A 57,671-nucleotide genomic window follows, 5' to 3' on the forward strand; every position below is an offset into this window, starting at 1 on the left:
TAACCACATATTCGCTGTTTATACGTTTCCCTATCCACTCTTCCTGAATAAAGCGGTCAATGTAATGCACGTCATCCTGAAAGTTGAGCGACGGCGTTTTCATCACCATTTGCTCATCAGTTTCCAAGTCAGTGACGAGATAAACCTGACTGCGACTGCTGGCAAACAAAGCCTGATCAATTCGGTAACCATCCAGTTTCATTCCGGGTTCAAGATCGGGAGGGAACGGCAGTCGAGTTAATTTGGTATTAAAATCATCACGACTTTCAGCGGGCAGTTTTTCGACTTTAGCAATCGCGCAGCTGATATTATCGTCGCTGTTGGCCATTTTGGCTTCAGCCACTATGCGCTCACACTGTTTCTGAGGTTCGCGTTTTTCACTCAGGAACTCAGTCAGTTTCTCCTCATCGATAAAATCGTGAACCCCGTCAGTTGTCAGAAGAAAAACATCTCCTTCTTCTAAAACCGATTTCCCGTAATCAACTTGTAAGACGTTGTCCATTCCCACGGCTCTGGCGAGAATGTTTTTGCCACCACCGATGTTGATTGAATGATCACGCGTCAATTGCGTGATAGCACCCTCCCGATAGCGGTAGATCCTGGAATCGCCGGCGTGGAAGAAGTGGGCGGTTCTCGATTTGAGCACAAGACCACTAAATGTGCATAGATAGCCTTTTTCCTGGTGAGTGAACTCGTGACTTTGCTTGAATAGGTTTAAATTAATCGTAGTTAGTGTTTTTTGGCCTGCTTGTTTCGCTGACCACGTATCAGGCGTGCGGAAATATTCTTCGATAAAATGTTTTACCGCGTAGTCACTAGCCTCTCTGCCCGCTTCAGCACTGCTAACACCGTCAGCAATGACAACGGCTGTGCCCTTTGATGACAAGGCGTGTCGGTCAGTCGGAGTATGCACAGCGACGGCATCTTCGTTGACCGGCTTAACGCCTGCAACTGAAGCACAACCCGTAGCCACAACAAGCGTTGCGTCGTTTGTGATGTTGTCTTTTTCAGTGTGCTCTGATTGCATTGAATTAGTCTAAGTTAGTGAAAAAGGCATCCCTGTTTTAGAGATGCCTTTTTCTGACGCATTATTATTAACTTACATCGATCATATGAACGGTGCCATCTTCAGCAATCTCTGCGATTTGACCGCGTGGTTCATCCATAAATATTAGCGTGAATAAACCAACCAATGCAGTTGCCGCAATGACGTAGAAAAACGTACTGTAATCGACAAAAGAAAGCACTGTTAAGAATGTCACTGCACCAACATTACCGTAAGCACCTGTCATACCGGCAATTTGCCCAGTCATTCTGCGCTTAATCAGCGGAACTACTGCAAATACTGCACCTTCACCAGATTGCACAAAGAATGAACATCCCATAGCAATGACGACTGCTAGCCATAGTGGCCATGTGCCATCGACTAAGCCCATTAGGGCATACCCAGCTGCCAGTCCTGCGGTTAATATCATCAGCGTGGATTTACGGCCAAATTTGTCAGATATCCAACCGCCTGCGGGGCGTGACATCAGATTCATAAAGGCGTAGGCACCTGCTACCAGACCAGCTAAAACTGGGTCAAGACTGAATGTTTCAGCGAAGAAAAGTGGCAACATTGAAACTACGGCAAGCTCTGAACCAAAATTAGTAAAATAGAGAATATCCAACACAGCCACTTGTTTGAAATTGTAGCGGTGTAACTCTGGTACCTCTTTGCTGAAGATCTCTTTGTTGACCTGCCAGACTTTATAAACTTCAAGCAAATACAAAACAAACAATCCAACATAAATCGAGTTCACAATGGTTTGGCTAAGAATGTCCACACCACTTGGAGAAAGTTTCCAGGCCAGCAGGGCAATGGCTGCATACATAGGCACTTTCATCAGCAGAAGTAAGAAGAAGTCACCTTTAGACGTCACTTCCATCGCGCCCAAATTTTTGGGTTTAAAGTATGTTGAACCTTTTGGTGTATTGGTCACATTTGCGTAGTAAACAAAAGCAAAAACCAAGCTAATTACACCTGTTAAGCCAATCGCATATCGCCATCCATCTTCACCGCCGAATAACACGGCGACGGTTGGTAAGGTAAATGCAGCTGCGGCAGAACCAAAATTACCCCAACCACCATAAATACCTTCTGCAGTACCCAGCTCGTTGTGGGGGAACCACTCAGACACCATTCTGATGCCAATGACGAAGCCAGCACCTATGAAACCAAGTAAGAAGCGCGCAATCGCAGCCTGTACAAAGCTATCTGCGAAAGCAAACATGAAACAGGGTATAGAACAGATGGCCAACAAAGCCGAGTAAACTAACCTCGGCCCGTATTTGTCTGTCAACATACCGATAATCACTCGGGCCGGTATGGTTAGCGCTACGTTCAGAATGAGTAAAGTCTTAACCTGATCTGTCGTTAGCCCTAAAGTCTCTTTTACCGCTTGGAGTAGCGGCGCAAAGTTGAACCAAACCAGAAAGCTAATAAAGAACGCCATCCAAGACAGATGGAGTATTTTCATCTTGCCAGTAAATTTAAAAATATTGAATTTTTCAGTTGTCATGGGAATCTCCACATGGATTTGTTATCTGCGACTAATTATTAGCTCTCTGGGCTCGTGGTCTTTGACCTGAATCAATAAAAAATAGCCAGTAATTACAATGCTTTACGGATACCTATTAGGTGGTATTCGGTGATGCTTAAGGTGGCAAATTTTGTCACCTTTATACCGTTAACTTGATCAGCAATAACTCGTTTGCCCTTATTACAAGCGTAAATGAAGCCGCTTTTATTCCTATTGCATCTAGGCGGTAAGTTTGAAGTTTTTGTGGGTAGGTAAACTTCCAAAAGTTGCTAACACATTTTTTGTTTCTAGGTAGGGTTAACTTAATAAAAACAGTAGGTTGAAGGCTTTTAGCAACTACCTACTTAGAGGTAATTAGTGGTTCATACGATAGTTGTGCAAACGTCCCCGTTTATAGAGTTGCCGCCTTGTGAGCGCTATAGTGAATACTGGTTTTAGATTTATCGGGTAGGTTTTTGACGGCTTCACACTCCAGGCAGGCGACGCGAGCTTTAGTATTGGCAACGCTCGTGTTTGCTATCAACTTCTCAGTTTGGACGCTTTATGCAGTAATGAGCGTTGAATTGAAACAGGTGCTTGAATTATCCAGTACTCAGGTTGGTATTCTGCTTTCGGCACCCATCATCACAGGCGCGTTGTTAAGGTTGCCCGCGGGTATTTTGTGTGAGCGATACTCGCCAAAGATGATACTGATCCTGCAGATGCTCATTACCGTGCCACCTTTAGTTTTGTTACCCAGTATCGATAGTTTTTCTGGCTACGTGATCGTTGGGTTACTGATTGGAATCTCAGGTGTCTCTTTTAGCATCGGTATTCGCTATCTCACGGATTGGTTTGACAGTAAAGAGCAAGGTACGGCAATGGGAGTATTCGGTGCAGGTAACGCTGGAGCAGCATTAAGCCTTATTATTGTGCCCTATATACGCGATGTTTGGAATTGGAATACCATTGGGCCAACCTATAGTGCGATGGTTTTGATCACCTGTTTTGCATTTTGGTTAGCCGCTCCATCACCGCCGAAATTCAAGCAGCAGAATAAACAAAAACCGCTGGCGTTTTTTGTTAAGCCATTGGCTCACGCACGAGTCTGGAGATTTGGGCTGTACTACTATTTTGTTTTTGGCAGTTTTTTAGCGCTGTTGCTATGGCTGCCACAGTACTACGTGAATGCGTACGCCTTGCCTTTCAACCAGGCAATGGCACTGACATTACTGTTCGTCATCAGCTCCAGCATGGCGCGTGCTGCCGGAGGATGGTTTGCCGACCGATTCGGTGCACGGAATGTCAATTGGGGGGTGTTCTGGATTTGTTTAGTGTGTCTTTTCTTTTTGAGTTATCCACCAACGACCATGACAATCCATGGCGTAGACAGAGATGTAGAGCTTTACATTGAACTGAATGTTTGGGTATTTACCGTTTTGCTCTTGTTGATTGGATTAGCACAAGGGTTTGGACGTGCAAGCGTGTATAAGATCATTAACGACTATTATCCGGAACAAATGGGCAGTGTCGGCGGCATGGTCGCCATGCTCGGCGCATTGGGAGGTTGCACGCTCCCTATTATTTTTGGGCTGGCGGTCGACATCGCCGGTGTCTACAGTGCGTGTTTTATGATTCTCTACGGCTTATTAGCGGTCTGTATGCTTTTAATGCATTTGGCCATAAAGCGCGAACGTTATAAAAGCCGAGTGTTAGAAGCCCAGCAACATAATTTTCTCGAACAGGATTAACAGGCATGTTAAACATCGTGGATAATCAACAGGAGCAAAAAATTGCACCCTTACTTCGTTTAGGGTTTCGGCCGTTTTTTTTATTTGGCAGTCTTTTCGCAACCTTATCCATGGCATTGTGGTTGCTGACCTTAAAGGGCGTTGTTTCGATAGAGCCACTTAACGGTATGCTTTGGTGGCATAGCCATGAAATGCTGTTTGGCTTCACGGCAGCGATAATTGCAGGCTTTTTGCTCACTGCTGTCCAAACCTGGACGAATATCCCAAGTATCAAGGGAGGGCAACTGCTGCTGTTGGTTTGCTTATGGTTTCTGGCACGGCTGTTGATACTGTCTGGCTCGACGTCGGCGCTGCCATTGGCAATGATTGCCGACTTGATGTTCTTACCGTTAACAGCATTTTTTGTTGGTCAACGAGTGGTCAAAATACGCCAGTATCGAAATCTGATTTTTATTCCCGTACTAGTACTCATGTCGGTGATGAACCTTTTTACCTATCTACCCAGCTTAGGTTTTGATGCAGCTTGGCAGTCTCGCGGTATGCAGGGTATGACGTTGTTAGTCACCTTTCTTGTGGCTTTTTTAGGCGGCAGAGTCATTCCGATGTTTACCGCAAATGGTACAAAAACGACCAAAGTATTACCTATAAAGTGGTTGGAAATGTCAGCCTTAGCCAGTCTTGTGTTTGTGTTGGTTTTATTGCTGCTCAAAGATGTTGCTGATATTACGATGTTGACGGCCATTGTATGCCTGACAGCAGCGGTGCTTCATACAATACGCCAGTGGAGGTGGCGAATCTGGGTCACGTTAAATGTGCCATTAGTGTGGTCTTTGCATTTTACTATGCTGTTTATCCCGATTGGCTTAGGCTTGCTAAGCCTGCATTTCTTTGGTGCGAGTATTACTTTAAGCACCGCAATCCACAGCTTAACCGTTGGCGTTATCGGTGGAATGATTTTAGCCATGATGTCTCGCGTTTCACTTGGGCATACCGGCAGGATGTTACACGTTGGAAAGCTAATGAGCTTCGCTTTTTTTGCTGTTGTGATAAGTGCGATAGTGCGGTCTATTGCAGTAGCGATATGGCCACAGTGGTCGATCCAATTTTGGGTATTTGCAGGTTGTCTATGGTGTGTAGCATTCGGTTTGTTTTTCTTCAAATACTTGCCTGTACTGTCGGCACCCAGAGTAGACGGCAGGCCAGGGTAACTGTGCTTACAACATAAATTTGCTGAGCGCAGACTTAAAAATCAAACCAATGCATATTAGCGCGGCGATAAACGCAACAATCCGTTGCGATTTCGTTTTACCGCGCTTTAATGCAATCGTTCCGAACACAATATACAACAGGAGCAACAGTATTTTTGCGGCTACCCAGTCGAAAACCCAAGGATAAAAGCCTGCCATTACCATCAGGGCTAAAGCGGAACTGAGTAAAAGCGTATCAATAATGTGGGGGATAGTTTTCACCCATCTGTGCTGCAGCAAGCTTGAATCAGTGATCATCCAATATCCACGAATGATGAAGCTTAATAGCGTAGTTACTGCTAACACTATGTGTGCTTGTTTTAACAGTATGTAATCCATCAGTTTCTGACCTTACCTAGTATGTCCGCAAACTTTGCATTCTTGGTGTGGAACTACATTCACGGTACGCCAACTGTGATCCATTGCATCAAAAAGCTTGAGCTGATCGTAAAACGGCTCTCCATAATGCGTGAGGATCTTGATGGCCTCAAGCGCTTGACTGGTGCCGATAACTCCTACTAATGGCGACATTACTCCCGATTCAACACAACTGAGATTTTGTTCACCAAAGTAATGACTGTAACAGGCATAACAGGCACTTTTCTTGTCAGGCAGAACGCTAAATAGTTGACCTTCCATACGTATCGCCGCACCCGACACCAAAGGTGTATTCGACTGATAACACACTAAATTGATTTGATTTCTACTGCTCAGGTTGTCTGTACAGTCTACGACTAAATCATGCTCAGCAACCAACGATGGAAGTTCATTTGAAGAGAGTCGTTGATTAACCGTTCTAATGCTTATCTCGCTGTTGATTTGCACCAACATTTGTTCTGCGGAGCTCACTTTCGGTTTTCCGATATTCTTTTCTAAATGCAGCACTTGTCGCTGAAGGTTGGTCAACTCAACCTTGTCGTCGTCAACCAGCGTTAATGCGCCGACACCACTTGCGGCTAAATACTGGCAAACAGCACACCCCAACCCGCCAACGCCCAGTATCAAGACCTTGCTGTTTATCAGGATCTCCTGTTTATCCAAGTCAAAGCCAGATAGTAGGACATGGCGGCTATACCGCATTGCTTGTTTTGTGGTGAGCTCTTTTTTCATTATGTATTCCACAGCTATTGCTGCATTTCTTTTTACCACTCAAGCCTTAGAGCAACAATTCCCCAAAAGAGGTAGTCGTCGTACCTCAATTATCAAATATCGAGTAAGAGTAGGTATCCATATGATTTTTAATGGTTTTATTTTTATTGAGGCGTAGTATTCCTAGCAGCATTTAGTGAGGAGAATACTATGAAAACACGACTAGCAACGACTATCGCTAGCATATGTGCAGCGGGTTTATTAATGCCAAATGTTTCTGTCGCAACCGGTTTCGCAGACTTTCAACAAGCGATCACTGATGGAGACGCAAACGTCAAACTGCGCTACCGATACGAGCGAGTTGACCAGGATAATATTGATAAAGAGGCCAATGCTTCAACCTTGCTCACCCGACTAAGTTACAAAAGTGCCGATTTTGGTGGCTTTTACACACAACTAGAGTTCGATAACGTTACCGCATTGGGCAACGAAAATTTTAATAGTACCGTCAATGGCAACACCAACTATCCCGTGGTTGCAGATCCGATTGGTTCAGATTTCAACCAAGCTTATGTGGGTTATAAAACTGAGTCACTGCATTTCACCGCCGGTCGTCAGCGCATCAATCATAATGACCAAAGATTCGTGGGTGGTGTGGGTTGGCGGCAAAACGAGCAAACCTATGATGGTTACCGCCTGAGATACGACAATCAGTCTGGCCTGAATGTTGACTACAGCTACATACACAACGTTAATCGTATTTTTGGCACGGACAGTCCAAATTCTGATTTAGGTGGCAATATACATCTACTGAACGTCATGTATAAAATCAATGCTGACCACAAGGTAGCGGGTTTTGCCTATGAGCTGGACTTTGATACCGCTAACGCAATCGCAACCCGCACACTTGGGGTGAGTTACGATGGCAAGATTTCTGCCATAAACATTCACGCTGCCTATGCACGTCAAAATGAAACTGGTGATAATCCAACAGACTTTTCCACAGATTACCTGGCCTTAGAGTTAAGCACTAAATTGTCAGCAGTGAATTTTGGTATAGGTTACGAATCACTTGGCAGCGATAACGGCAAAGGATTCACAACGCCTTTAGCCACTCTACATAAGTTTCAGGGCTTCGCTGACAAGTTTCTCGCCACGCCTGGACAGGGGATTAACGATCTATACATTAAAGCGTCTGGCAGTATTGGAAAGCTGAAACTGTTGGGTGTCTGGCACCAATTTGAATCAGATGTAGGTTCAGTAGATTACGGCAATGAGTTTAATTTCAATGCCACTTATCCGGTATACAAGAACACTAACTTTTTATTGCGTTATGCAAATTACAGTGCCGATGATTTCGCAGTTGATACCAATAAATTATGGGCAATGATGACTTTTACTTTCTAGGGATTTGCTCGTAACTTCCATAACGTCCTCCACGCGTTATTTGCCGACTCAATTTGGGTCGGCTTTTTTATACCCCCTTGTGAGTATTCCTTCAGCGGAATAACAAAAACCACACTTTTACGCCAAACTTAGGGTAACTAAAACTCCGAGCTCTAGTGCCTAAGGTGCTAACAACTATGGTACTGGAGCCGCAGCTGAGAAGTTGCCCGGTAGTCAGAGAAATCAACCTGCCGCCCACGAGCTGTAATGCTCGATATTTGGAAAGGTGTTAGATGAACTTACAAGACTCATTCGGAAGAAGATTCAATTATCTGAGACTCTCAGTAACTGAGCTGTGCAACTTCCGCTGTAACTACTGTCTTCCGGATGGCAACGACTGCAACACACCCAAACGCGGTTTGTCCGTAAACGAAATTCAAACCTTGGTTAGAGCTTTTGCTGGCCTGGGTACAACCAAAGTGCGTATTACTGGCGGCGAGCCAGCACTGCGCAAAGATTTGTGTGAGATCATCGAAACCTGCAAGAAAGTTGACGGGATAAAAAAGGTCGCCTTGACGACAAACGGATTCAAACTCAATCAGGATATCGAAAGGTATAAACGGGCTGGTCTTGATGCGATAAATGTCAGTGCCGATAGCCTTGACCCACGCATGTTTGCTGCAATCACCGGCAAACAAAAGCTGGAAGAAATTTTGTTGGGTGTTGAACGAGCAGCGCAGTTAGGCATCAGCAGTATCAAGCTAAATACAGTCATGCTCAAGCAATTCAACTACAAAGAGTTAGACGCATTTTTTGACTACTTGCGCTCCAACAAGGTTACCTGGCGATTCATTGAGCTTATGCAGACCGGCGACAACAAGAGCTTTTTTGATAAAAACCATGTCGCTGGCCAAACGATCAAAGATCGACTCCTTGAACAAGGGTGGCAGCGCATTATTCGAGAAACCGATGCAGGGCCTGCAGAGGAGTTCATGCATCCCGAATTTGCAGGGAATATCGGCCTGATCATGCCTTACAGCAAAGACTTCTGTGAATCATGCAATCGTTTGCGTATTTCCGCACAAGGCAAACTGCATCTGTGTCTGTTTGCAGAACAAGGCATCAGTATCCGTTCATTTCTGTTAGCAGGTGATGTTTCGGGTGCTCAGCAAGCTATTGTTTCTCATCTTCAACAAAAACACAGTCAGCATTTTCTGCATCAAGGATTTACGGGTGCAACGAAACAACTGGCTATGCTAGGAGGGTAACATGAACACAATTGGCGTCATTTTAGCCGGCGGTGCTTCTCGCCGCATGGGCCAAGACAAAGCTTTACTTACGATTTCGCAATCAACCATGTTAACCAGAACTTACAAGCTGTTACTTGAAACATCGGTTAGCAAAGTTGTTATCAGTCGCAATGACGGCGAAGCTGGGCATTTTCCAGATCTGTACCCAGGTAAAGGGCCTTTGTCTGGTATCCACAGTGCTGCTATGCGCTTTCCAAACAAAAATCTATTGATACTGCCGATCGACCTTCCGCTAATAGATGTTTCCACAATACAACGCTTGTTAGATAGCGGCGAAAAGTTTTCGAGGAATGTCAGATTTGGTGAACATAGTTTGCCGCTTTACTTGCGTAACACCGAGACGACCCGCCAAACCCTGGATTACACACTGCGGTGTACAAACAGTTTTTCTGTTGATCGCTTTTGCACGCATTTCCCTTTAATGAAGCTGCAACTGCGCCAGCAGTCACCCCTTTTCAATTCAAACACACCAGAACAATGGCGTTTTGCCATGCAACACTTCGAAACATCCGAATGTTCTGTACCAACTGAGGTTCGCCATGGGACATGCTAACAAACAATTTGAATCACTTGGTGTCGCCGTTCTGACAGTGTCAGACACGCGTGATAGAAGCACAGATACCTCTGGCGAGTATCTGGCCGTGAATGCGACTGAATCGGGTCATCAGGTGATTAAGCGAGAGATTGTTATTGATGACATTTATCTGATCCGAGCGTGCGTTTCTGCTTATATCGCAGATCCAGCCATACAAGCCGTAATCGTGACTGGAGGTACCGGATTTACTTCAAGAGATTCCACACCTGAAGCGGTAAAACCCTTGTTTGACAAAGAAGTTGAGGGATTCGGTGAATTATTTCGATATTTGTCATTTAAGGAAATAGGTACTTCAACAATCCAATCAAGGGCTATATCTGGATTAGCAAACAACACTGTTATATTTTGTCTACCTGGGTCTACCAATGCTTGCAAAACCGCTTGGGCGGGTATCATTGAAGCGCAACTAAATGGCGCTCATGGTCCGTGTAACTTCGTACCGCATTTACAAACCAATGAAGCACTTCAATGCGCGAGTAGACCGATATGACTGGGCTAACTAATTCTGAGCTTAGCCATATTGATAATCATGGCAAAGCGAACATGGTCGATGTGAGCGAAAAAGCCACATCGACTCGCGTAGCAAAAGCGGAAGCCTATGTCAGTGTTTCAGATATTGCGCTTGAGCAAATAATACAAAACCAGTTGGCGAAAGGTGATGTCTTTAGTGTCGCAAGAGTGGCAGGCATTCAAGCGGCAAAACAATGTGCCAATCTGGTGCCGCTATGTCATCCACTGTTACTCAGCAAAGTAGACGTGGATTTTGAAACTGACGAGTTATCCAAGCAAATAAAGATAACCTGTCAATGTAAATTAAATGGTAACACTGGCGTTGAAATGGAGGCGCTTACTGGCGTTTCTGTGGCTGCGCTGACGCTTTTTGATATGTGTAAAGCTGTTGACCCAGAAATGGTTATTCATGGCTTAAAAGTCATTGAAAAAAGCGGTGGTAAAACTGGACTGTGGAGGCGCTCTGCATGATACAGATAAAATTTTTCGCAAGTCTTCGTGAAAGGTTAGGTACATCGTCTTTGAATCTTCAGTATGCGGGTGAAAACACTGTCGCCGATGTCGCACATGAGCTCGTCGAGCGTGGAGAGGAGTGGCGCTTCCTCGAAGAACGAGATGTGTTATGTGCGGTCAATCAAACGCTTTGTGGAAAAGACGCAAAAATAAATGATGGCGACGAAATTGCGTTTTTCCCGCCGGTGACAGGAGGCTAACAATGATTAGTGTTCAGCGTGACGACTTTGATCACTGTGAACAATACCTTGCCCTTAAGGAAGAGGCGGATGGAGACGGCGCTGTAGTCACTTTTACGGGTTTGGTACGAGATTTCAATGTTCAGGGGGCCGTGTCGGGCATTCACATAGAGCATTACCCAGGTATGACCGAAAAATCCCTGATGCGTATCTGTAGTGAAGCTCGAAAACGTTGGCAGTTAGGACAAATAAGAGTCATCCACCGAGTGGGGAGGATTGGGCCTCAGGAGCAGATTGTGTTTGTTGGCGTAACATCCAAGCATCGCAAAAATGCATTTGACGCGTGTGAATTCATTATTGATTACCTTAAAACCAGCGCTCCTTTATGGAAACAAGAAGGTACATCAGAAGGCATGAAGTGGGTCGCCAGTCGGTTGTCGGACAAGGAAGCAATGGATCGCTGGCTTAATACAACCAACCTGTCTTGAACGATACGCCGACGATTACGAAAATTATCGAAAGCAGGGTTACGGCAATAATATGCAGGGCCATATCCCATAAATTCTGCTGCGATAATTTAGGTAAGACTCTTAGTTTAGCGTCAACAGCTAATAAAATAGTTAACGTAAGTAGTATAAACTTTATGGCAATCACCCTTGAGATTGGGTTACTCCAATCCAGCCATAGTGAAATGTCGGGCAACAATCGATGTGCTAACAGCAAACCGGTGACTATTTGGATTAGCATGGCCGGTTTACCAATACGCTCAAACGCTGATTCAAACTCCAGCAAACGTTGGGGTGACTTCTCTTTCAATACTCTGGGTAATACAGCAAGCGCCAACACGATATGGCCGCCTGTCCATACTGTTGCTCCTAAAATGTGAGCGAGTATCAAATAACCATACATAGTATAATGTCAAACCTGACTGGGTCTGCTCCATATAAAGCTTAAAACGAGAATGGATACAGTGGTTACCGAAGCAATTGTCCAATAAGCGTAATCGCCAATTAATAACGCAGCGGCTACCATCGCAATCAAGCTAGTGCAAGCAATGACTTTGGTCTTAAGTGCAATTACGCCTGCTTGTTCCCAGTCGTTAATTACGCCTCCGAGCAATGGCTGCGATAATAGCCATTGATGTAGCGTATTCGAGCTTTTAGAAAAACAAAAGGCAGACAAGAGTAGAAAGGGTGTAGTTGGAACCAAAGGTAATACGACGCCAATAATGCCGCAAAGACAGGCCACTAAGCCTGCAATTATGAACATCGAACGACGAAGTTGATTACCCATTGCTTATTTATCTCAAAACCGAATCAAACCATTGCACATTCACCGTTTCTCCAGGTTCTATCATTCCGCGACTGTTCTCAAGCACTGCATAACAATTGCTCGTAGTAAAACAAGAAAGCACGCCTGAGCTTTGAGAACCGCCAGAGTCGACTATCAGTTGACCATTGTCCTCGCGGTAACAGACTGCGCGTTGATAGTCAGTTCTTCCTGGTTTCTTTCTAAACCTATTCTTTGCGATGGCTCTAATGGCGACATTTTCCTTAGGTGTGCAGCCCGCTAATAGTGATAATGACGGTGCGGCAATTTGGTCAAAGGTGACTGCCGCTGATACTGGATTACCGGGGAGACCAAAAAACAAACTTTTGTTTAATCTGCCGAACGCGAGTGGTTTGCCAGGTTTGATTGCCAGCTTCCAAAAGTCTACTTGGCCAATCTCCTCGAGGATTTCACGTGTATAATCAGCTTCACCCACCGACACGCCGCCAGAAGTGATTACGCAATCTGAATTTGCATCTGCTTGGGTAAAGGCATCACGGATTTTTTCCGGATCATCTTCTATCACACCCAAGTCCAGAACCTCAGCGCCAAGACGCTTTAACATTGCGCGAAGCATGGGCCGATTGCTGTCAAAGATTTTGCCCTGTTGAGGAGTGTCTCCAGGCTGTAAAAGCTCATCACCGGTTGAAAACAATGCCACTTTAAGCTTGCGGAAAACTGATGCCTTATCGATACCAATAGACGCGAGGAGCCCAATATCAATTGCAGTCAGCCTCTTTCCTTTAGACAGCACGACGGATTTTTTTGCGATATCACTACCTGCGATGCGTATCGCTTCACCTAGCTTAACAGTGTGAGTGACTGTTATTTCCTTACCATTTGCAACGGTGTTTTCTTGCATAACCACCGCATCCGCACCTGATGGGATTTGTGCACCGGTCATAATACGCACGCACTGATGCTTGCCGATCTCGCCGCTGAATGGATTGCCAGCAAAGCTCTTACCAACCAGACTAAAAGTAGTACCAGAAGACAGATCCTGATGGCGAATGGCGTAGCCGTCCATTGCGGAGTTATCAAAACCCGGGACGTTAATGGGAGAAATCACATCGTCGGCCAATACTCTATCCAATGCCGAATCAAGACTGCAATGCTCAACTTCAACAATCGGAGAGATAGTGTCCCAGATGATCTGTTTTGCTTCCTCTATCGGCATAAGGCCTTTTGCATCGCAACCACATCCCATGATTAAGCTCCTTTTTGGTGGTTCACCATCCACACTGCTGCTTCTACACGAGAGCGTAGATTCAGTTTTTTAAGAAAATGCTTCACATGGACTTTGACCGTGCCATCTGAAATATCCAGTTCTCGTGCAATAAGCTTGTTGCTCATACCTTTCGCGATGAGTTTGAGGATCTCCAATTCACGACTGGTCAGGCTGGCCAATGCTCGACTTCCAGCCCTTTCGGGCTTGCGTAGCGCAGTAGCCAGTACCTCAGTCAGCTTTGCGCTCATTACCATTTTGCCGAGCGCGGCTTCACGGAGTTTGTCGACAATATTTTCTGGATCCATGTCTTTTAGCAGATAACCATCGGCACCTGAGCGAACGGCTTCAACAACATCTTCATCGTTGTCAGATACCGTCAACATGATGATGCGCGAATCAACACCTTTATCCCGCAGATGCTTTAGCGTTTCCAATCCATCCATACCTTGCATGTTCAAATCCAGCGTGATCAGGTCTGGCTCCAATTGCATCGCCATTTCGATGGCTTCTTTTCCTGAACTCGCCTCTCCAACGACTTCTAGATCATCTTCAAATTCGATAAGTTGGTTTAATCCTTTACGCAACAAAGGATGGTCGTCGACCATCATAATAGTGGCGGGTTTGTCTTCGAACATGTATGCCTCCTTACAAACGCTGAGTCATTCGTTTAGTTTAACTATACACGAACTGGTGAACTTCTCTTAAATTACTGGAGGTAAGCCAGCTACCACTTATGGGGTAGCAAAACACATTTTTTGAAACCCTTTAAATATAGGGAATACAACAAGATAGCTGTACCTCTTTCAGCACTCAATGTGTCAAAAATCGTTAGTTTTGTTACCACAATGCTTCGCCTAGCTACCTACTGAAGCAGATTGTTAGCTCTGCCTGCGTGGACCATAGTGTGACCAAATAAATGTCATTCTATGTTGGAGTAAGCGTTATGTCTGATCTGCACAAGTGGGATCCAGAAGACCCTGATTTCTGGGAGAAAGAGGGAAAGAAAATAGCGAATCGCAACCTATGGATATCCATTCCTAGCTTGCTAGCTGGCTTCGCTGTTTGGCTCTATTGGGGAATCATAACCGTTCAAATGCTAAATCTGGGATTCCCCTTTGCAAAGGCTGAACTCTTTACCTTGATGGCGATTGCTGGATTGACCGGCGCAACACTGAGAATTCCAAGCAGTTTCTTCATTCGATTGTGCGGAGGGAGGAACACCATTTTCTTCACGACAGCACTGCTAATGATACCAGCGGTAGGAGCAGGATTTGCACTGCAAAATCCTGATACGCCGTTATGGCAGTTTCAACTGTTAGCACTGCTATCCGGTTTCGGCGGCGGAAACTTTGCTTCATCAATGTCAAATATCAGCTTCTTCTTCCCAAAGAAGCAGCAAGGTTTGGCACTAGGTATGAACGCAGGGCTAGGTAACTTTGGTGTTACCACGATGCAAATTGTTGTACCACTGTTCATGACATTCGCTGCCTTTGGTGCTTTTAGTGGCGACCCGATGACGCTGATCAACGCATCAGGCACGCTCATCGGTAAAATTCCTGCAGGCACGGAAAGCTATATTTCAAACGCCGGTTTTGTCTGGTTGTTATTACTTGTCCCTCTATTCTTCCTATCATGGTTTGGTATGAATAATATTCGTACGCCTGATGTTTCTCCAAACATAGGTAACCCTCTAACATCTTTTGCTCTGATTACGGTTATGCTCAGTATCGGTCTGGTTGTGGCTGCTTTTGGCTTATGGTTGATGCTACCTGAGACTGCAAATGGTTCTGGATTCGGGGTACCCAAGGAAGTTGTATTAGTACTGGTTGTGACTGCCACCGTCGTTATCTTAAAAATGTTACCAGGTTCAATTGGTGAGAGTCTGACTCGCCAATATCAAATCTTTAACAACAAACACACTTGGGTGATGAGTGTGATTTATACGATGACCTTCGGTTCGTTTATCGGTTTTGCGGCCTCTTTTCCGCTCGCGATCAAAGTTATTTTTGGCTACAGCCACGTTATGGTCGACGGAGTGATGACACACAATACCATCAACCCTAATGGGCCAAGTGCTTTAATGTACGCCTGGATGGGGCCATTCATCGGTGCACTTATTCGTCCGTTAGGTGGTTGGATTTCGGACAAAGTCGGTGGTGCACTGGTAACACAAATCTGTTCAATTGTCATGATTGGTAGTGCACTCGGTGCAGCTTATTATATGCAGGCAGCCTATCAATCAGCGACGCCGGAAGAGTTTTTCATTCAATTCTTCGTGTTGTTCCTGATTCTCTTTGCCGCTACAGGTATCGGTAATGGTTCAACCTTCAGAACCATCGCGCAAGTATTCCCTAAAGAACAAGCGGGCCCAGTACTTGGTTGGACGTCAGCAGTAGCTGCATATGGTGCCTTTTACATACCAAAGGTTATTGGTGAGCAAATTCAGGCAACTACTCCTGAAGTCGCGTTGATTGGATTTGCAGTGTTCTATGGTGTCTGCGTCTTGATTAACTACTGGTTCTATTTACGTAAGGACGGCGAATTCTACAATCCTTAGGAAGTCCGAATAATCGATAATAAGGTGCGAACGATCGCACCTTATTATCGGTTTACCATGGTTGAGACTCTCATGCGTTTAAAGCTATTTTTCTCATTGATAACCCTGTTTTTTCATTTGAATGTATATGCTGAAGAGCTGTTAATAGCAGCTGCGTCTGATCTTAAATTTGCGATGAGAGATATCGTTAGTTTATTTGAGACTGCAAATCCAGACGTGGCCGTCAAAACGTCGTTTGGTTCGTCAGGCAAGTTTCTTACGCAGATCCGCAATGGAGCACCTTATGATCTGTATTTCTCAGCAGACATAAGCTTCCCACAACAGCTAAAAGCAATGGGCTATTCTTCGTCGGCTGTTGTCCCATACGCAAAGGGGCGATTAGTTCTATTGAGCTATAAAAACGATTTGTCTAACGGTCAACTCGATTCTTTGCTTCACGCTGACTTTGAGAGAATCGCTATTGCCAATCCAAGGCATGCACCCTATGGCATGAGAGCCAAAGAAGTACTGGTTCAAGCTGGATTGTGGACTCAACTGACTTCAAAAATCATCTATGGTGATAGCGTTTCCCATACTGCTCAACTTATCGTTAATCAGCATGTCGATGCGGGTATTGTTGCCTTGTCGTTGGTAAAATCTGCATGGAATTCCTCAAGAGCCTCCTACATATTAATACCGGAGACTCTCCATTCTCCGCTACTCCAAGGTTTTATTGTCACCCAACACGGTGGAGACAACCCTACCGCGTGGCGATTTCATTCATTTATGCAAAGTGGAGAGGTCGCAAAAATTCTGACAGAATATGGGTTTGAAACACCTAATCAGGAGGCTATAAGTGCTGTCGGCGGGTGATATGCAAGCGTTGCTTTTGACCTTGAAGCTGGCGAGTACGGTAACCGTCATTCTGTTGGTTTTCGGAATTCCGTTTTCTTGGTGGTTAGCGAGGTCTCATTCCAAACTCACCAGCTTTTTAACTGCGTTGGTGGCCATGCCTCTGATCTTGCCACCCACAGTGCTCGGATTTTACTTATTATTACTGTTAGGCCCCGAGGGGCCTATTGGCAAAGTCACAACGCAGTTGGGTATTGGCGTGTTTCCCTTTACGTTTTCAGGTTTGGTCATAGCCTCAATTATTTATTCCTTACCCTTCACAATACAGCCGCTTGTATCAGCTTTTGAGGCCATCCCTACTCGAACATTAGAAGTCGCTTCAACATTGAGGGCCTCAGCTATCGATGCTTTCTTTTCTGTCGTGTTGCCATTATCCAAGAGCGGCATTCTCACCGCTATTGTTTTGACCTTTGCCCATACAGTCGGCGAATTTGGCGTTATTTTGATGATTGGAGGCAATATTCCGGGTGAAACGCAAGTTGTATCAATTCAAATTTATGACCATGTAGAGAGTATGGATTACGGCGCCGCACATAAGCTGTCATTAATCATGCTAATCTTTTCATTTATAACATTAACATTTCTGCAATGGATCCGGCGTCGACGGTTTGCATTCGTTCCCGTGAAGAGGCGGTAATTGTGGAACTCGCTTATAGGCTTTCTAAAGGGCGTTTTAATCTGAATGTTGCTCTTAAACTTCCCGAAACTGGCATTACTGTGCTTTATGGGCATTCTGGGTGCGGCAAAACAACATTGCTGCGCTGTGTCGCTGGCCTGGAGAAGGAGGCAGCTGGATACTTTTCTATCGGTGATGAAGTTTGGGATAGCCCAAAAACTAAGCTTAAGCCGCACAAGCGAGCCATTGGCTATGTCTTTCAAGAGCCAAGTCTATTTAGCCATCTCAGCGTTAAGGATAATCTTCTCTATGGCATCAAACGTGCCGTTCACGCAAGCAAACAGAACCTAGATGAAGCAATTTCCGTGTTGGGAATTGAACACTTACTGGAACAAAAAACTGTAGCACTATCAGGTGGGGAAGCACAGCGTGTCGGCATTGCTCGTGCATTGGCGTTGAACCCCAAGATTTTGCTGTTTGATGAACCACTGGCATCTCTTGACGATGACCGAAAACGCGAGATTTTACCTTTCTTAAAGCGTGTTAAGCGGCAACTGAGCATACCCATGTTATACGTTACTCACGCAGCGCCAGAAGTGGCAATGCTAGCAGATCATGTTGTTGTTATGCATGAAGGTAGTGTGGTATCAAGTGATTCGCTGTCGGCCTCGCTTTCAAATGAGATGTTACCACTAAGACTCAATGATGAGATATCGACGGTCTTGTCAGGCAAGGTAATAAAGATTGACAAACAGTGGCACTTAGCTTGTATGTCTATTGGCGACCAAGCACTTTGGATACCCAACAATAGTTTTAAGATAGGCAACCAAGTAAGAGTTCAAGTCTTTGGGAAAGATGTCAGCTTGGCGAATTCTGTAAGTAAAAACAGTTTTCAAAACGTGCTCAACGCTCAGATTGTAGCAATCAATGAAGGTGAGCACCCAAGTCAAGTAATTGTTAAAGCTACTGTAGGAGAAAATGCTTTTATGGTTTCAGTAACCAAACGCGCATTGGCAAATCTAGGTTTGGGCGTTGGCAGTCGAGCGCTATTGCAGGTGAAATCAGTTGCAATTCACAGTTGATAGGATAGGCCAAAAGCGCGGGGAATTAAGCACTCTTGCTCTTTACCTCAAGTGTTCGAGCATATTCAGGCACAAAACTAAACATAACCATGGTGCCACGCTCATCATTGCGTTTGACAGATAGATCACCATCCAAATTCCGGCTGCGTTCCTTCATAATGGCTAGGCCGTAGTGATTTAGCTTATTCGGGTCTTCAGGGATACCTATTCCGTTGTCTTTAACCGTTAATATCACTTCTGATAAGGAATTACTGGTTATGCCAATTTCAATATTGGAGCCCTTAGAATGATAGAATGCATTTTGGGTCGCTTCTCTGGCAATTTGTAAAAGATGTATTTCTTCTTGAGGCGTGAAGGGAATATTGCTTACGTGATAATTAAGCGTAAAACTGAAATCGTCTGAGCGGTTTTGCAATTGCGAAATCGTTTGCTCTAACGCAGCTTTAATGCCCTGGCCATCGAGTTTCAATCTAAAAGTCGTTAGCAATTCACGCAGTTCACTGTAAGCCGCGCCAAGTCCATTTTTTAACTCATCAATGACTTGGTCTATTTGCTCCTGAGCACTGTCTTTTTGCTGCAGGCGTTGCAATCGAGTTACCTGAATTTTTAGGTAGGACAATGCCTGCGCCAGAGAGTCATGCAGTTCTCTGGCAATTATCGTGCGTTCGTTCATCAAAGCGATACGCCGCCCCTGTTCGTTTTGATGTTTCATGCTAAGACCATTGGCGACCTGTTCAGCAATGGCTTCAAACAGCTGGTGCTGCCAGTCTTCCAGAATACTCCCTTCAGCCAAACTCACCACCAAGACACCATAGTGTTGATCCCCAATACTTAACTGATACTTCATTTGCCCATTAACAGGTGGAAAAAGTGAATCATGCTCAGTACAGTTGTGACAGAGCTGTTGTTGGCATTTGTCTGGAATCGTTTTTTCGGTACTCATCAAATGTTCGTATGGGCCCGTGCCTTGCGCTGTCATAATGCAAAGATCCAAGTCTTTTACACCAGTCACCTCTGCCAGCTTGTTGAGTAATGGTTGAAAATCAACAGAACCTGGTTCGACTTCATTAAGTCTGCGAGATACTTGAAACAGCAATTCGAGCGATTGATTTGAACGTGACAATTTTCTGGTCTTGCGCTTAATTTGTTCTTCTAGTTGTGATTTTGAACGGTACAAGCTACCGCTCATTTTGTTGATTGTTCTAGCCAGTAATGCAAACTCACCTTTGCCTGTTTCTTCTGCTCTCGCAGTGAAATCTCCTTTACCTATTCGACGAGCTACTAACGTCAGGTTCGACAGCGGTTGCTCGATATGACGATGTACAATCACCATCGCTAGCGCAATCAGAATTAAGGTACTGAATAATGCTAAACTCTGCACTAGTCGGATCGTAGCAATATTGGTTTCAGCATATTTTTGATAAGCAACAACAAGTAGTTCGATGTCTTTTACCAGTTTGTTAAAAACCTCCAAACTGGAAGTGTTGGAGTTACCTGGAGATGTCAAAGTGGTTTGGATTAACGGCTTAACTTGTTCACTCCAGTTGTTCGCAACAATAGCATGATGTTTTGCGATATCGCCGCTATCTCGAAGTGCTTGTTGACTGACTAGCACGCCTGTATTCAAAGTCTTGTCAAATTCTTCAACTAATTGATTGATGGTCTGAATGTCGTCTGGATTGTCCTGCATGACGCTATGAATTCGATATGTCTGCATCCTCAAAGAGCCGGCTACATTCACCGCCTGAGCATCGAACTGCGCACCGTCACTCATAAATACGGTAGTAAACATACTGACGATCGCTAAAAAGCTCACCGAAAACATTAATGCGGCGATTTTAAAAACAGTCGAATGTAAGAAGCTTTTAATTGGTTGCATTGGTAATGTAGAAACTAAGTCGACTCACAAGTGATACCTACAAAGATTAGTCTATCCTCAATTTGAAGTCTGTTCTCAATGACTTCAGTCTAGACCCCTTTAATACAAAGGAAAAGCAAAAAAGACTCTCTACCACTTTGGTGGTAACTCCCCTATTCACCGCTGTTTTCGGGCTCTTGCCGTGCGAATAACAATACACTTTAATCCGTATAGAGCTTGAGTTTGCAACGCATCGTATGGTTGCTATTCCATTGATAAAGGAGTCTGGCGTGAGTCATTTTTTAGACAGATTGCAGTTCTTCAAACGTAACGAAGAGCCGTTCTCAAACGGTCACGGGGTTACTACGAATGAAAGTAGAGGGTGGGAGGACGGATATCGCCGTCGTTGGCAGCATGACAAAGTTGTGCGTTCAACCCATGGTGTTAATTGTACCGGGTCATGTTCCTGGAAAATCTACGTGAAAGATGGATTGGTAACCTGGGAAACTCAGCAAACCGATTATCCACGTACGCGCCCAGACCTTCCTAACCATGAGCCCAGAGGTTGCCCGAGGGGCGCAAGTTACTCTTGGTACATCTACAGTGCCAATCGCCTCAAGCATCCAAAAATCCGTAAACGCTTAGTCAAACTGTGGCGAGCAGCGAAAGCCCAACACAAGGATCCGGTTGAGGCTTGGCGCTCGATTGTTGAAGATCCCGCAAAAGCCAAAGAATACAAACAACAACGAGGCCTGGGGGGATTTGTTCGCGCTAACTGGAACGAAGCTAACGAGATCATCGCGGCTGCGAATGTATATACGGCAAAAACTTACGGCCCTGACCGCATTACCGGCTTTTCACCAATCCCTGCTATGTCTATGGTTTCCTATGCGGCGGGTGCGCGCTATCTGTCGTTGATAGGTGGAAACTGCCTAAGCTTTTATGACTGGTACTGTGATTTACCGCCAGCATCTCCCCAAATTTGGGGTGAACAGACTGATGTGCCAGAGTCGGCTGATTGGTATAACTCAAACTACATTATTTGCTGGGGCTCAAACGTTCCGCAAACACGCACACCAGATGCGCACTTCCTCACAGAAGTCCGCTACAAAGGTACTAAGGTCATCGGTATCACGCCTGATTATTCTGAAGTGGCAAAACTTACTGACCAGTGGCTGGCACCAAAACAGGGGACTGATGCAGCATTAGCGATGGCATTTGGCCACGTTATTCTTAAAGAATTCCATGTTGAGAAACCATCAGCATATTTTGCCGATTATGTGAAACGTTATACCGACTTCCCTGTTCTGGTCATGCTTGACAAAGCTGAGGACGGCAGTCTGCATCAGGGGCGGTTCCTCAGAGCGTCAGATTTAGATGGTCAACTCGGTCAAGACAACAACCCTGAATGGAAAACCATCTCGGTCAATGATAAAGATGGCGAATTAGTTTCGCCTACAGGCTCAGTCGGTTATCGCTGGGGTGAAAAAGGGAAATGGAATATTACCCAAACTGATGGTAAATCAGGTGATGAACTCGATTTACGAGTAAGTCTGAAAGGTAGTCATGATGAACTGGTCAGTGTTGCTTTCCCATATTTTGGTGGTGCGGAGCATGAATTTGGTTACTTCCAGAATACTGAGCATGACGATGTGTTGCTGCGCAAAGTACCAGCGAAGAAAGTCAAACTCGCTGATGGCTCTGAAACCTATGTTGCCACTGTTTTTGACTTAACACTTGCCAACTACGGTGTTGACAATGGTTATGACGATCCGAATGTGGCCAGCAGTTACGACCAAGACATTCCATACACACCGGCTTGGCAGGAACAAATCACCGGCGTACCGCGCGCGGATGTGATCAAAGTCGCGAGAGAATTCGCAACTAACGCAGACAAGACCAAAGGTCGCTCCATGGTGATAGTTGGTGCAGGTATGAACCACTGGTATCACATGGATATGAACTACCGTGGTCTCATTAATATGTTAATGATGTGTGGTTGCATCGGTCAAAGTGGTGGCGGTTGGGCACACTATGTGGGGCAAGAGAAACTGCGCCCACAAACTGGCTGGCAACCGCTGGCGTTTGGTCTTGACTGGCAACGTCCACCGCGCCATATGAACGGAACCTCTTTCTTTTACAATCATTCAAGCCAATGGCGCTATGAGAAGTTGGAAATGACAGAGGTTATTTCTCCAACAGCAGATAAGACTAAATGGTCTGGTTCGATTATTGATTTTAATAGTCGAGCTGAACGTATGGGGTGGCTGCCATCTGCGCCACAACTCGGTATAAACCCGCTCCAGCTTTGCAGAGATGCAGAAGTTGCCGGTAAGGCTCCACAAGACTATGCGGTGGAAAAACTCAAAAGTGGTGAGCTTAACTTTGCCTGCTTATGTAATCCCCCCGAAAAATCGGAGCAGTTATAAGTAGAAAATTCCGTTAAACTAAAACGAAGGAGTTTTCTATGCGCAAATCACGATACACAGACAGTCAGATCTTAGCGATTCTGAAACAAAACGAGAACGGTGTACCCGTTCCGGAGCTTTGCCGTGAACACGGCATGAGCTCGGCTCAATTTTATAAATGGCGCGCCAAGTTTGGCGGCATGGACGCATCCATGATGAAACGCCTTAAAGAGCTTGAAGATGAGAATAAACGCCTCAAGAAAATGTATGCCGAAGAGCGACTCAAGGCTGAGATCCGCAAGGAAGCCCTTGAGGGAAAGCTGTAAAGCCATCTCAGCGCAAAGAGATGGCGCAAGCTGCCATTCAACGTCATGGTATTAGCGTTCGTTTTGCCTGTGTTTGTATGGGTATTAGCGAGAGCTGTTACCACTACCAAAGCAAACTCAGCGATGAAAACGCTGTGATTGCTGACTGGTTGCTGCGCTTAACCACCGCGCACAAGCGCTGGGGTTTTGGTTTATGCTTTTTGCACTTGCGTAACGTGAAAGGGTTTCCATGGAACCACAAACGCGTGTATCGCATTTACCGAGAGCTAGAGCTGAACTTACGAATTAAACCTAAGCGTCGCCTGCGACGCGACAAACCGGACGCTTTAAGCGTACCAACAGCAATGAATCAAGTTTGGTCAATGGATTTTATGTCCGACAGCTTGGCTGATGGGCGTCTACTTCGAACATTTAACGTTATTGATGATTACAACCGCGAAGGGTTAACCATTGAAGTTGATTTATCATTGCCAAGTGCTCGCGTTATTCGTGCATTAGAGCAAGTCATTGAATGGCGAGGAAAACCTGCGGCGATTCGCTGCGACAATGGCCCAGAATATTTGTCAAGCGAGCTGATTAACTGGGCTGAAAAACATCAAATTACGATGCTCTACATTCAACCAGGTAAACCGACTCAGAATGCCTATGTTGAACGATTTAATCGAACAGTTCGTCATGAATGGCTCGATTTACACCTGTTCGATAGCGTTGAGCATGCACAAGAACTTGCCACTCAGTGGCTTTGGCTTTATAACAACGAGCGGCCTAACACCGCCATCGGAGGCATTCCGCCCAAACAATTAACGCAAGCGGTTCATTAATTCTACGAATAACTGCTGCTTAAAATGGGGGGATTACACTTAGAGCCTGAGAATCCGCAAAACTATCCGCGCAATTTATTTATTTGGCGTTCGAATTTGCTCGGTTCTTCAGGTAAAGGTCATGAGTACATGCTGCGCCATTTGCTTGGAACAAAACACGGCTTGATGGGCAAAGATCTCGGTGAAGACGGTGGCAAAAAGCCAGAGGACATAAAATGGGTCGATGAGGCCGCGGAAGGCAAGATAGACTTGTTGGTGACTTTGGACTTCCGTATGTCAACCACCTGTTTGTACTCCGACATTGTGCTACCAACTGCGACCTGGTATGAGAAGGACGACTTAAATACGTCAGATATGCACCCATTTATTCACCCTCTAAGTGCTGCGGTAGACCCAGTATGGGAGTCCCGCTCTGATTGGGAGATTTTCAAAGGCATCGCGAAACAATTCTCAAAGACTGCAGTTGGTCATTTGGGTATAGAGAAAGACTTGGTCACGCTGCCGATTCTGCATGATACGCCAGCAGAAATGGCACAACCCTTTGGTGTGAAGCAATGGTGGACAGGCGAGTGTGACTTGATCCCAGGCAAGACTGCGCCGAATATGATTGTGGTTGAGCGTGACTATCCTAATACTTATGCGCGATTCACATCTCTCGGACCATTACTCGAAAAGCTCGGAAATGGCGGTAAAGGAATAAACTGGAACACCGATGCGGAAGTAGAATTCCTGAGCCAATTAAATCGTTGTCATATTGAAGAGGGGGCGAACAAAGGACGCCCCAAAATTGAAACTGCCATTGATGCCGCGGAAGTAATTCTCTCTCTTGCGCCGGAAACGAATGGTCAGGTAGCCGTAAAAGCATGGGCCGCTCTTAGTGAGTTTACTGGCTTAGATCACACTCATTTGGCGAAGCCAAAGGAAGAGGAAAAAATTCGCTTTAGAGATGTGCAAGCGCAACCGCGTAAAATAATCAGTTCGCCGACTTGGTCAGGGTTGGAAGATGAACACGTCTCTTACAACGCGGGCTACACCAATGTACATGAGTACATTCCATGGCGCACAGTTACAGGTCGTCAGCAGTTCTATCAGGATCACGAATGGATGCGCGACTTTGGTGAAACCATGTGCCTGTATAAGCCACCAATCAATCTTAAGACCGTGAAGCCAATGATGAATAAGCAACCCAATGGCAACACAGAGATTGCACTGAACTGGATAACGCCACACCAGAAGTGGGGAATCCACAGCACCTATTCAGACAACTTGTTGATGCTTACATTGTCTCGCGGCGGCCCGATTGTGTGGATTTCTGAGCCCGACGCGCAGCGCGCAGGCATCGTTGATAACGATTGGATCGAGGTGTTCAACGTGAACGGTGCGATCGCTGCCCGAGCGGTTGTGTCACAGCGCGTACCGGAAGGCATGAGCATGATGTATCACGCTCAGGAACGAATAGTGAATGTGCCGGGTTCAGAAGTTACCAAAACACGTGGTGGTATCCACAACTCAGTCACCCGAGCGGTCATGAAACCGACTCACATGATTGGCGGATACGCACAACAATCCTACGGCTTCAACTACTACGGCACTGTGGGATGTAATCGAGACGAATTCGTTATCGTTAGAAAAATGGCGAAAGTCGACTGGTTAGACGATGACAGCGTCGAACAGAGTGCAGATGAATTTAACAACTTTGGAGCGGAGGGCTAATCATGAGAGTTAGAGCTCAAATAGGCATGGTGCTCAACCTTGATAAGTGTATCGGTTGCCACACCTGCTCTGTAACTTGTAAGAATGTATGGACATCGCGCGAAGGTGTCGAGTATGCATGGTTCAATAACGTCGAAACTAAGCCGGGCATAGGTTATCCCAAAGAGTGGGAGAATCAAGAAAAATGGAACGGTGGTTGGACTCGGCATAGCAATGGCAAATTAACGCCCAAGCAAGGTGGCAAGCTACGTATTCTGGCCAATATTTTTGCCAACCCCGACCTACCCGGTATTGATGATTACTACGAGCCGTTTGATTTTGACTATCAGCATTTGCATAAAGCGGGTGAAAGCAAACATCAACCTGTTGCGCGTCCTCGTTCCTTGATAACAGGTCAGCGAATGGAAAAAATTGACTGGGGCCCGAACTGGGAAGAAATCCTCGGTACCGAGTTTTCCAAGCGCCGAGCCGATAGCAACTTTAATCAGATCCAGGCCGATATGTATGGCGAGTTTGAAAAGACTTTCATGATGTATCTACCGCGCCTGTGTGAGCATTGCATTAACCCTGCGTGTGTGGCGTCTTGCCCATCTGGGGCAATCTACAAGCGTGAGGAAGACGGTATTGTGTTGATTGATCAGGACAAGTGCCGCGGCTGGAGAATGTGTGTCAGCGGTTGTCCGTACAAGAAGATCTATTACAACTGGAAAACCGGTAAATCTGAGAAATGTATCTTCTGCTATCCACGTATTGAAGCGGGTCAACCCACAGTCTGTTCTGAAACCTGTGTCGGTCGAATCCGTTACTTAGGCGTTATGCTCTATGATGCTGACCGCGTAGAAGAAGCTGCCAGTGTTGCCAATGATAAGGATCTTTATCAGGCACAGTGCGATATCTTCCTCGACCCATTCGATGAGGCGGTGCAGGAAGCAGCACGCAAAGAAGGCATTCCAGACGCATGGTTAAAATCGGCCCAAGAGTCTCCGGTTTACAAGATGGCTATGGACTGGAAGGTCGCTCTACCATTACACCCCGAATACCGCACACTGCCAATGGTGTGGTATGTGCCACCATTGAGCCCAATTCAAAGCGCAGTTGAGGCCGGCAGTGTACCAATGGATGGTGTCTTCCCAGACTTAAAAGCGTTGCGTATTCCAATGAAGTACTTAGCCAATATGTTGACTGCAGGTGACGAAGCCCCTGTCGAGCATGCGTTAAAGCGCATGATGGCAATGCGTAAATTTAAACGCTCACAACAAGTTGACGGCGAAGAAAACCTGGAAGCACTGGAACAAGCTGGACTCAGCGTAGCGCAAGTTGAAGAAATGTATCGTTATATGGCGCTTGCCAATTACGAAGACAGATTTGTCATTCCGACTAGCCATAAGGCGTATGCAGAAGATGCTTACGATATGAAATCCGGTTGCGGCTTCAGCTTCGGCAACGGTTGCAGTGGCGGTGACAGTAGCACCGACCTATTTGGTGGTAAAAAACAAACCGTACGCCAAGTTATCCCTGTGGAGGTACAAGACTGATGGAAATTTTAAAAGTCCTTTCAAGACTTCTTGATTACCCGACAGAAGCGCTCTATGAGCACGGAATCGATATTGCAGAAATTATTGCAAACGATGCTGAGCTTGATGAAAACAACAAAGCTAGTCTGCTCGCATTTGTCGACCAACGCTTCTCAGACAGCTTGCTTGATTGGCAGGCTGACTATGATGGTTTGTTTGAAAGGGGGCGTTCTTTATCGCTGCTCATCTATGAGCATATTCACGGAGAATCGCGCGACCGCGGTCAAGCAATGGTTAATTTGCTGGAGCAATACCGAGCGGCAGGTTTGGATATTGGCGTTAGAGAATTACCAGACTATATCCCCTTGTTTCTTGAGTTCGTTAGCACCCAAGGCAGCGAGAATGGCAAAGGTTGGTTGCAGGATATCGTGCCAATCCTCGCGCTCCTTCAAGTACGGCTGGAAAAAAGAGGGAGTAACTACGGAGCGGTTTTTTCCGCGTTGGTTGCTCTTTCTGAGGCAGCTATTGATGTGCAGGCACTGCGTGAGCAAGTCAAAGATGAAAAACGTGATGATACCAAAAAGGCGTTGGACAAAGTCTGGGAAGAAGAAGCCGTCACTTTTGGTGGTGACGCAGTAAACGGCGGTTGTCCGTCTCAGGTCAATCGACCCTCTGAGACGCAACGTCGTGACCAGAATGTTCCCATCAGTTTTGTAGATAATTCGTCAGCCAAAGCGGCTGAGCAAGCAATAAGGAGCTAGTAATGGCTTTTTTAGATATGTTCTTTTTTGGCATCTATCCTTATATCGCAACCGGGATTTTCTTTCTCGGTAGCCTTCTACGGTATGACCGAGAACAATACAGTTGGAAAACTGGGTCAAGCCAAATGCTTAGTAACAAAAACTTTCGTGTAGCCAATATTTTATTTCACGTTGGTATCATTGCGATTTTATTGGGGCATTTTGCGGGCCTCGTATTGCCTTGGGAAATTTGGCATGCACTTGGAATTTCTTTGGCAACTAAGCAAGTGATAGCCATGGGTGTGGGTGGTTTCTTTGGTGTCTTATGCTTTATTGGTTTAACTATGTTGGTAAAGCGCCGTTTGTTTGATCCCAGGATCCGCGCTAACAGCAGTAAGATGGACACCGGCATTTTACTGCTAATCTACCTTCAGTTAATCGTAGGTATGTTTACCATCGTAATCTCTTCGGGTCATATGGATGGTGCTGTGATGTATAACCTAATGAGCTGGTCTCGTTATCTATTGACGTTCAGGCCGGTTGAAGCAGTAGAGTTTATTTCAACGGTTCATCCGGTTTACAAGTTCCACGTTACTTTGGGTATAACGTTGTTTGTACTATTCCCATTTAGCAGGTTGGTTCATATCTGGAGCGTTCCTGTGCAGTATGTCCGCAGAAGCTATCAGGTTGTTCGTTCAAAAGCATAATTACCACAATCACTCATTGGGGCAAGGAAGCCTCCTTTTTAAGTAGGATTGACTATGTCACTTACAAACACCCCCGATATTACAGTAAACGGGAAAACTATTAGCTCGGCTATGATCGACGCTGAGGTTCAATATCATCCGGCAGAATCACGCCGACAAGCGATGGTAAAAGCGGCAGAAACACTGATTATTGGTGAGCTAATTTCACAAAAAGCGATGGAGAAAGGGATACCACTCAACCCTAAATCAGATGCAATTGAACAAAACAGTCAGTTGATTGATAGCTTGTTAGCCTCTGAAGTCTACGTTCCGGAAGCAACAACGGAGGAATGTGAGCGCTATTACAGTGCAAACAAGGAAAAGTTCAAGACAGCTCCGCTGATTGAAGTTAGTCATATATTGATTGCATCAGATCCAAAAGATCTTGAGCACAGAGCTGAATCGCACACTTTGGCGGTTAACCTAATTCATAAGTTGCAAGGCGGCGAATCTTCGTTTGGCGAATTGGCGAAGCAGTTTTCTTCATGTCCTTCCAAAGATGTTGATGGTAGCTTAGGTCAGCTTTCACATGGTCAGACAGTAAGGGAGTTTGAACGCCAAGTTTTTGCCGCCAGTGAGGGGCTGATGCCTCAGCCAGTAGAGACTCGCTATGGTTACCATGTAGTTCTTGTTGCTAGAAAAGTAGATGGCAAGCCGCTTTCCTACGATATGGTAAGCGAAAAAATCAAACAGTATCTTAATGATAAAGTGCATCGAAAAGCACTCTCGCAATATTTACATCGACTTGTCAGCGAAGCAGATATACAAGGTTTCAAGTTTGAATTCGATGATTCGATGTTAATGCAGTAGCGTTGTTTAGACTTGAATAAGTGGTGGGTAAAAGATGACAAATCCCTTCACGGCGCGCTGGACAGCGCAAGGACACACGCTCTGTTTGGGGCATTGGGAAGTCAGCTTTAACCAACAGCTTTTGGAGTTGCCTCCAGTAAAAGCCGAGAACCACATGGGTACACGCGGTATTTTCAGTTGGCTATTCCCAGATGATGAAGAATATACTGAGGGATTAGAGATTCACGAATGGATTGAGGAGCAAGCGGACTGGCTTGTGCCGCTGTTTGAGCGTTACGACATTCCATTCGACGAACAGCATGTTGAGTGGTTTTATCAGGCGGTCAATCAAAATGACTGGCGATGCGGTAGTTGTGGTGGATGCCTTTGAGAGAATAGGAATGGAGAAATGTTATGCGATAGTGAAACAGTGCTAAATTTGCGAGACAATATCCCCAGGCAGAGATTGCTAATACAGATTAATTGGCTGCTTATGAAGGCTTGTTTATTAAAAGACTCTCAGAGTTTTTTGCTAAACATAAAAATCACTAGAGTCACATTCGGCATATTATAATATATACTTACCTGTCAATTTATGCCGACCTGCGTGCGAATTCCGAGACGGAATAATTACTTGCTCATCTGCACTTTATGAATTTTGAGTTAGGGTCTTTTCGTATGTTCCGGCTCATTTCGATTATCCATAAGAGTTGTGCTCAACCCACTCGCTGAGAGTCTTAATTTCTTCATTTAAAACGGAATTGTCGAAACGCAAAGACCGAGCAACTGAGTCCGTATCCATTCCTTTTGAAGATAAAAATTCAATAGCGTTACTTCTGCCTTTCAAAGCCGCCTGCCTTAATTTTAATTCATCAATATTTTGAATTATCTCCTGGATGAGTTGTTCATCCAAGCCTGGAGCTAAATGACTCGTTTTGTCAAAACAAATATTTGCATCATTATCATCCACGGACGTCCCCCATATTGACGCTTATACTCTCTCGTCTTTCGATGGCATGTTCAAAAGCATTAATCGAACATCCTGATCTTTCAAACAGAATGATTTGTTCTAATCAATATATGTGGCCATATAGGTTTTTATCGGCGGCTATTCTACTTTCACAGTGATTCTTCGTCGGCAAACGGAGGACGCTTTATCGCTATGGTGTCGATTGTCTAATATTAGTCATCGACTTTATTCCTAGTCCAAACTAGAGCGATTAAGTGTTAGTCACTGACTTTATTTTTCTGTCGCAATCTTACAATACGGTGGAATGGGGCTTGTGGAGGAAATTAGTCATCGACTTTATTCCCTAGCCACACTGATGAGCCTATCAAGTGGGCTTGCTGTGCCTGCATAATGCTGACCAATGACGTGTGTATAAATCTGAGTTGTGCTCACGTCATTGTGCCCTAGCAGCTCTTGCACTGTTCTAATGTCACATCCCGCTTGCAATAAGTGGGTGGCAAACGAATGTCGAAACGTATGACAATTCACCTTTTTAAATATCTTTGCGGCTCGCACCGCTGGTTGTAGGGCTTTTCGCACAACACTGTCATGCAAATGGTGACGGCAAAGAATTCCAGAATATGGATGCTTACATATGCTCGTTGCTGGAAAGACAAACATCCATCCCGGTTGTTTAAAAGCATTTGGATATTTTCTATCGAGTGCATTAGGCATCGATGGCCCAAGTTCATTCTTGTTATCCTCGATCTGAACAGTCAAAGCCGTTTCGATGGCTTGTTTTAATGGTTCGATGAGCCTTTGGCTGAGAAGGGTTTGCCGATCTTTTTTACCTTTACCATCGCGTACAGTAACAGCAGCATTACAGAAGTTTATATCTTGAACCCGCAAACGAAGCGCTTCACTCACACGTAGACCACTACCATAAAGCAGTTCAATAATGAGTTTATTGCGACCAGTAAGCTCATTTAAAATGCGCTGAACTTCTTCAGGGGAGAGCACCACAGGCAACGAACGCTGTTTAGTGGCAAGGCTAAAATTGAGATCACCCAGTTCTTGATTCAGCGCTTTGTGATAAAGATATACCAAAGCATTTAGAGCAACTTTTTGTGTATTCACAGCAACATGGCGTTCATTCGCCAACCAACTCAAGAAGGCTTTCACCTCTTCTGCACCCATATCGTTAGGATGTCGTTTTTTATGAAAATAAATAAACTGGCGTATCCAACTTAAATAAGATTTTTCGGTCTTCAGACTATAGCCACGTAGCCGCATATCGGCGCGAAGCTCTTCAATAAAAGGGCTAGGCATCAGTATCATCCATGATTATTGAGAACAGTGTGTTCAGCATAGTAAATCAAGTGGCACGCTTCGCGGCTCAAAGTCGCACACTTAGGGCTTGCATGTCGGATAAATATGTCTTATTTTCAGTTACATAATTTAAACAAAAAAAGTGTTATCAGGCGTAGTCGAAAAGCAAAGTAAGAACGCACACTTTGCTGACAGGAAAAGGCGACTTTTTAGATGGTTTTTGTTTTGTTTTTGGTGAGTTACCAAGTAAACCGAACGATTACGACATGTGCCGGAACACTATACAAATGTTAGATGTAATTAACCGGAAAGTTGCGCACGAATAATTTTTTTCTTCAAGACTGCAACTTTAAGAGAAAAGAACACATAATCCCTTCGAATCATATTGGAGGCGGATCATGAAAAGCTGGTTATTTCTTACTGTTGCAATTCTTGGAGAGGTAGTTGCAACATCTGCATTAAAGTCCAGTGAAGGTTTTACGAAGCTCGTACCATCTTTCATCGTAATTGTTGGCTATGGAATTGCATTTTATTTCCTTTCATTGGTCTTGAAGTCTATTCCTATAGGGGTGGCCTATGCAGTTTGGTCTGGCCTTGGCGTAGTATTAGTCACTGCTGTTGCATGGGGGCTTTACGGGCAAAAGATTGATGCATGGGGTTTCGTGGGTATTAGTTTAATAGTTTGCGGTGTATTGGTTTTAAATTTGCTTTCTAAAGCAAGCGTTCATTAAGTGGTACTGGCATCTAACAATCGGCAGCAGGCGGACAGCCTACACTACGCGGTTTTGTGTTATTCGCTGCGCTCAAACATTAACACAAAACCGCTCCGTTACGGCTGCCGCTGTGCCGGGCGTTATGCAAAACGTTCGTCTTGACGTACGTGCTTAATTGCGTACAATTAGTTGTAAATTAACCGTTCAAGAGGTGCACCATGGCGGGAATTACTGCTACCGAGGCTCGCAGCAATCTTTATCGATTGATCGATCAAACTGCTGAGTCCCACCAACCGATTATTATTATGGGCAAGCGGAATAGAGCTGTGCTGGTGGCTGAAGAAGACTGGGCTGCTATTCAGGAAACACTTTACCTACTCTCTGTACCAGGTATGCGTGAGTCTATTCGCGAGGGAATGGCGACGACTGTTGATAAGTGCGATGAGGAATTGAACTGGTGACATGGAAGTTGGTTTACACCAAGCAGGCTCAAAAAGATGCAAATAAATTGGCGTCCAGCGGGCTGAAGCAAAAGGCCCAAGACTTGCTCACTTTGATTGCAGACGATCCTTATTGTAAACCTCCTCCGTTTGAGAAGCTGATAGGTGATCTTTCAGGAGCCTATTCTCGCCGAATCAATATTCAGCATCGATTGGTATACCAAGTGCTTGAAAATGAGAGAGTGGTGAAAGTTATTCGGCTTTGGAGCCACTACGAATAATGCATAAACAGTCGCTGTTGAGGGCCAAGTTTTGCACCGCTTTGCGGCTACAAAATTGCCATAAAGCTCAGCGTTATTCAGCTTGACACTGTTGCGACAAAGCAATTAATACAAACGATTTTTTCAAAAGTCGAACGCCTAAAAACTACGCCACAGAGTCAGGTCGTATTCCAGCAGAACTAAAACATTTAAGCTATCGTGAAGTCGTTGTGAGTCCATGTCATGTTTTTTATCAGCAAGATGGTGACAAGGCTTTTATTCTGCTTGTGATGTGTGCTGAGAGAGATTTACGCAAGTTCCTGTTGAGTAAGCAATAACACTAGGAATGAGCAGTGGCTTCATATCATGTCTTGGGAGGCTGCAGTTATGGTGACATTCAGATCCAGTAAAGACTTAGCTGTGGCCGCGCATTTTACGCTGTCGAATATGCAGCAATATTACGATCACTATGCGGTAGACTGGGATGCGGCGCAGATTGAGAAAATGACGCAAGAGCTTGTGAACTTAGATATTTTGTTCCAGGGCAAACTTGTTGGGGTGATGAGATTATCCTATGACCCAGAAGCTTGCTGGCTGCGCGATTTACAAATTGAGCAGAGTTATCAGAATCAAGGTATCGGCTCAATTGCTATTGCAGAGGCGCTGCGACTTGCCCGCGAGCACTGTGCTAGCGCGCTAAAACTAAAAGTGTTTAAAAACAGCCCTGCGGTGCATTTATATAAGCGACAAGGGTTCGATCTAACCAGTGAAGACGAGCGCTTTTACTACATGAGCCGTCCCGTCTAAGAGCAAACACGAATAAAAGGATAATCCATGACTTTAGACGAACAGCGCCGAGAGTTCGCTAACAGGCGCTTAATCGCAACCCCTATCGCAGGCCTTATCGCTTGGCTTATTGTGGGGGTGGGTTCACTGTTTTTGGGGCCAGTCGGAAAGTCATGGTTGCTGTTTGGTGCAACCGGTTCGATTGTTTATCTGGGCATAATGATCTCGAAATTTACCGGTGAAAACTTTACCGACAAAACCAAACCAAAGAATGAATTTGACCAGCTCTTTTATTACTCGGTGGCGATGGCGGTACTGGTTTATGCTATTGCGATTCCGTTTTTTCTCATCGATTACACATCGTTACCCCTCACAGTGGGTATTTTAACCGGCTTAATGTGGCTGCCTATTTCATGGATTATTAAGCATTGGATTGGCCTGGTTCATGGTGTTTTACGCACGGCGCTGGTCACGCTTGCTTGGTTTATGTTCCCTGAGCATCGGTTTATTGCAGTATCTGCTGTGATCGTGGTGCTTTATGTTTTTGCCATTACCGTGCTCGAACTGCGCTGGCGCAAGTTACAGCAGGCGCAAACCTAGGCTAGCTCATTACACCTAGCCCATTACACAAGAAGAACAAGGAAAGCGTATGACGAAGCATTTTGGATCGTGCTTGTGCGGACAAGTAACCTTTGCGGTCAAAGGTGATTTTGACAGCTTTTATCTATGCCATTGTAAGCACTGTCAAAAGGATACCGGCTCAGCACATGCGGCGAATTTATTTTCACAGTCTGCGCAATTAGAATGGTTATCCGGTGAGGACGCGGTTACCAAGTTTAACCTTGCGGGCACTCGCCATAGTAGAAGCTTTTGTCAGCACTGCGGTTCTGCGGTGCCCGACCGCCAAGGCGCTGAGATGCTGGTTGTTCCAGCTGGTAGTATAGATTCTGAGCTCCCGTTACCACCGGCGCAACACATTTTTCTTACCAGTCGAGCGGCTTGGGATAAAACCTCATAAGTTTTTCGGAACGCAACACAAAAAATCCGATCTAGATCAATTTTTCTCGTAAAACCCATAACAAAAGTTTGGCAAGCCTTCTTTTTTCGATTATTCTAATTTAGTAGGTAACGAAATAAAGGTGACGCCATGAAATTGATTCCATTTATTACTGCGGCCAGTGCCATTGCAATTGTATCTCTGGTGCATGCTCAGCAAGTGCGTAATGAACCTGTTAAGATCATTGAGCCATATGTCAGTGACACGCCGGAGAAAGTCGAGCTCGGGAAGCAGTTATTTTTTGATCCACGCCTATCGATGTCTGGGATTATTTCGTGCAACACCTGTCATAACCTTTCTTATGGCGGTACCGACAACTTGAAGACTTCTATTGGCCATAAGTGGCAGGCGGGGCCGGTAAACTCACCCACTGTTCTCAACTCGAGCTTACAAATTGCTCAGTTTTGGGATGGTCGTGCAAGTAACCTCGAAGAACAGGCTGCAGGTCCAATTGCTGCCGATGTCGAGATGGCATTACCGCATACTCTGGCGGTCAGCGTTATCCAGTCTATTCCAGGTTATGTTGATCAAGTGCAAAAGATTTATGGCGATGATCAAGTCACTCTTGACCATATCACCGATGCGATTGCTGAGTTTGAGCGCACTCTAGTGACTCCGAATGCACCATTTGACCAATGGTTGATGGGCGATGATGACGCAATTTCAGCAACAGCACTAGCTGGCTATGACTTATTCAAAAATGCAGGGTGTATTGCGTGTCACTATGGTGAAGCATTGGGTGGTAAATCGTTCATGAAAATGGGCTTAGTTGCACCTTATGAGTCCGATTCACCAGCGCAAGGTCGTTTTGATGTGACTGGGCAAGAAATGGACCGTTTTATGTTCAAAGTTCCAACATTACGGAATGTCACTCTTACTCAACCATATTTCCATGATGGTGCGGCCGAAACTCTTGAAGAGGCAACTCAGGTCATGGGGCAATTGCAGCTCGGTCGTGATTTTACTGAGCAAGAATTAACTCAGCTGGTTGCCTTTATGGAGACCTTAACAGGCGATCGACTACAAATGATGTTACCGATTCTGCCTGAAAACGGACCAGAAACTCCGGCCCCTAGTCCGTTTGAATAGATGGTATTAGCCTAGTGACAACTATTTGCTTGTTGCAGTGTCTGAGGCGGTAACATACGATACGTGACTGGAGTTGAATTTAAGCTTCCTCGCATGATTCAGATATTGGTGAAAGCGTCATGTTCAAAGATAAATTAATTTCAATCTTTTTAGCTTTAATTATAGTCTTGAAGTTGGTCGATCTCTATATCGATTATTCTGAGGAAATTATCTTTGTGCACTTAATACAAGAGCTTGTCTTGATAGTATTAGCAACGAGCTTGTTTGTATATTTGGTCATTGATATTCGGGTAAGGTCGCGCTCTATCCAAGTACTCAAGCGCCAGATCGGCGCTGTGAGCGTTGAAAATAAGGAAATTTCTGAGCAATTAGCTAAGGCTAAGAAGGATTTTTCAGAAGCCATTCAGTTAGAATTTGATCAGTGGGGTCTGACTTCCAGCGAGAAAGTAGTTGGCTTATTGCTTCTTAAAGGCTTCAGTATTGGTGAGATTGCTGCGCTCAGGAATACTTCAGAGAAAACGATTCGCCACCAAGCCTCTGCCGTATACCGTAAATCTGACTGTCCTGGTCGATATAATTTAGCAGCACACTTTTTTGAGACGCTAAATTGATTTAAGTCAGTGCCATACAATAAAAATAGGCTGTTTGATCCATAGCTCTGCATTGTATTGGTGAGTAACATGAATATGCATTAGCCGTTTTAGATGAGGTATTCAAGATGAAATTCAAACTAGCCCCTTTTTACGTAATCCCCTTTATTGTTGCTGGCTGCGGTGGTTCTAGTGGCTCTGATGAGGTTGTTGCGGTGGCCCCTCCAGTAGCACCTCCAGTTTCGAGCTCCGACACAACGCTTAAAACAGGCGTCATTTCCGGATTCGGAAGTGTTTATATCGATGGCAAGCGTTATCTCACTGATAGCGCCAATATAATCATCAATGGTGCGGCTGGACAGTCAACCGATGCTCTAAAAGTGGGCATGCGGATCACGTTAAAGACAGATGACGATAGCGCCGACACTCCTTCGGCAACTGAACTTGAATACAACACTGAAGTTGAAGGTAATGTGCAAGCTATCGACCGCACCAATCGAATCATCACAGTTGCTGGTATCGAGATTGTATATGATGATTTGACCCATTTTATCGGTACATCAGAGTCATTACTTACCGTTGGTGAGCGCATTGAGGCAAGTGGTTACGCTCTTGCAGATGGGCAATTTTTAGCCAGCCTCATTAAAATTGATAATGATGCTCAGGGGAAAACTGAGCAGACTATATCAGGACTCGTAAGCCAGCTAAACACAACGCAAATGACCTTTACGATTGGAAGTGTAACGGTGGATTATCGTAATGCTCGCGTTGAAGGTACCTTGCAAGACGCAACAAAAGTCAAAGTTGAAGGCCAGCTCAATGGCAGCACTTTAACGGCTGCAGAAGTTGAGGTCGAGTCGCGCGACTATAATAGTGATGATAATGGCTATGATGAAGTAGAAGTAGATGGCACGGTCACAGCCTATGATAGTGCTAATCGCGTTATTGAGGTAAATGGGCAGGCATATGAACTCAGCCAAAACCTGAGTTTTGAGCATGGCTCAGAGGCTGATATAGTCATCGGCGCAGTGGTTGAATTAAAACTGACCTTTACGAATGGAACTCCGCAAGTGGTAAGGATTGAATTCAAGCATCGCGATTACAATGATGGCAAAGTAAAAGGCGTAATTACCGCGCTCGATACGACCCAGAAATCGTTAGAAATTAACGGTATTACATACTACGCTACGTCGACTACCCGTTACGAAGACGATGATGATCAGTATATTTCGTTCAACAGTCTGCAAATCAATGACTTTGTCGAGCTGGTTTATCAGTTTGATGGAATCAATAACCTAATTTTGAGACTAGAGCTTGAGGATGACCAAGATCGTTTCGGCGAAACCGAGATCAAAGGCTCTGTTTCGGCGGTTTCTGAAACAGAGTTTACTGTCGCGGGGCTTGTTATCCCATACGTAGATCAAGCTGCCTACATTGTAAATGATGTGCGTGTCAGCAAAGCTGATTTCATTGCTGCAATGGCAGTATCGGTATACGTTGAAGTTGAGGGAATGTTTGATTCAAGCAATACATTTATCCCATCACAATACGAAATCGACGAGAAGGACGAGCGGGATGATGATCATGACAAAAACTCGAAGACGGGCTATGTTGAGCTCGAGGGGAGGGTGACCGAGTTGCTATCTGCCACTTCATTCCGTTTAAATGGTGAGGAAGTTGAGATGAGTCAAGCAACTGACCTTGAAATAAATGATCGTCAAGTAACCTTAAGTGAATTCATGGCGAATGTGCAAGTTGGTACCATTGTTGAAGTTGAAGGTGTTTGGACTGATACGCATGTTATTACAGCTTATGAAGCAGAAATTGACTAAGTAAGTAAAAAGCAAGCCTCGGCTTGCTTTTTTCATTGGCTCCTATACGGTATCGAGCAGTAAATGCTCGATACCGTTTTTTTGTGCCAAAACTTTATTACGCATTTGGAGCTTCTGTTCATGCTACCTAAAACCCTTGTCACGGAACGCCTTGTCATTCGCCCATTTGAACAAGCTGACGCCCGCTTCATAATGGTTTTACTTAATGAACCAACGTTTATACAGAACATCGGCGATAAGCAAATAAGAAGCATCGATGATGCACACCGTTATTTGCAACAAGGGCCTATGGCAAGTTACCAAAATTTTGGTTTCGGCCTATGCTGTGTGCAACTTAAAGAAAACGGGCAGCCTATTGGCATGTGCGGTATTTTAAAGCGCCCAGAGCTTAATCAGCCTGATTTAGGCTATGCGTTATTGCCGCATTTTACACGGCAGGGTTATGCGCGAGAAGGCGCACAAGCCGTTTTGCGCGAACATGCCCAGCAATTTGATCTTCAGCAAATTCTGGCCGTCACCAAACCCAGTAATTTAGCCTCACGGCGTCTGCTTGAGGGTACCGGCTTCGTAGAACACGGAGAAATAGAACTGTACGGCAGCAAAAATTGCCTGTACGGTTTTAGGGTTATGTAAGTAAGCTTTGAAGAGCAGTAAGGAAAAATCATGAAAATAAAACAAATTGTGGCATTAGCTTTTATTGCACTTGGCGTGCTTGGCTTAATTTACGGTAGCTTCACTTATACCAGTGAAACTCACGATGCCGACTTAGGCGTTATGGAATTTTCAATCGATGACAAAGAAACCGTCGAAATTCCGGTTTGGTTGAGTGTTGGGTTTATTGTGGTTGGCGCGGGCTTATTAGTGTTTAAAAAGAAATAAGAGCAGTAGAGGATCTCCTATGTTCAGTCATATTATGGTCGGTGCCAACAGCATCGAAGAGTCGAAAAAATTCTATGATGCCGTTCTTGGCACGCTTGGGCATGGCGAAGGCACGCTTGATGAAAAAGGCCGTTGTTTTTACTTCACGGATAAAGGGATTTTCGCGCTCACCAAACCCATTAACGGCGAAGAGGCGAGCGGTGGCAATGGTTTAACCATTGGTTTTGCCGCACGCAGCACCGATGAAATTGATGCTTGGCACAAAGCGGGCCTCGAAAATGGCGGTACTGACTGTGAGGAACCACCAGGCTGGCGCGAGGGTGCAACTATGAAGTTGTACCTAGCTTATTTGCGAGACCCGGCCGGCAACAAAATCTGCGCTTTATTGCGTGGCTAAACCTATGTTAGAGCAAACAAAAACCGGCCTGATTGTGGTCGATGTGCAAGGCAAGCTAGCGCGCATGATGCACGACAGTGAACAATTGATTGGCAACATTGTGCGATTGATTGAGGGCTGTAAGGCCCTCGACCTGCCCATTATCCAGCTTGAACAAATTCCCGATAAACTCGGTGCGACCGTTGACGAGGTGCAAACTGTGCTCGCAACTGGGCAAGCGATTCATAAAACAGCTTTTAGTGGTTGTGGTGAGCCGGCATTTCTGCAAGCGGTCGCAGCGACTCAGCGAACTCAGTGGCTGGTTTGTGGTATCGAGACGCATATCTGCGTCTACCAAACTGCGCTGCAATTGATGCAAGCGGGCCACCATGTCGAATTAGTCAGTGACTGCGTTGGCTCACGAACCCCCGCGAATAAGGAGTTAGCGCTAGCTAAATTAGTTCGCCACGGGGTTGAACTGAGCTCGATCGAAATGTGCTTGTATGAATTGATGCAAGATTGCCGCCACCCGGCCTTCCGCGCAATTCTGCCATTAGTGAAGTGATTGGTCTGTTCCCTTTGCGATAACGTATTGGAGGTCATAACTTTTATCGTTAAAAAGGAACCTTAATGCGAAAACTTTTGCAATGGGCCGCGCTAGTCGTTGGCATATCAATAACGGGTGCAGCCATGGCGACTGAAGAACCTAAATACCAAGTGATGCTGCAAGATGGCGATTTCGAGCTACGTGAATATGAGTCGATGTTGGTAGCAGAGGTATGGGTTGATGGCAGTTTTGATCAAGCCGGCAACCGTGGCTTTCGACTGTTAGCCGATTTCATTTTTGGCAATAATACCTCGGTTGCGGGAGAGCAGCGCGAAATTGCCATGACGGCGCCAGTCACTATGGAGCCGCAGTCAGAAGAAATTAGCATGACCTCCCCTGTGACCATGGAGCAGCAACAGGGCAAATGGCGGGTCCACTTCGTCATGCCCAGTCGCTATACCTATGAAATGCTGCCTAAACCGAATAATCCGGCGGTACAAATCCGCGAAGTACCGAAGCGGATGTATGCAGTGATTCAATACTCTGGATTTGCGGGTGAAGAGAAAACCAGCAAAAAGACCGAGCAATTACTCAACTGGATCGAGCAGCAACAGTTTGAGATTGTCGGGAACCCAGAAATGGCACGTTATGATCCCCCTTGGACGCTGCCTTTCTTTCGCCGCAATGAGGTGATGATTGCGGTGCAACCGAAATCTTAAAAGGCTCCCATGAAAATCGTTTATCGTGCCAATAATAGCCTCGAAGCCAATATCGTAGCCGGGATGTTGCGTGCTAATGGCATCGAGGCGGCAACTAGTGGTGATTTTCTGCAGGGCGGTGTCGGTGAATTGGCCGCCCAAGGTTTTGCCCAAGTGCTCGTTGCCGATGTTGATTTCGATCAAGCAAAACAATTGGTTAAGGAGTATGATGACTCAAGCGAATAAAACTTAAGCAAGCGAGAGTCATGAGCCAACAACGTTCTACACACCGCCAACGCGGCAAAGATCTTGGGGTCACCGAGTTAGTTGCAATAGCCCTTGGAGGTATGGTCGGCGGCGGGATTTTTACCATTCTAGGGATATGTGTTGCTCTTATTGGGGTCTACACCCCGGTCGCGATTATCCTTGGGGGTATACTGGCCGGTTTTGCTGCTTATGCTTATGTAAAACTCGGCGTTTACTACCAAGATGAAGGTGCGACCTATTTCTTTTTTAAGCGTAGCTTCCCAACCTCCCCTTTTGCGGCTTCACTCATCGGCTGGTGGGTGGTGTTCGGATACATCAGCACCATGGCGCTTTATGCGTATACTTTTGCGTCTTACTTAATGGGTGCGTTAGATTTGGGCGCGGAGGATTGGCTGAAAAAAGCTGTGGCGGGCGCCGTCATCTTGGGCTTCACCATAATCAACTTAGTCAGCGTTAAAGGTATGGGTAAGCTTGAAGACCTGATGGTCTATAGTAAGCTCATTATTCTGGCAGTGATCTCCTTCGTGCTCATCAATAATAGCAATAACACCCTGCCGACTTTACTCGAGCAAACGGGAGATGTCAGCTGGTGGACAATTCTGATTGTTGCGTCACTGACCTTTGTTGCTTATGAAGGGTTTCAGCTCGTCATTAATGCCATGAAAGAAATGGATAATCCGAAGCATGATATTCCTCGTGCAATTTATACTGCAATTGTGTTGGCCATTATTATTTATGTGGTCATTGCCCTGGGTGCAATTCTCGCGATTCCATTCACGGATATTATTGCGAATGAGGAATATGCGCTTGCGGCGGGCGCGAATGGGGTACTTGGGCATTGGGGTACCGATTTAGTGATCCTCGGCGCGCTCCTCGCCACCAGCAGTGCAATCAGCGGGACTGTATTTGGCGCATCACGCCAGCTAGCCGTCATTGCTGGCGATGGGTATTTCCCAGCGGTGCTAGCGAAACGTTCTGGGAATATTCCAAAACCAGCCATTATCACCATGTCGGTCTTAGCATTTGGCCTTATTTTGATCGGTGATCTACAAATGATTCTCGAGTTTGGCAGCATCACCTTTCTACTTGTATCGCTGCTGATGGCGTATACCAACTTCAAGATCCGCGATAAAACACAGGCTTCGGTTTGGGTCAGTCTGATAAGTATTATTGGGCTCGCCGTCGGAACCTTACTTATTTTGTATTACGAAGCGGTTCATGCCCCAGAGCAACTCGTCTTCACTATCGGGCTCTATGTTGTCTTGGCAGCATTGGCGTGGCTTTATGCTAAGATGAAAAAATTAAAGGTTTAAAGTAATAGGAGTGGTTATGAAGTGGATGATTTATGGGGTTTATGGCTACACCGGCAAACTTGTTGCGGCTTATGCTAAAGCACAAGGTTTGACCCCAATAGTCGCGGGGCGTAACAAAGCTGCAGTGCAGGAAATTGCCGAACAGCATGGCTTTGAAATGCGCACATTTGCACTTGATAACCCAGCCGAAATCGCTGCCCAGTTAACCGATATTGATGCGGTTGTGCATTGTGCCGGGCCGTTTGAAATTACCGCCCCGCCGATGATTGAAGCCTGTTTGCAAAGCAAAACGCACTATCTCGATATCACCGGTGAACTCACCGTATTTGAGCTGGCGCATGAACATCACAAGCGGGCAGTCGAGGCAGGAGTGGTGCTCTGCCCTGGCGTTGGCTTTGATGTGATCCCGACGGATTGTCTTGCGGCACAGTTAAAACAACAGATGCCTGATACAACCCATTTAGCGCTTGGCTTCGATTCTGCATCGCGAATGAGTCGTGGCACGGCAAAAACCAGTGTGCGACGGTTAGCCGAAGGCGGCGCGATTCGGAAAAATGGTCAAATTACGACTGTTCCGCTTGCGTACGCAACGCGCAAAATCGATTTTGGTGGTGGTGAAAAACTTGCCATGACCATTCCATGGGGGGATGTTTCAACGGCCTATTATAGTACCGGGATCCCTAATATCGAGGTGTATATCCCTGGTTCGCCGGGATTGGTGAAACGCCTGAAACGGATGAATTTATTCCGTTTTATGATGGGTTGGGGTTGGGTCCAGCGGATATTGCAAAAGAAAATTGATGAACAGCCCGCAGGCCCAGACGATAAGCAATTAGAACATGCCATCACTTATGTCTGGGGTGAAGTGAAAAACAGCCATGGGGAAGTGAAAACGGGTCGTTTGAAAGTCATGAATGGCTACAAACTCACTAGTCGAGGGGCGGTTGATATTGCCCAGTTTATCCTTGAGAAAAAGCCCGCGGGCGGGTTTTATACTCCCTCGAAACTATGCGGAGCTGATTGGGTGAGTCGTTACCAATTAGCGGAGGATAATGCATGAAGTGGCGGATAATATTGGGACTGGCGTTGGTGTGCCAAACCCATTTTGTCGATGCGCAAGAATCTGAATCGACTCAAACTGAAGCGGAAGAGGTTGATTTAATCGGTACCTTCTGGGAGTTAGGCGAGGAGCAAAAACGCGGAATTTTTGAGCTGCGCACCTATCAACCCAATTTCATTTTGCCGTTTACCCACACTTCTGCGATTAACACGCAACCTAGCTCGCCCACTCGCGGGCCCGGTGATCAAGTTGACACCTACAAACGCAACGAAGTGAAGTTGCAAATCTCACTGCGAACTAAGTTATTTGAAGACTTATTTTTACCCGAGGCAGATGTGTGGGTGAGTTATACCCAGATGTCACAATGGCAAATGTGGAATCATGATGATTCAGCGCCGTTTCGCAGCACCGACTACAACCCCGATATTTTTTATGTCATTCCATTCCAACCCGAGTGGGATTTTATTCCTGGTGACGCCAAGATTCGTATGGCGACGGTCGGTTTTGCGCATCAATCCAACGGTCAGCGCGAACCTGAAAGCCGAAGTTGGAATTACTTCCATTTTGGTGCCGTGGCTGAGTTTGGTGATGTCATTTGGCAAACCACCTTTAAGCAACGGGTAAATGAGACAGGCGATAATGACGATAACCCTGATTTGATTCGTTACCGCGGTAATTTTGAGAATAGATTTAGCTGGATCAATGGCTTAAGTACTTATAGTCTGACTAGGAAGTCGCGCGATTTGAGTTTTGATCGGGGCTCATGGCAACTTGATTTCACTCACCCTGTGAATGCAGATAAGCCTGATGGCCTTCGCTTTTATGTGCAGCTCTTCTCAGGCTATGGTGAATCACTCTTGGACTATAATCACCGACAAAACCGAATAGGGTTTGGATTTTTGATTTTGAATATTTAAATTTTCGGAGGCAGGATGAAAGCGACGACAAAATGGAGTTTACGAGGGTTCGTAGTGGTCGCTCTGTTGTGGGCAGGTTGGAGTTATTACCAACAAACCGCGCAGCAACTCCCGGATTATATTGCCTCGGGGAATGGCCGCATTGAGGCGGTCGAAATTAATATTGCAGCGAAAACGGGTGGCCGTCTACTTGAAGTGTATGTCAAAGAGGGGCAGTGGGTTGAGCAAGATCAACTGCTGGCGCAACTTGATACGTCCTCTATCGATGCCGAGCTACATCAGGCGCAGGCGAACCTTCAACAAGCTAAAAGCGCTGTTGCAACAGCCAACAGCCAAGTTACCCTTCGCCGAGCTGAGCTAGAAGCCGCTAAAGCGATGTTTGTGCAGGGGCAAGCGCAATTAAAATTGGCTCAGGCGCAGTTAAAGCGAACGCAACAACTTGCTCAAGATAACGCAATTTCAGCGCAAGAACTGGATAATGCCGAGGCCAACTTGGCGGGTGCCGAGGCTGCAATCGCGGCCAGTAAGGCTCAGATTGCTGCAGCTCAAGCAGCAATAGTAGCGGCACAAACACAGGTGCAAGGGGCAGAATATACGGTACGGGCAGCAGAAGCCGCGATTGAACGCTTGCAAATTGCCCGTGACGAAATGAGGTTACGCGCGCCTCGACCAGGGCGAGTGCAATTTGTGATTGCTCGTACCGGTGAAATGGTCGCCTCTGGTGGCAGAGTGATGAATTTAATGGACTTGCAAGACGTTTACATGACCTTTTTCTTGCCCACTGCTGTGGTTGGGAAGTTAGCCATTGGTTCAGAAGCACGGATCGTTCTCGATGCTGCCCCCAACTCGGTTATCCCTGCGCGTATTTCTTTTATTGCCGATGAAGCGCAATTTACCCCTAAAACAGTTGAAACAGCGCTCGAGCGTGAAAAACTGATGTTTCGAGTGCGAGCCAGTATTGCTCCTGAACTTTTACGCAAGTATAGCGATCGCGTCAAAACCGGTTTGCCCGGGGTGACCTACGTGCGCACAGACCCTGGTCAGGCTTGGCCTGTGGCGCTTGCAACAAGCGTTGAGTGATGACGACAGAACGCGCAGTTGATTTGCAACATGTATGTCATCGCTATGGTGACAACATAGCGCTTGATATCAATCAGATTGTGATAGAGCGAGGCGCTTTTGTTGGCTTGATTGGTCCTGACGGGGTCGGTAAGTCAACGCTGTTATCATTGCTGGCGGGGGCACGTCAACTGCAAAGCGGCGAGTTAAAGGTACTTGGTCTTGATATCAATAAGCGCCGTAATCGTCATCAGTTGTATCCACGAATTGCTTACATGCCGCAAGGCCTTGGCAAAAATCTTTATCCAACCTTATCCGTGGCCGAGAATCTGGACTTTTTCGCGCGCTTATTTGGTCATGGTAAAGCTCAGCGCCAGCAGCGCATCGCTATGCTGTTGCAGGCAACAGGATTATCCGCTTTTGCGGATCGCCCAGCCGGTAAGTTATCAGGCGGAATGAAGCAAAAGTTAGGGTTATGCTGTGCACTGATTCATGATCCCGAATTGTTGATCCTAGATGAACCGACGACCGGCGTTGACCCTTTATCACGTCGACAATTCTGGCAACTGATTGCACAAATTCGTCAGCAACAACCGCAACTAACGGTGATCGTTGCCACGGCGTACATGGCTGAGGCCAGTCAATTTGATCACTTATTTGCGATGCATGCAGGCCGTATTTTGGCACAGGGCGCTCCACAACAGCTGTGTGCTGAACAGCAGGCAGATACCCTCGAGCAGGCTTTTTTACGAATGTTGCCAGGGCATGCCAATTATCAACCCCTCGATGTCTCGCATCGTGACCATCAGCATAACGAAGTGGCCATCGAAGCGCACAAATTAAGCAAAAAATTTGGCGATTTCACTGCTGTAGATAACGTCGATTTCACCATCCATCGTGGTGAAATATTCGGTTTTCTTGGGTCGAATGGTTGCGGCAAAACGACCACCATGAAAATGCTGACGGGGCTGCTTGAAGCAAGCTCCGGCTCCGCGACTTTGCTGGGGCAACCAGTGCAAGGGAACAGTCGGGAAATTCGGCGGCGGGTTGGGTATATGACCCAACAATTTTCCTTATATACCGAGTTAACGGTTGAGCAAAACCTGTACCTGCATGGGCGCTTATACGACGTGCCACAAGCCCAATTAAAAATTCGGGTTGAGGCCATGTTGGCGCAGTTCGAGCTACGGCGGCAGCGCCATCACTACCCGAAAGAAATGCCGCTTGGCGAGCGCCAGCGTTTAAGCTTAGCGGTTGCGATGATTCATCAACCCGAAATTTTAATTCTTGATGAACCCACCTCAGGCGTTGACCCCATCGCCCGCGACCAGTTTTGGCGGATTATTCTCGATCTTGCTAAAACCCAACAAGTCACGATTTTTATTTCAACCCACTTTATGGACGAAGCCGAGCGTTGCGACCGGATTAGCTTGATGCATGAGGGGCGTGTTTTAGTCAGTGATACGCCTCCCGCAATAATTGCTGAGCAAGCCGCGAACAACCTTGATGATGCGTTCATACGGCTACTCGAGCAACATATCGAGCGTCAAGCCAGCACGCATGACCTCCCTCTCGAGACGGTTATAAACAAGCCTGCACAGAAATCTCGCCAGTTCAGTTTGCAACGATTATGGAGCTATAGCCGCCGCGAGAGTCTCGAGTTAAAGCGTGATCCGATTCGTTTATTAATGGCGGGGTTGGGTAGTTTGATCCTGATGTTTGTACTGGGGTACGGCATTAATATGGACGTGAATAGCTTAACCTTTGCAGTACTTGACCGCGACCAAACGCAATTGAGTCGTTCTTACACCGATAGCGTGGCGGGCAGTCGTTATTTTGTCGAACGTCCGGCACTGCATAGTTACGCCGAAATTGATCAGCGCATGCGGGCCGGAGAATTGAGCCTAGCCCTCGAAATTCCGACCGATTTTGCCAAGCGCATCGCGCGTGGCGAAACCGTTCAAATTGGTGCGTGGATTGATGGCGCCATGCCGGTGCGCGCGGAAACAGTGCAGGGCTACGTGCAAGGCTTGCATCAACACTGGTTACTCGAACAATTGCAAGCACACGGCTACCAGGTTCAAAATCCGGTGACGATTGCCACGCGCTTTCGTTATAACCCGGATGTCGCCAGTATGCCGGCTATGATGCCCGCGGTGATTCCCTTGCTGTTATTGATGTTCCCGGCGATTTTAACCTCGCTTTCAGTGGTGCGCGAAAAAGAGCTTGGCTCGATTCTTAACTTTTACGTTACCCCAACCACTCGGCTTGAATTTTTGTTAGGCAAACAGTTGCCCTATTTGGCCATTGGTACAGTGAACTTCTTTTTACTATTGCTGCAAGCGGAATGGGTTTTTGGTGTGCCATTGACCGGAAGTTTTTGGTTGCTGACATTTGCCAGTGTGCTCTATGTCGTGATTGCAACGGCGTTTGGTTTTGTCGTGTCGGCTTTTGTGCGCAGTCAAATCGCGGCATTATTTGTCACTATGCTTGCCACTATGGTGCCTGCGACAACCTTCTCGGGCATGATTACACCGGTCCCATCACTTGAGGGAATTGGTCGTTGGATCGGTGAGATCTTTCCCGCCACATACGAAATGATGATTGCGCGGGGTGTGTTCTCAAAAGCACTCGGTTTCGCCGAACTTGGCTATACCTTGATTCCACTCCTGCTCGCCATTCCGATTGTGCTGGGTCTGGGCGTTTACTTTTTGCCCAAACAGGAGCGTTAACATGAAGCAAACGTTCCGCAACACCATTTACCTCGGCTTGAAAGAGCTGCGCAGCATTTTACGTGACCCCATGTTGCTGATGATTATCGTGCTGGCCTTTACGGTCATTATTTATTCAGCGGCATCATCTATGCCTGAGAGTCTGCACAAGACCCCGATTGCGGTGATTGATGATGATCAATCGCAGTTGTCCAAGCGCCTAGTGAGCGCCTTTGACGAGCCCTACTTTCTTCCTCCCGAGCAAGTTGCCAGTCAAGTTGCAGATCAAATTATGGACGAAGGCCGGTTCACTTTTATTGTCCATATACCAAGCGGTTTTGAGCGCGATATTTTGCGCGATGATCGGCCAGAATTACAGGTGATCGTTGATGCCACACGGATGTCGCAGGCATTTACCGGAAGTGGTTATATCCAAGCTATTTTGCAACAGACGCTGGCTGAGTTTTATGCTGAACATCACCTAGTTAGCAGTGCTCAAGTGCCGGTTGAGCTTGCCTTGCGCTCTCGCTTTAACCCTGAATTAAACCCGTCTTGGTTTGCCAGCATGACCGAGGTGATTGGCCAAATTACCATGTTGTCATTGATCTTAACTGGTGCAGCACTGCTGCGCGAACGTGAGCATGGCACCATAGAGCATCTATTGGTGATGCCAGTAACGCCATTTGAAATTATGCTCGCCAAAGTTTGGTCGATGGTTTTGGTGGTAATGGTTGCGGCCACCCTATCGTTAATTTTTGTGGTGCAGGGTATTCTTGCAATCCCGATTGAGGGTTCACTGTGGTTATTTGCGGGCGCAATGCTTTTGCATTTATTCGCCACCACCTCGATGGGAATTTTTATGGCAACCTTCGCTCGCACCATGCCGCAGTTTGGCTTGCTATTGATTTTAGTGGTGATGCCGATGCAGATTTTATCCGGTGGCATGACACCTTATGAAAGCATGCCGAACATGATTCAAGTTCTAATGTCGGCCGCGCCTACCACGCATTTTATGCAAGCGGGACAAGCCATTTTATTCCGTGGTGCATCGGCTACGATGATTTGGCCGCATTTGCTGGCACTGCTGGTTATTGGGCTGAGTTTCTTTATGATTGCCTTGGCAAGGTTTCGTAAAACCTTGGCAACTCTCGTATAATAACCCGTTACTGTGTTGTTGGAGGCGCCAATGAGCGATAACTACTTACTCAAGCTCTATCACAAGGTTTTAAAGTGGCCATTTGGACGGCAGATTTTTGCGCGGATGTTTGCGGCAAAAGCGCCGTATTTTAAAACCATTAAGCCAACCATTACGGAGCTTCGTGAAAATTACTGTGAGCTTACTTTGCCTAAGCGTAAAGCGGTGCATAACCATATCGGCACCGTACACGCTATTGCGCTTTGTAATGGCTTGGAGATGGCGATGGGGGCAATGGCCGAGGCCTCGATTCCCAAACATTTGCGTTGGATTCCAAAAGGCATGACGGTTAACTATACCGCGAAAGCCGATAGCGATATTCGCATTACTGCCGAGGTCGATCCAAGCAAATGGCATCCAGGCGACTTAGATGTCATTGTCAATGGTTATCGAGCTGATGGCAAAGTTGTGATCACCGGTACCATTACGATTTATATTTCAGAAAAACCACCAAGGAAAGCTTAATGAGCCAACTGCCCGCCTGCCCTAAATGCCAATCTGAATATGTTTATGAAGATGGTGCGATGCTGGTCTGCCCTGAATGTGGGCATGAATGGAACCCTCAAGAAGTAGCAGATCAAGAGCCGACGTTTCGTGACGCAAATGGCAATCCATTAGCTGATGGCGATACCGTGACTGTGATAAAAGACCTTAAAGTGAAAGGCTCTTCGCTGGTGGTGAAAGTCGGCACCAAGGTTAAAAACATTCGCCTAACCGACCAAGGTGACCACGACATCGATTGCAAAATCGACGGTATCGGGCCGATGAAGCTTAAGTCTGAATTCGTTAAAAAAGCTTAGTCGACCCGTTCAAGCGGCAGGACCGCCAAGTGTTTGGCGGTTAAGCTTGAGAGCCAAATTTGCCCATTCACATCGATAGCTCCGGTTACTTGAGGGAACTGAGTATCCGGGTCTTGCAAGCTCAGTAACACTTCTCCTGTACTGGAAATTTTCAATAAATGCGCATAGTTCTCTGCTTGCGGGCGTAAAAAACTCGGTAGCCGCTGCACTATTTTACGTACCTTAGGATAAGGACCGAGCGCATCAAGCAACGGGTTCCGCGGCGAAACTAAGCCGACCCAGTAGTGGCCATCACTGCTTTTATTAATATTGTCTGGGAAGCCTGGCAGATTATCTGCAATAATTTCGATGTGCCCTTGTTTCGGTCCGGCCAACCAATATTTAAGGACTCTATATTTACCGGTTTCAATAAATAGTAAGTAGTCACTATCAGGGCTTACCTCGAGACCATTAGCAAACTGCAAACCGCTCAAGACTTCTTCAGTACGGCCTGTATTTGGGTCATATTTTAAAATGCGGCCATGGCCACCATGTTCCATGATATCAAGCAGGCTAGCGGGGAGTGTTCCGCCGTTTTCACGCGCCCCGAATTTAGTCGAGGCATCGGTAAAATAAATCATGCCATCGGCTGCAACATCAACATCATCGGCATAACGAATCGGCGTGGCGGCGGCTTGAGTGGTTAAAATCGACATCACTCCGCTCGGTGTAACGCGCAACAAGCCAAGGTAGGCGTCGGCAATGAGCAAGTTATCGTCGCTATCGAAACTTAACCCAAGCGGACGACCACCGGTTTGGACAAAAGCTTCGATGGCACCTTCAGCGGTGCGCTGATAGACACCGCCATCATGTGCGGAAAAAAACAATTCCCCTTTTGAGTTCACAGCGATATCTTCAGGGCCTTCAATGCCATCGAGAGGAATGAGCCGGATTGCAGCAAGGGCTGTATTTTGCTGGTATTCTCCACGATAATCCGGCGCCTCCGGCGGAAACCATGCCTGCGGTTCAATCGCAACCGGCCAGGTCAAGAAGTAGACCAGAATAGCAAGCAGCACTAGAATCACTTTGCGCATCAATGTTCTCCGCTATACACTCGAGTTGAGTGTGTTAATTACAGGGCCAGCAATGGGACACCATCACCACCATCATCATCACCATGAGGATATGTCTTCACAGCGTATTGGCTGGGCGTTTTTTCTCAATCTGTGCTTTACCGTTATCGAATTTATTGGTGGTATTTTAACCAATAGTACCGCGATTATTGCCGATGCGGTACATGATTTAGGTGACAGCATGTCAATCGGCATGGCGTGGGTCCTCCACAAGCTGGGACAAAAGCATCCGAATGCAACTTTTACCTACGGTTATCAACGCTTAAGTTTAGTTGGTGCACTGATTAATGCCGTGATTTTAATGGGCGGTTCCATTTGGGTTTTAAGCACGGCAATCCCGCGCTTATGGGACCCGGTGATGCCTCATGCCGAGGGTATGTTTGGGCTGGCGATTTTAGGGGTGGTGGTCAATGGCTTTGCCGCCTACAAATTAAGTTCGGGCAAAACCCTGAATGAACGGGTATTGAATTGGCACTTACTCGAAGACGTGTTGGGCTGGGTGGCGGTATTGATCGTCTCGATTGTGCTGATGTTTATCGAGTTACCGATTCTTGACCCGCTGCTCTCCATAGCATTTACCTTATTCATCTTGCTCAATGTGGTACGTGCGCTGAAAGATACCTTGAAGTTATTTGTCCAAGCCGCTCCTGACCAAAGCATGGCAAAGCAAATTAAGCAGCAACTGCAACAGCTTAACGAGGTGGCGGATGTTCATCATTTGCACTTGTGGTCACTTGATGGAGAGAGTCACGTTTGTACGGTCCATCTAGTCTTAAATGCCGAGTACGATGTCGCCCAGCAGCGGCAACTCAAAGCACAAATTGCCGAGCTACTCGCTCCGCATGCGCTGGCGCATACCACGGTTGAATTTGAATTCCCTGCTGAACTTTGTCGTGATCACTAAAACCAAGGCTGGCGCGACTGGGCAACATGTTCAAGCCATTGATGTTGAAGTTGTTGCGCCCGCTTGAGCGGGAAATATGCCAAGGTTTGCGAACCGGCGGCACCAAAATAGGTAAGATGGGCATAGCTAAGCATGCGGAGTAGCGGCCCTTGGCGGATGTCGATCTGCTGTAATTTATGCCGTGGATACCATAGCTGTACTTCGCCAAATAACCCCTTTCGGATCGCCAACCAATCCCCTGTTTCAAGCCAGCCAAAACGCCACCAGCGGCCGATAATAATCGCTTGCAACACGACATAAGCAAGCGCGACCCAAACCAAAGCGATAAGCTCACCACTGTTTAAATAAATTGTTATGGCAGCAATGGGGGTGAGCAGTGCTAACCATAAACTTTTACCCAACAGTGCAAAGGGGCTGAGACGTCGCCATGGTAGTTTTTGATTTGCGGGTAATTTAAATTCACTGCGTAGTTGTGCAATCAACTCAGCTGTCGCTGCAGGAACCCCAAAGACTTGCCGTCCTCCAGCTCCTGGCGCTTTATTTTGCTGTGGTTGCAGCTGGCGGGCGCTAAAGGCCCAACGCTTGAGCAATTTACCGCGAATATTTTGCCGGATGCGAACTCGTTGCAGTTTTTGATACTGAAAGCTCAGTGTACGAATGGTAAACAGCCCTGACCGTGCCTGAAACTTGCGTTTTAGCCCCCGTCCACTCAGTTGTAAGGTAAAACCGTAATAGCGAATAATACTGGCAAGCACTGATAGCAACAGCATGAGAATAAAAACACTGAGAACTGATGCAATCCCAATGACCCAACCATTATCAGCAAGCTCACTTGCATGGGCCTCAAGATAGGGTTCGATATAGTTTTCGAACACTTTCAATTGACTCAGTGGATAGACAATCACAGCTAAAACCACAAAGGCCATGTTATCAATTAGACCTGCGCGCACCACTTCAGCAAACGGTAAACGGATGGCATCGGTTTCTTCAAGCGACGCTGAGTCAGCTTGGTTCGGCGCTGTGGTTACATGTTGAGTGGCCAGCATCTGTTGGCGCAAATCGGTTGCAACCGCAAGCTCAAGTCCCGGAATTTCGACTTCTTGGCCCTTGGAACCGGCACTATCGACCGCTAAAATTGTGCGTCCAAAGGGGCGCAGATACCAAGCCTGTTTGAGTTCGGCTTGCTGGATCCGCTCAAACTTTAAGGTCAGGTGTTCTTTGTTCACTATCCCGCTACGAATCCGAATGGTGGCATCATCCCACTGAAACCGATAATAGTGCCAGTGCAAAATAGCCACCACGACAGTGCCGATTAAATAGGCGCCGGCAATTGCCCAAGGCACCCAGTCGGCCATATTTTTACCGCCGACAACCCCAAGTGCGAGCAGTGGGACAAAATTACTGAAGTTAGTGACGAGGCGTTTGATTTCGCGCGCTATAAAGAAAACGATGGTGATGGCTGCGGTTTTTTGCCAAGGGCTCGCGCTAGACTCAGATGTCATCACCCTCGCCCTCGAATTCTTGCTGCGCCATTTCGTTGAGTAGTCGATGCTGTATCGCTTCTGCATCGGCCTTGCGAAGACCAGGAACTTCAAGGTCAGCGCCTTGGCTTCCGGCAGTATAAATGACCACAGAAGCGAGTCCGAATAAGCGTGCGAACAGTGATTCCTTTACTTCGACGTGTTGAATTCGATTAAAAGGGACTCCGCGCTGAGCTCGCCAGAGTGCACCCTGGCGCAACAGCAACAAGTCATCAGTGACACAATAGCCGGTATACATAAACCGTCTCGGCGCCCACAAGAGCAGCAGTAACAGTGTGATCGCAGCCCAAATTCCGAAGCTCCAGAACCAAGCGGGCAGCACGGCACCCCAGCGCGCGATAAAATATTGGACCGCAATGACGATTGCAATCACTCCCATCGCAACCAATGCATGCAATTGCAAGTAGTGCGTGTAGCGCGGATCAACGGGTGTCCACTCCTGCTTCATTCAGGTTCCCTTTTCGTTTCAGATGTAGCTTTAGTAATTGTATCGGGCGCTAATGCCAATCATGGCTTCGCGCGCGCGGCCGGGTTCAAACGCTCGACCACTGCCTTGGTTCACCACCACCGAACCAACATAAGTTCGGTCAAACAGGTTGTGAATTTTAAGCCAAGGGCTAACTTCTAGACCTTGTAATTGATAGCGTGTTTGCAGTGCCGCAGACCAAACCACATGGCTTGGGGCGATCACATCATTGGCATCGGTTGCCATGACTTCGCCGCGATAATCAGCGGCAATCTGTACCAGCGTATCAGTCGATTGTGTCGGTAACCAGTTAAATTGCAGGTAGGCTTGCTGTTTAGCAATACCCGGTAAGCGCAGACCGTTGCTAAAGGTCGCATCGAGATAACTCGCGGCAAAACGTAGATCAAGGCTTTCGCTGAGTTCAGCCGTACCTTCAAGTTCAATGCCGCGGCGCTCTGTTTGCTCAGCATTGGTATAAATCGTGCGGCCATCGATGCTGGTGTCCACCACAATTTCATTATCGGTTTGGATATCAAAAACGCTGAGTTGACACGAGAATCCCGCGCCACGACATTTGACCCCAGCCTCCCATTGCCGGTTAAACGCCGGTCCAAGGGTTGCGTTGAGGCCTGTTCCTGAGCGCGAATAAGCAAGCTCAGTGAGTGTCGGGCTTTCAAATCCTCGGCCGGTGGCGATAAAGCTCGCCCAGGTTTCATTGAGCTCATAGTTCAGGCCAGCCATCCAGGTATTGGCCGAGAGCGCTTGTTCGCCGCTATCGTCTGGGTTAATGCCCGGCAAGGTGTAGTAATCGGCAACGCTAAATCGTAATTTTTGATGCCGCGCCCCAGCACTAAAAGCGAGCGTGTCATTTATTTGCCAGTGCGCTTGGCTAAAGAGTGCATACGTGCGCACGCGGCCTAATTCGTCGCGGCGTAGGTCACCTTTCACACCAAACTCGTTGACGAAACCACGGCGGCGATCACGTTGCTCTGCCCACGTTAAACCACTTGTGAGGCGAACGGTATCTGTTAACGGTAGCGTGACCGCAGTCTCAGCTCCGGTAAATTGTCGGCGCAAATCAATCACTGCACCCGAGCTCGTTAAATCGTCTCCGGCAAAGGGTAAAAACTGTTCAATTTCGCGCCAGCCACGCCAGCTATTGAGGTGCCATTGGCCCCAATCTGCGCGGCCTTGTAAGCTAGCTGACACCTGCTGGTGGTGAATACTTTTGCGGGTATCATAGGTGATAGCTCGAGCAACGGTTTGCTCTGGATCTGCCGCCCACGCGTTCGGCGTAAGAGCACTGGGATCTTGCAACAAAGGTGCATAGTTATCATCTAAGCGCACGACCAGCTCAGTTGAGTCATTTAATTGTCGATACCAACGCAGTGCGAGTTGATCGCGCTCGGCTTTGTTTTGTGGTCGCGGCCCATCGGTACGCAGTCTTGCCCCGACCAGTCGCAAGGCATTCTGAGCATCCACCCACTCGCCTTGCAGACGCTGTCGTTGAGTGGCGTTTTCACCGAAAACTAAACTCGCTTCCAGTGAATTGGTATCAGGTGCGCGCGAACGCCAGTCAATTGCACCACCGGCCGCATTGCCATAGAGCACCGCTTGCGGGCCGCGAATCACCTGCACATTACTCGGTTCATCGAGCAAAATGCTCGACGTTTGTGCTTGACCATCGGGCATACTTAGCGGAATGCCATCAAGTCTTAATAGCACCCCACGCACACCAAAGGCTGAGCGTGCACCAAAGCCACGCAGGGTAATCCGAGTGTCTTGCGCATAGTTACTGCGATCATCGCTTTGTACACCAGCAAGCCCCTGCAACAGCTCGGCTGCGTCAATACGGGCGCCCGGCAATTGCTCGGCTACGGCTAAATTACTGGCGCTAGCGGCGAGTTGTTGCTGCTGTTGTGGGGCGTTTTCTTGAATAACGATGACTTCATCAGGGGCAGTGGCCTGCACGCTGGCACTGGCCAGCGTGAACATCAAGGCGTAATACATGATTTACTCTGCGGGTTTGATTCGAAGAAGGGCGCCATTTTTATCATCAGATAATAAATAAATGAAGCCATCCGGTCCTTGTGCGATGTCGCGGAGACGGGCTTTGGTATCATCTTGTAACAGGGTTTCTTCGTGCATCACACGGTCACCATCTAAATCAAGACGCGCCACTTGCGAGCCACGTAATGCCGCTACAAACAAGTCGTTTTTCCATTCAGGGAAGGCATCCCCGGTATAAAAAATCATGTTTGAAATCGCAATCGATGGCACCCAGTAGTAATGCGGTAACACCGTCCCTTCAACATAGGTTTTGTCGCTGATAATGCTATCGTCGTAATCAATCCCGAAGGTTGCGACCGGCCAACCATAGTTATTGGCGGCTTCTGCAATATTGATTTCATCGCCACCTTTGGGACCATGCTCAGCGGCCCATAACTTACCGGTAAGCGGATGAATCGCTGCACCTTGCACATTGCGGTGCCCATAAGACCAGATTTCTGGCATCGCACCCGCTTGGTCGACAAATGGGTTATCTTCTGGGACGCTGCCATCAGGCCAGATGCGAACGATTTTGCCATCGTGGTTATCCAGTGTCTGCGCATCGTCCATATGGTGGTAGCGATCACCTGTGGTAATGAATAGATGGCCCTCAGGTGAAAAAACTAATCGTGAGCCGAAATGGAAGCGGCTATTAAACTTCGGCGCAACGCGGAAAATAAGCTCTTGGTCGACCAACTTATGGCCATCAAGTCGCGCACGGGTTACCGCAGTGCTCTGCCCGTCACCACCGGCTGGGTCGGCTTCGGCATAACTTAAATAAACCCATTGGTTTTCGGCAAAGTTTGGATCGACCACGATATCGAGTAAGCCACCTTGACCGGCATAGACCACTTCAGGCACGCCGCTTAGAGTATGCTTTTCATTTTTATCAAAGTGATAGTGCACCACGGCGCCCGTTTTCTCAGTGATGAGAACACTGCCATCGGGTAAAAAGTCCATCCCCCATGGATAC

General features: G+C 46.5%; 59 protein-coding genes, 3 pseudogenes and 1 riboswitch (2 of these 63 running past the window's edge). Of the genes and pseudogenes, 46 read left to right on the forward strand and 16 right to left on the reverse strand.

All coding sequences use genetic code 11. The features are described from left to right. Both CWI83_RS08850 and CWI83_RS08855 read right to left on the reverse strand, forming a co-directional pair. Positions 1–1,027, reverse strand: partial view of a bifunctional protein-serine/threonine kinase/phosphatase gene (locus tag CWI83_RS08850; protein WP_126828205.1) — the 5' portion only. It extends 734 nt beyond the left edge of the window; the window shows 1,027 of its 1,761 coding nt (coding positions 1–1,027); it begins with the start codon at positions 1,025–1,027; its stop codon lies off the left edge, out of view. A gap of 67 nt (positions 1,028–1,094) precedes the next feature. Next, on the reverse strand, positions 1,095–2,561 hold the full coding sequence (locus tag CWI83_RS08855; protein ID WP_126828207.1) for a NarK family nitrate/nitrite MFS transporter: 1,467 nt from the start codon (positions 2,559–2,561) through the stop codon (positions 1,095–1,097). Positions 2,562–3,091: 530 nt separating this feature from the next. Between CWI83_RS08855 and CWI83_RS08860 the strand changes: the two genes are divergently transcribed. Next, a complete protein-coding gene (locus CWI83_RS08860) occupies positions 3,092–4,312 on the forward strand; it encodes an MFS transporter (RefSeq protein WP_275540769.1) in 1,221 nt (406 codons plus the stop codon). 5 nt (positions 4,313–4,317) lie between these two features. Further along, positions 4,318–5,520 (forward strand): NnrS family protein, encoded by a 1,203-nt coding sequence (locus CWI83_RS08865; protein WP_126828210.1) that lies wholly within the window; start codon positions 4,318–4,320, stop codon positions 5,518–5,520. A gap of 6 nt (positions 5,521–5,526) precedes the next feature. On the opposite strand, the gene CWI83_RS08870 is transcribed toward CWI83_RS08865, so the two are convergent. Then, a complete protein-coding gene (locus CWI83_RS08870) occupies positions 5,527–5,898 on the reverse strand; it encodes a SirB2 family protein (protein WP_126828212.1) in 372 nt (123 codons plus the stop codon). Positions 5,899–5,910: 12 nt separating this feature from the next. Continuing rightward, positions 5,911–6,669, reverse strand: coding sequence for a molybdopterin-synthase adenylyltransferase MoeB (gene moeB / locus CWI83_RS08875; RefSeq protein ID WP_338053324.1), 759 nt, complete (start codon positions 6,667–6,669; stop codon positions 5,911–5,913). Between the two features lie 189 nt (positions 6,670–6,858). Here moeB and CWI83_RS08880 point away from each other — a divergent pair, with 189 nt between their 5' ends. The 7 genes from CWI83_RS08880 to moaE all read left to right on the forward strand — a co-directional run bounded on the left by CWI83_RS08880 (position 6,859) and on the right by moaE (position 11,629). Continuing rightward, on the forward strand, positions 6,859–8,055 hold the full coding sequence (locus CWI83_RS08880; RefSeq protein WP_126828214.1) for an alginate export family protein: 1,197 nt from the start codon (positions 6,859–6,861) through the stop codon (positions 8,053–8,055). Between the two features lie 131 nt (positions 8,056–8,186). After that, positions 8,187–8,339: riboswitch (molybdenum cofactor riboswitch) on the forward strand. Next, positions 8,328–9,302 carry a GTP 3',8-cyclase MoaA gene (gene moaA, locus CWI83_RS08885; protein ID WP_126828216.1) on the forward strand — a complete coding sequence of 325 codons (975 nt, stop codon included), beginning with the start codon at positions 8,328–8,330 and terminating at the stop codon, positions 9,300–9,302. It overlaps the preceding riboswitch by 12 nt. Before the next feature lies 1 nt (position 9,303). Next, positions 9,304–9,897, forward strand: a complete 594-nt coding sequence (locus CWI83_RS08890) for an NTP transferase domain-containing protein (RefSeq protein WP_126828218.1) — start codon at positions 9,304–9,306, stop codon at positions 9,895–9,897. Next, positions 9,884–10,429: a molybdenum cofactor biosynthesis protein B gene (gene moaB, locus CWI83_RS08895; protein ID WP_126828220.1), complete on the forward strand. Its 546-nt coding sequence runs from the start codon at positions 9,884–9,886 to the stop codon at positions 10,427–10,429. The genes CWI83_RS08890 and moaB overlap by 14 nt, the downstream gene beginning before the upstream one ends. After that, positions 10,426–10,920 carry a cyclic pyranopterin monophosphate synthase MoaC gene (gene moaC / locus CWI83_RS08900; RefSeq protein WP_126828222.1) on the forward strand — a complete coding sequence of 165 codons (495 nt, stop codon included), beginning with the start codon at positions 10,426–10,428 and terminating at the stop codon, positions 10,918–10,920. Before moaB ends, moaC begins: the two co-directional genes overlap by 4 nt. Continuing rightward, positions 10,917–11,162 (forward strand): molybdopterin converting factor subunit 1, encoded by a 246-nt coding sequence (gene moaD / locus CWI83_RS08905; RefSeq protein ID WP_126828224.1) that lies wholly within the window; start codon positions 10,917–10,919, stop codon positions 11,160–11,162. Before moaC ends, moaD begins: the two co-directional genes overlap by 4 nt. A gap of 2 nt (positions 11,163–11,164) precedes the next feature. Continuing rightward, complete coding sequence (gene moaE, locus CWI83_RS08910) at positions 11,165–11,629, forward strand: molybdopterin synthase catalytic subunit MoaE (RefSeq protein ID WP_126828226.1); 465 nt, start codon at positions 11,165–11,167, stop codon at positions 11,627–11,629. Here the strand turns inward: moaE and CWI83_RS08915 are convergent. The 4 genes from CWI83_RS08915 to narL are packed head-to-tail and all read right to left on the reverse strand — an operon-like array spanning position 11,607 to position 14,333. Next, positions 11,607–12,050, reverse strand: a complete 444-nt coding sequence (locus CWI83_RS08915) for a CopD family protein (protein ID WP_126828228.1) — start codon at positions 12,048–12,050, stop codon at positions 11,607–11,609. The two genes, moaE and CWI83_RS08915, sit on opposite strands and share 23 nt — an antisense overlap. Positions 12,051–12,059: 9 nt before the next feature. Beyond that, positions 12,060–12,434, reverse strand: coding sequence for a YbaN family protein (locus tag CWI83_RS08920; protein ID WP_126828230.1), 375 nt, complete (start codon positions 12,432–12,434; stop codon positions 12,060–12,062). Positions 12,435–12,441: 7 nt separating this feature from the next. Next, on the reverse strand, positions 12,442–13,677 hold the full coding sequence (moeA, locus tag CWI83_RS08925) for a molybdopterin molybdotransferase MoeA (protein ID WP_126828232.1): 1,236 nt from the start codon (positions 13,675–13,677) through the stop codon (positions 12,442–12,444). 2 nt (positions 13,678–13,679) lie between these two features. Next, positions 13,680–14,333, reverse strand: a complete 654-nt coding sequence (gene narL / locus CWI83_RS08930; RefSeq protein WP_126828234.1) for a two-component system response regulator NarL — start codon at positions 14,331–14,333, stop codon at positions 13,680–13,682. A gap of 308 nt (positions 14,334–14,641) precedes the next feature. On the opposite strand from narL, the gene CWI83_RS08935 reads away from it, so the two are divergent. The 4 genes from CWI83_RS08935 to modC all read left to right on the forward strand — a co-directional run bounded on the left by CWI83_RS08935 (position 14,642) and on the right by modC (position 18,844). Further along, on the forward strand, positions 14,642–16,255 hold the full coding sequence (locus tag CWI83_RS08935) for an MFS transporter (protein ID WP_126828236.1): 1,614 nt from the start codon (positions 14,642–14,644) through the stop codon (positions 16,253–16,255). Between the two features lie 72 nt (positions 16,256–16,327). Further along, positions 16,328–17,107: a molybdate ABC transporter substrate-binding protein gene (modA, locus tag CWI83_RS08940; protein ID WP_126828237.1), complete on the forward strand. Its 780-nt coding sequence runs from the start codon at positions 16,328–16,330 to the stop codon at positions 17,105–17,107. Between the two features lies 1 nt (position 17,108). Then, the gene (gene modB / locus CWI83_RS08945) at positions 17,109–17,783 is read left to right on the forward strand and encodes a molybdate ABC transporter permease subunit (protein WP_126828239.1); all 675 of its coding nucleotides are present in this window, start codon (positions 17,109–17,111) and stop codon (positions 17,781–17,783) included. A gap of 2 nt (positions 17,784–17,785) precedes the next feature. Continuing rightward, positions 17,786–18,844 (forward strand): molybdenum ABC transporter ATP-binding protein, encoded by a 1,059-nt coding sequence (gene modC / locus CWI83_RS08950; protein ID WP_157980387.1) that lies wholly within the window; start codon positions 17,786–17,788, stop codon positions 18,842–18,844. Positions 18,845–18,869: 25 nt separating this feature from the next. Here modC and CWI83_RS08955 read toward each other — a convergent pair whose 3' ends face one another. Continuing rightward, entirely contained in the window at positions 18,870–20,723 is a 1,854-nt protein-coding gene (locus CWI83_RS08955; RefSeq protein ID WP_126828243.1) for a histidine kinase, read from the reverse strand. 269 nt (positions 20,724–20,992) lie between these two features. On the opposite strand from CWI83_RS08955, the pseudogene CWI83_RS08960 reads away from it, so the two are divergent. From CWI83_RS08960 to CWI83_RS08995, 8 genes and pseudogenes are all read left to right on the forward strand, one after another. Next, positions 20,993–23,095: pseudogene (locus CWI83_RS08960) on the forward strand (nitrate reductase subunit alpha); the annotation flags it as partial. A 74-nt stretch (positions 23,096–23,169) separates the two neighbouring features. Continuing rightward, a protein-coding gene (locus tag CWI83_RS08965) for an IS3 family transposase (protein WP_126828195.1) occupies positions 23,170–24,257 on the forward strand; the annotation gives its coding sequence in 2 pieces (ribosomal slippage) (positions 23,170–23,431 and positions 23,431–24,257; 1,089 coding nt in all). Positions 24,258–24,299: 42 nt separating this feature from the next. Next, positions 24,300–25,970, forward strand: a pseudogene (locus CWI83_RS08970) (molybdopterin-dependent oxidoreductase); the annotation flags it as partial. 2 nt (positions 25,971–25,972) lie between these two features. Continuing rightward, entirely contained in the window at positions 25,973–27,505 is a 1,533-nt protein-coding gene (gene narH, locus CWI83_RS08975; protein ID WP_126828245.1) for a nitrate reductase subunit beta, read from the forward strand. Beyond that, positions 27,505–28,245: a nitrate reductase molybdenum cofactor assembly chaperone gene (gene narJ, locus CWI83_RS08980; protein WP_126828247.1), complete on the forward strand. Its 741-nt coding sequence runs from the start codon at positions 27,505–27,507 to the stop codon at positions 28,243–28,245. Before narH ends, narJ begins: the two co-directional genes overlap by 1 nt. Before the next feature lie 2 nt (positions 28,246–28,247). Further along, entirely contained in the window at positions 28,248–28,931 is a 684-nt protein-coding gene (gene narI / locus CWI83_RS08985) for a respiratory nitrate reductase subunit gamma (protein ID WP_126828249.1), read from the forward strand. Positions 28,932–28,985: 54 nt separating this feature from the next. After that, positions 28,986–29,780 (forward strand): peptidylprolyl isomerase, encoded by a 795-nt coding sequence (locus CWI83_RS08990; protein ID WP_126828251.1) that lies wholly within the window; start codon positions 28,986–28,988, stop codon positions 29,778–29,780. A 34-nt stretch (positions 29,781–29,814) separates the two neighbouring features. Then, positions 29,815–30,150, forward strand: a complete 336-nt coding sequence (locus CWI83_RS08995; RefSeq protein ID WP_026375755.1) for a hypothetical protein — start codon at positions 29,815–29,817, stop codon at positions 30,148–30,150. 306 nt (positions 30,151–30,456) lie between these two features. On the opposite strand, the gene CWI83_RS09000 is transcribed toward CWI83_RS08995, so the two are convergent. Continuing rightward, positions 30,457–30,729 (reverse strand): hypothetical protein, encoded by a 273-nt coding sequence (locus CWI83_RS09000; RefSeq protein ID WP_126828253.1) that lies wholly within the window; start codon positions 30,727–30,729, stop codon positions 30,457–30,459. 336 nt (positions 30,730–31,065) lie between these two features. Then, positions 31,066–32,043 (reverse strand): integron integrase, encoded by a 978-nt coding sequence (locus CWI83_RS09005; protein ID WP_275540770.1) that lies wholly within the window; start codon positions 32,041–32,043, stop codon positions 31,066–31,068. 392 nt (positions 32,044–32,435) lie between these two features. Here CWI83_RS09005 and qacK point away from each other — a divergent pair, with 392 nt between their 5' ends. The 24 genes and pseudogenes from qacK (at position 32,436) to CWI83_RS09125 (ending at position 50,626) form a co-directional block, all read left to right on the forward strand. Further along, positions 32,436–32,768, forward strand: a complete 333-nt coding sequence (qacK, locus tag CWI83_RS09010; RefSeq protein ID WP_052484405.1) for a quaternary ammonium compound efflux SMR transporter QacK — start codon at positions 32,436–32,438, stop codon at positions 32,766–32,768. 200 nt (positions 32,769–32,968) lie between these two features. Further along, entirely contained in the window at positions 32,969–33,211 is a 243-nt protein-coding gene (locus CWI83_RS09015) for a type II toxin-antitoxin system Phd/YefM family antitoxin (protein WP_126828255.1), read from the forward strand. Then, positions 33,208–33,471 carry a Txe/YoeB family addiction module toxin gene (locus tag CWI83_RS09020; protein ID WP_126828257.1) on the forward strand — a complete coding sequence of 88 codons (264 nt, stop codon included), beginning with the start codon at positions 33,208–33,210 and terminating at the stop codon, positions 33,469–33,471. Before CWI83_RS09015 ends, CWI83_RS09020 begins: the two co-directional genes overlap by 4 nt. Positions 33,472–33,555: 84 nt before the next feature. Beyond that, positions 33,556–33,788: pseudogene (locus tag CWI83_RS10720) on the forward strand (type II toxin-antitoxin system RelE/ParE family toxin); the annotation flags it as partial. A gap of 49 nt (positions 33,789–33,837) precedes the next feature. Then, positions 33,838–34,257 (forward strand): GNAT family N-acetyltransferase, encoded by a 420-nt coding sequence (locus CWI83_RS09030; protein WP_126828259.1) that lies wholly within the window; start codon positions 33,838–33,840, stop codon positions 34,255–34,257. A 27-nt stretch (positions 34,258–34,284) separates the two neighbouring features. Then, complete coding sequence (locus tag CWI83_RS09035; protein WP_126828261.1) at positions 34,285–34,836, forward strand: DUF7010 family protein; 552 nt, start codon at positions 34,285–34,287, stop codon at positions 34,834–34,836. Positions 34,837–34,885: 49 nt separating this feature from the next. Further along, positions 34,886–35,254 (forward strand): GFA family protein, encoded by a 369-nt coding sequence (locus tag CWI83_RS09040; RefSeq protein WP_126828263.1) that lies wholly within the window; start codon positions 34,886–34,888, stop codon positions 35,252–35,254. A gap of 129 nt (positions 35,255–35,383) precedes the next feature. Then, complete coding sequence (locus tag CWI83_RS09045) at positions 35,384–36,382, forward strand: cytochrome-c peroxidase (protein ID WP_126828265.1); 999 nt, start codon at positions 35,384–35,386, stop codon at positions 36,380–36,382. A 119-nt stretch (positions 36,383–36,501) separates the two neighbouring features. Further along, positions 36,502–36,993 (forward strand): helix-turn-helix transcriptional regulator, encoded by a 492-nt coding sequence (locus CWI83_RS09050; RefSeq protein WP_126828267.1) that lies wholly within the window; start codon positions 36,502–36,504, stop codon positions 36,991–36,993. Between the two features lie 107 nt (positions 36,994–37,100). After that, positions 37,101–38,804, forward strand: a complete 1,704-nt coding sequence (locus CWI83_RS09055; protein ID WP_126828269.1) for a DUF5666 domain-containing protein — start codon at positions 37,101–37,103, stop codon at positions 38,802–38,804. Positions 38,805–38,867: 63 nt separating this feature from the next. Further along, the gene (locus tag CWI83_RS09060) at positions 38,868–39,437 is read left to right on the forward strand and encodes a GNAT family N-acetyltransferase (protein ID WP_126828271.1); all 570 of its coding nucleotides are present in this window, start codon (positions 38,868–38,870) and stop codon (positions 39,435–39,437) included. A gap of 30 nt (positions 39,438–39,467) precedes the next feature. Further along, entirely contained in the window at positions 39,468–39,683 is a 216-nt protein-coding gene (locus tag CWI83_RS09065) for a hypothetical protein (RefSeq protein ID WP_126828273.1), read from the forward strand. Between the two features lie 19 nt (positions 39,684–39,702). After that, positions 39,703–40,080 (forward strand): VOC family protein, encoded by a 378-nt coding sequence (locus tag CWI83_RS09070; RefSeq protein ID WP_126828275.1) that lies wholly within the window; start codon positions 39,703–39,705, stop codon positions 40,078–40,080. Between the two features lie 4 nt (positions 40,081–40,084). Next, complete coding sequence (locus tag CWI83_RS09075) at positions 40,085–40,624, forward strand: hydrolase (protein ID WP_126828277.1); 540 nt, start codon at positions 40,085–40,087, stop codon at positions 40,622–40,624. A 65-nt stretch (positions 40,625–40,689) separates the two neighbouring features. Next, complete coding sequence (locus tag CWI83_RS09080) at positions 40,690–41,325, forward strand: SOUL family heme-binding protein (RefSeq protein WP_126828279.1); 636 nt, start codon at positions 40,690–40,692, stop codon at positions 41,323–41,325. A 9-nt stretch (positions 41,326–41,334) separates the two neighbouring features. Further along, positions 41,335–41,550 carry a putative signal transducing protein gene (locus CWI83_RS09085; RefSeq protein WP_126828280.1) on the forward strand — a complete coding sequence of 72 codons (216 nt, stop codon included), beginning with the start codon at positions 41,335–41,337 and terminating at the stop codon, positions 41,548–41,550. 20 nt (positions 41,551–41,570) lie between these two features. Further along, the gene (locus tag CWI83_RS09090) at positions 41,571–42,884 is read left to right on the forward strand and encodes an APC family permease (RefSeq protein WP_126828282.1); all 1,314 of its coding nucleotides are present in this window, start codon (positions 41,571–41,573) and stop codon (positions 42,882–42,884) included. 16 nt (positions 42,885–42,900) lie between these two features. Next, on the forward strand, positions 42,901–43,944 hold the full coding sequence (locus CWI83_RS09095) for a saccharopine dehydrogenase family protein (RefSeq protein ID WP_126828284.1): 1,044 nt from the start codon (positions 42,901–42,903) through the stop codon (positions 43,942–43,944). Next, entirely contained in the window at positions 43,941–44,861 is a 921-nt protein-coding gene (locus tag CWI83_RS09100) for a phospholipase A (protein ID WP_126828286.1), read from the forward strand. The genes CWI83_RS09095 and CWI83_RS09100 overlap by 4 nt, the downstream gene beginning before the upstream one ends. Positions 44,862–44,876: 15 nt before the next feature. Next, positions 44,877–45,941 (forward strand): HlyD family secretion protein, encoded by a 1,065-nt coding sequence (locus tag CWI83_RS09105; RefSeq protein ID WP_126828287.1) that lies wholly within the window; start codon positions 44,877–44,879, stop codon positions 45,939–45,941. Then, positions 45,941–48,652 (forward strand): ribosome-associated ATPase/putative transporter RbbA, encoded by a 2,712-nt coding sequence (gene rbbA, locus CWI83_RS09110; RefSeq protein WP_126828289.1) that lies wholly within the window; start codon positions 45,941–45,943, stop codon positions 48,650–48,652. Before CWI83_RS09105 ends, rbbA begins: the two co-directional genes overlap by 1 nt. Before the next feature lies 1 nt (position 48,653). Further along, positions 48,654–49,787 carry an ABC transporter permease gene (locus CWI83_RS09115; protein ID WP_126828291.1) on the forward strand — a complete coding sequence of 378 codons (1,134 nt, stop codon included), beginning with the start codon at positions 48,654–48,656 and terminating at the stop codon, positions 49,785–49,787. Positions 49,788–49,817: 30 nt separating this feature from the next. After that, on the forward strand, positions 49,818–50,291 hold the full coding sequence (locus tag CWI83_RS09120; protein ID WP_126828293.1) for a hotdog fold domain-containing protein: 474 nt from the start codon (positions 49,818–49,820) through the stop codon (positions 50,289–50,291). Next, the gene (locus CWI83_RS09125) at positions 50,291–50,626 is read left to right on the forward strand and encodes a zinc ribbon domain-containing protein YjdM (protein ID WP_126828295.1); all 336 of its coding nucleotides are present in this window, start codon (positions 50,291–50,293) and stop codon (positions 50,624–50,626) included. The genes CWI83_RS09120 and CWI83_RS09125 overlap by 1 nt, the downstream gene beginning before the upstream one ends. On the opposite strand, the gene CWI83_RS09130 is transcribed toward CWI83_RS09125, so the two are convergent. After that, on the reverse strand, positions 50,623–51,699 hold the full coding sequence (locus CWI83_RS09130) for an SMP-30/gluconolactonase/LRE family protein (protein ID WP_126828296.1): 1,077 nt from the start codon (positions 51,697–51,699) through the stop codon (positions 50,623–50,625). The genes CWI83_RS09125 and CWI83_RS09130 overlap by 4 nt on opposite strands. A 91-nt stretch (positions 51,700–51,790) precedes the next feature. Between CWI83_RS09130 and CWI83_RS09135 the strand changes: the two genes are divergently transcribed. Beyond that, positions 51,791–52,642: a cation diffusion facilitator family transporter gene (locus CWI83_RS09135; RefSeq protein ID WP_338053325.1), complete on the forward strand. Its 852-nt coding sequence runs from the start codon at positions 51,791–51,793 to the stop codon at positions 52,640–52,642. Here the strand turns inward: CWI83_RS09135 and CWI83_RS09140 are convergent. The 4 genes in view from CWI83_RS09140 to CWI83_RS09155 are tightly spaced (at most 30 nt apart) and all read right to left on the reverse strand, a layout consistent with a single transcriptional unit that may run on beyond the window. Further along, on the reverse strand, positions 52,639–54,144 hold the full coding sequence (locus CWI83_RS09140) for a PH domain-containing protein (protein ID WP_198677278.1): 1,506 nt from the start codon (positions 54,142–54,144) through the stop codon (positions 52,639–52,641). The two genes, CWI83_RS09135 and CWI83_RS09140, sit on opposite strands and share 4 nt — an antisense overlap. Continuing rightward, positions 54,134–54,631 carry a PH domain-containing protein gene (locus CWI83_RS09145; RefSeq protein ID WP_126828300.1) on the reverse strand — a complete coding sequence of 166 codons (498 nt, stop codon included), beginning with the start codon at positions 54,629–54,631 and terminating at the stop codon, positions 54,134–54,136. The genes CWI83_RS09140 and CWI83_RS09145 overlap by 11 nt, the downstream gene beginning before the upstream one ends. A gap of 30 nt (positions 54,632–54,661) precedes the next feature. After that, positions 54,662–56,659: a TonB-dependent receptor family protein gene (locus tag CWI83_RS09150; protein WP_126828302.1), complete on the reverse strand. Its 1,998-nt coding sequence runs from the start codon at positions 56,657–56,659 to the stop codon at positions 54,662–54,664. Between the two features lie 3 nt (positions 56,660–56,662). After that, positions 56,663–57,671, reverse strand: the 3' portion of a protein-coding gene (locus tag CWI83_RS09155) for a PQQ-dependent sugar dehydrogenase (RefSeq protein WP_126828304.1). It continues 140 nt past the right edge of the window; the window shows 1,009 of its 1,149 coding nt (coding positions 141–1,149); its start codon lies beyond the right edge, outside the window; the stop codon is at positions 56,663–56,665.

This window comes from Pseudidiomarina taiwanensis (assembly GCF_003987435.1).
In the GTDB taxonomy this organism is placed as follows: domain Bacteria; phylum Pseudomonadota; class Gammaproteobacteria; order Enterobacterales; family Alteromonadaceae; genus Pseudidiomarina; species Pseudidiomarina taiwanensis.

Coding starts and splice junctions, on each gene's coding strand:
- CWI83_RS09150 (WP_126828302.1), bottom strand. CDS start 56,659: ATGTATTACGCCTTGATGTTCACGCTGGCCAGTGCCAGCGTGCAGGCC.
- narI (WP_126828249.1), top strand. CDS start 28,248: ATGGCTTTTTTAGATATGTTCTTTTTTGGCATCTATCCTTATATCGCA.
- CWI83_RS08935 (WP_126828236.1), top strand. CDS start 14,642: ATGTCTGATCTGCACAAGTGGGATCCAGAAGACCCTGATTTCTGGGAG.
- narJ (WP_126828247.1), top strand. CDS start 27,505: ATGGAAATTTTAAAAGTCCTTTCAAGACTTCTTGATTACCCGACAGAA.
- CWI83_RS08890 (WP_126828218.1), top strand. CDS start 9,304: ATGAACACAATTGGCGTCATTTTAGCCGGCGGTGCTTCTCGCCGCATG.
- CWI83_RS09135 (WP_338053325.1), top strand. CDS start 51,791: ATGTCTTCACAGCGTATTGGCTGGGCGTTTTTTCTCAATCTGTGCTTT.
- CWI83_RS08915 (WP_126828228.1), bottom strand. CDS start 12,050: ATGTATGGTTATTTGATACTCGCTCACATTTTAGGAGCAACAGTATGG.
- CWI83_RS08865 (WP_126828210.1), top strand. CDS start 4,318: ATGTTAAACATCGTGGATAATCAACAGGAGCAAAAAATTGCACCCTTA.
- CWI83_RS09045 (WP_126828265.1), top strand. CDS start 35,384: ATGAAATTGATTCCATTTATTACTGCGGCCAGTGCCATTGCAATTGTA.
- CWI83_RS08855 (WP_126828207.1), bottom strand. CDS start 2,561: ATGACAACTGAAAAATTCAATATTTTTAAATTTACTGGCAAGATGAAA.
- moaA (WP_126828216.1), top strand. CDS start 8,328: ATGAACTTACAAGACTCATTCGGAAGAAGATTCAATTATCTGAGACTC.
- CWI83_RS09080 (WP_126828279.1), top strand. CDS start 40,690: ATGCGAAAACTTTTGCAATGGGCCGCGCTAGTCGTTGGCATATCAATA.
- moaB (WP_126828220.1), top strand. CDS start 9,884: ATGGGACATGCTAACAAACAATTTGAATCACTTGGTGTCGCCGTTCTG.
- CWI83_RS08995 (WP_026375755.1), top strand. CDS start 29,815: ATGACAAATCCCTTCACGGCGCGCTGGACAGCGCAAGGACACACGCTC.
- CWI83_RS09015 (WP_126828255.1), top strand. CDS start 32,969: ATGGCGGGAATTACTGCTACCGAGGCTCGCAGCAATCTTTATCGATTG.
- CWI83_RS09075 (WP_126828277.1), top strand. CDS start 40,085: ATGTTAGAGCAAACAAAAACCGGCCTGATTGTGGTCGATGTGCAAGGC.
- CWI83_RS09050 (WP_126828267.1), top strand. CDS start 36,502: ATGTTCAAAGATAAATTAATTTCAATCTTTTTAGCTTTAATTATAGTC.
- CWI83_RS08955 (WP_126828243.1), bottom strand. CDS start 20,723: ATGCAACCAATTAAAAGCTTCTTACATTCGACTGTTTTTAAAATCGCC.
- CWI83_RS09035 (WP_126828261.1), top strand. CDS start 34,285: ATGACTTTAGACGAACAGCGCCGAGAGTTCGCTAACAGGCGCTTAATC.
- narH (WP_126828245.1), top strand. CDS start 25,973: ATGAGAGTTAGAGCTCAAATAGGCATGGTGCTCAACCTTGATAAGTGT.
- CWI83_RS09120 (WP_126828293.1), top strand. CDS start 49,818: ATGAGCGATAACTACTTACTCAAGCTCTATCACAAGGTTTTAAAGTGG.
- moeB (WP_338053324.1), bottom strand. CDS start 6,669: ATGAAAAAAGAGCTCACCACAAAACAAGCAATGCGGTATAGCCGCCAT.
- rbbA (WP_126828289.1), top strand. CDS start 45,941: ATGACGACAGAACGCGCAGTTGATTTGCAACATGTATGTCATCGCTAT.
- CWI83_RS09100 (WP_126828286.1), top strand. CDS start 43,941: ATGAAGTGGCGGATAATATTGGGACTGGCGTTGGTGTGCCAAACCCAT.
- CWI83_RS08870 (WP_126828212.1), bottom strand. CDS start 5,898: ATGGATTACATACTGTTAAAACAAGCACACATAGTGTTAGCAGTAACT.
- CWI83_RS09060 (WP_126828271.1), top strand. CDS start 38,868: ATGCTCGATACCGTTTTTTTGTGCCAAAACTTTATTACGCATTTGGAG.
- moeA (WP_126828232.1), bottom strand. CDS start 13,677: ATGGGATGTGGTTGCGATGCAAAAGGCCTTATGCCGATAGAGGAAGCA.
- qacK (WP_052484405.1), top strand. CDS start 32,436: ATGAAAAGCTGGTTATTTCTTACTGTTGCAATTCTTGGAGAGGTAGTT.
- CWI83_RS09055 (WP_126828269.1), top strand. CDS start 37,101: ATGAAATTCAAACTAGCCCCTTTTTACGTAATCCCCTTTATTGTTGCT.
- modB (WP_126828239.1), top strand. CDS start 17,109: ATGCAAGCGTTGCTTTTGACCTTGAAGCTGGCGAGTACGGTAACCGTC.
- moaE (WP_126828226.1), top strand. CDS start 11,165: ATGATTAGTGTTCAGCGTGACGACTTTGATCACTGTGAACAATACCTT.
- moaC (WP_126828222.1), top strand. CDS start 10,426: ATGACTGGGCTAACTAATTCTGAGCTTAGCCATATTGATAATCATGGC.
- modA (WP_126828237.1), top strand. CDS start 16,328: ATGCGTTTAAAGCTATTTTTCTCATTGATAACCCTGTTTTTTCATTTG.
- CWI83_RS09130 (WP_126828296.1), bottom strand. CDS start 51,699: ATGCGCAAAGTGATTCTAGTGCTGCTTGCTATTCTGGTCTACTTCTTG.
- CWI83_RS09070 (WP_126828275.1), top strand. CDS start 39,703: ATGTTCAGTCATATTATGGTCGGTGCCAACAGCATCGAAGAGTCGAAA.
- narL (WP_126828234.1), bottom strand. CDS start 14,333: ATGTTCGAAGACAAACCCGCCACTATTATGATGGTCGACGACCATCCT.
- CWI83_RS09030 (WP_126828259.1), top strand. CDS start 33,838: ATGGTGACATTCAGATCCAGTAAAGACTTAGCTGTGGCCGCGCATTTT.
- moaD (WP_126828224.1), top strand. CDS start 10,917: ATGATACAGATAAAATTTTTCGCAAGTCTTCGTGAAAGGTTAGGTACA.
- CWI83_RS09095 (WP_126828284.1), top strand. CDS start 42,901: ATGAAGTGGATGATTTATGGGGTTTATGGCTACACCGGCAAACTTGTT.
- CWI83_RS08990 (WP_126828251.1), top strand. CDS start 28,986: ATGTCACTTACAAACACCCCCGATATTACAGTAAACGGGAAAACTATT.
- CWI83_RS09065 (WP_126828273.1), top strand. CDS start 39,468: ATGAAAATAAAACAAATTGTGGCATTAGCTTTTATTGCACTTGGCGTG.
- CWI83_RS09125 (WP_126828295.1), top strand. CDS start 50,291: ATGAGCCAACTGCCCGCCTGCCCTAAATGCCAATCTGAATATGTTTAT.
- CWI83_RS09085 (WP_126828280.1), top strand. CDS start 41,335: ATGAAAATCGTTTATCGTGCCAATAATAGCCTCGAAGCCAATATCGTA.
- CWI83_RS08920 (WP_126828230.1), bottom strand. CDS start 12,434: ATGGGTAATCAACTTCGTCGTTCGATGTTCATAATTGCAGGCTTAGTG.
- CWI83_RS09115 (WP_126828291.1), top strand. CDS start 48,654: ATGAAGCAAACGTTCCGCAACACCATTTACCTCGGCTTGAAAGAGCTG.
- CWI83_RS09105 (WP_126828287.1), top strand. CDS start 44,877: ATGAAAGCGACGACAAAATGGAGTTTACGAGGGTTCGTAGTGGTCGCT.
- CWI83_RS09140 (WP_198677278.1), bottom strand. CDS start 54,144: ATGACATCTGAGTCTAGCGCGAGCCCTTGGCAAAAAACCGCAGCCATC.
- CWI83_RS09145 (WP_126828300.1), bottom strand. CDS start 54,631: ATGAAGCAGGAGTGGACACCCGTTGATCCGCGCTACACGCACTACTTG.
- CWI83_RS09040 (WP_126828263.1), top strand. CDS start 34,886: ATGACGAAGCATTTTGGATCGTGCTTGTGCGGACAAGTAACCTTTGCG.
- CWI83_RS09090 (WP_126828282.1), top strand. CDS start 41,571: ATGAGCCAACAACGTTCTACACACCGCCAACGCGGCAAAGATCTTGGG.
- CWI83_RS08880 (WP_126828214.1), top strand. CDS start 6,859: ATGAAAACACGACTAGCAACGACTATCGCTAGCATATGTGCAGCGGGT.